The following is a 57671-nucleotide window of genomic DNA, read 5'->3' as shown; positions in this document are numbered from 1 at the left end:
TGCGATGACTCACCTGCTCGATGCCCCATATTTTATCCTGCAACAAACCTAGATATTGGAATGCCGCAGATGCTGTTTTGTAACTATCATGAAGATGCATCTCACCGCAAACAGGATGCCCTATCGCTGCACGCAGCGAACATTTCAGCAATTGCTCCATGTGATTCAATACCGCTTTCAACGTGTACTGTAATTCCTGCTTTATGTTCGCCGTTAACTGCACAATTCCAATAATCTGTTTTTTCTGAATATGGGCAATTGCACCAGGCAGCAGATCCTCCAGCATGTTCTGTACAGCAAACCTCAACAGCGCAGCTGAAGAACGACTCCATCCTTTCGCCTGAATAATGAACACCTGTTGATATACCTGCTCGCCACCCAGAGAAACATCAGCAAACTCCACTACTCCCGGCTTCAGAAATGCAGGACAAGGACCTGTACTCACATCACCATCAATGACCCATTTTTCAAATAAACGCTGTCTGTTCTCCCGTAAAAGTCGACCTTCTCTTGACTTTTCTGCCCATCGATCTGTAATTCGTTGTTTGGCCTGGAGAACGGTTTTGATGATCTCTTCCGGTTTGCTTGTTTTGAGCAGGTAATCCGTCACTCCCTGGCGGATCGCCTGTTGGGCATAAGCGAAGTCATCATATCCGGACAAAATAATGACCTCCAGCTCAGGCAGCAATTGCAGCCCTTCATCTGCCAGTTCAAGCCCCGTTTTACCAGTCATGCGGATATCGGTCATCAGAATGTGCGGACGTTCCTCAGCCATCCGGGTTAGTGCCTCTTCAGCCGAGGCAGCGGGTGCAAGAAGTTCAATGCCCAGCTCGTTCCAGGCAATTACACTGGCAAGTCCGGTCCGAATAATCACTTCGTCATCGACAATAAGCAGTCTCATGGCGATTCCTCCAGAAAGGGTATGGAAAATGAGATACGGGTTCCGCCGCCGACCCGGCTGTCTATTTCTAGTTGTGAAGCCGCTCCGTAATGGAGCAGCAATCGCTCATTCACGTTGTGGATTCCGTAACCACCAACAGGCGGGTTTACATCCGGTCTTTCCTTCAACTGTTCCAGCCTCTCTTGTTCCATACCAATGCCATCATCCAGCACCAGTATGTTCATTCGTTCCTCTTCCTGATCCTGACGAATCATGATCGTGATCGTTCCTGTGCCGACCTTTGGCTGAATTCCGTGGATCATGGCATTCTCGACAAGCGGCTGCAGCAGCAGCTTCAGCATCATCCGCTGCTCCAGTGCAGGATCCACAATATAATGCACTGCAAATTTATCGGGAAAACGGATAGACTGGACACGTACATAATGCTGGATGTGGGCAATCTCCTGTCCTACAGGGCAAAAATCCTTGCCGTTATTCAGGCTAATACGCAGGAAATCACTTAATCCTTCTACCATGTCTGCAATCCGACTCTCTTTTGACATCAAGGCGATCCAGTGAATGGACGAAAGGGTGTTATATAGAAAATGAGGATTGATCTGTGCCTGAAGTGCTCTCAGATCTGCTTCCTTCTTCCGGGCTTCACCGCGTATCACTTCTTCCTTAAGACTCTCGATATGTGTGCCTAGCAGATTATAACTTTCTCCCAGTTTGCCAATCTCGTCGTCGCTTTCCGATCGAAACAAAGGCAGCGGCCGATCCGGGTCAATACGGGACAGGTGCCTGGTGAGCACACGGAGCGGTCTCGTTACTCGGCGGACGGTAAACCAGACAAGTCCTGCGCAGATTACAGCAGAAGCAACGACTGCTACGGCCGTGAGAATCAGAATATAACCGTTTTCCGACTTATACTGATCATAAGGTACCGTTCCAGTCAACGTCCATCCGGTCAACTGTTCCGGGTAATAGAGAAGTGTACGTTTATTTTCTCCACTGCTATACGTTGTCGTACCGCTCCCACCTTGCCGAATCAGCGTCTGCACTTCTGGTTCAACCTGCTCCAGGGACTTCCCAAGCCTGGATTTGTCCATGGAAGACAGGATTTCTCCCGAACGTCCGATCAGCTCCAATCGTCCTTCACCCCTGCCAAGTCCCAGCGCAGCCCAGTCTTTGGAGATGGCCTTTTCATCCAGGCTGATGGCGAGCCATCCAATGGGGCGGTAATCATGGATGCTGCGGATCGGGCGCACCAACGTAATGACATTTTGTATCCCTGCATAGTTGCGGACCGGGTAGACGCCGGTCCATGTTTTAACCGCATCACCACTAGGTGCTGGAGGATCGGAAGTACCCGGTTCATACCAGGTTGCGGTCGTCAATACAGCATCAAACCGATCCGGATAAATCGCAATATTCGCAATATATTTTTTGGAGGCTGCCAGATTGGTCATTCTGCCCAGGATATCTACGCGGTCCAGCTCATGATCTTCATTTCGGCTCAGATACTGCTGAATATCCCGCTCCCCAATCAGGAAAATCGATATATTCTCGGCATCCTGCAGCATATAACGAAGATTGGCTTCCACCTGTTTCAGCGTATCCATGCCGGACAGCTTCGTTTTCTGCTCGGTAATACGGGAAGAGATCAGAAACGCGAACAGACCCAGCGCCACCAATGGCACAATCATGGAGGCAGTTACGACAACCGAGAGCTTCCTCTGCAGCGAAGATGTCAGCCAGCTTCTCAATTCTTTCCCTCCTCTGGATGCGCTTTCGTTTATCCCTTAACCGCACCAGCCGTCATGCCTTTCATCACCTGTTCCTGAAAGACAAGATATAGAATAATGGTCGGAATAACCGACAGCGTCATGGCGGCCAATGTTAGTCCATAGTCCGTCTGGTATCCATCAGCGAAATTTGCAATGGCCAGCGGTAACGTTTTCAATCCCGTTTTGTTAATAAACACGAGTGCAAACGAAAAGTCATTCCACGCATGCAAAAAACTCAGAATCGTAACTGTGGACAAGGCAGGCACCGACATGGGCAGCATGATCCGGGTAAACAGTCCCCACAGGCCTGTTCCATCGATAAACGCCGCTTCTTCAATATCCCTTGGTACACTAGTCAGATAGGCCGTGAGTACAAAAATGGCAGTTGGCAGTGCAAACGCCGTATATGGCAAGATCAATGCCCAATACGTATTCAGCAGGGACATCTGTTTCATTAGAATGAACAATGGAACCAGTGTGCTGTGAATGGGAATCAGCATACCTACGACGAAAAAGGTCATGACCAGACCCTTCCAGCGGAACTGGAACCGGGCCAATATAAATGAAGCAAGCGCTGCAATAAACAGGGTCAAAATTAGTGAGCCCACGGATACAACCAGTGAATTGCCAAATGCCGTTCCCAGTCTGGAGCTTTCCCATGCATTGCTGAAATTGGCCACGTTCCAGTGTGCCGGCAAACCAAAAGGCCTGCTGTAGAAATCTTCATTCGTTTTAAACGCACTGATCACAAGCCAGTAAAACGGATACAATGTTAAAATACCATACACCGTCAGCAGCGTCCAAACAATTCCGCTGCGCAGGCGGCGAACCGGATGGCCCCCATCACTTCGAGGCGATGGCATCGTTACAGGTGTCACACTCATTACAGTTCCCCCTCTCCTTTAATTCTCTTTTCGTTTACGACTGGTCACCCACTGGCTTGTTCCGATGAGCAGCAGGGAGATCAGCACGATGGTCGTTGAGATGGCACTCCCGAAACCATAGCGATAAGTCGTGAAGGTTGAGTTATACATATACGTAGCGAGCAGTTCTGTGGCATGAGCCGGACCGCCTTTGGTCATGATGTACACCAGATCAAAGGATTTCAGACTGCCTGAAATGCACAGAATAATCGCAACCTGCACCGTTCCCCAGATCATGGGAAGAGAAATCGAAACCAGCTTACGGATTCCTGATGCGCCGTCCATTTTGGCAGCGTCGTGAATTTCACCTGGGATGTTTTGCAGCGCCGAGATGAAAATAATGAGGTACAGGCCAACAAAACTCCAGAGCAGCGGCGGTACGAGAGAGAAGATCGCAATCTTGTCGTCAGACAGCCATTGCAGCTTCCAGCTCTCAAGCCCCATTGCATCCAGCAGGAAATTCAAAATTCCGATCTGTGGATGATAGATATATTGCCAGATCATACCTATGACCACAGTAGATAAGACCATTGGCAGAAAAACAGCGGAGCGCAGGAAGCGCTGGAGCGGATTGCTTTTGTGTAATATGACCGCAAGCATCAGTGCTAACGGGATTTGCCCAAACACGGAAGCCAGAACAAAAATGACGTTGTTTTTCAGTGCCCGCCAGAATACGGGGTCGTGCCATATCTCCACATAGTTGTTCAGGCCAATATAATTGGACTCTCCGATTCCGGACCAGTTGAAGAAACCGTAATAGGCTGACCATACAACCGGCACAAATACAAACAACGCATATATGATGATTGCCGGAGCAAGCCCCAGCATGATAAAACGACGACTGCGCAAAGCGTTCATTCAGTCACTTCCCTTCATTAATGCCTTACCTAACCTCTAATACATGTGATTCTTGCCAAAGGAAACGGAAAACCCCTCCCCTGCCGGGAAGGGGTAATCTCTTCTTTGCAATCATTATGAGTTCGGATCATTGGACCAATTTAACGTTTCATCCTGACCTCAAATCTAACTTGTTAATTGCCAACGGCGTTGGCCTGTGCAGCCTGAATTTTGGCGGCGATATCTTCTGCTTTCCCACCCATCAGCAGTTCCTGCAGTCCATTATTGATGACCTCTACTGTTGCAGATCCCAGCTTGGAATCGTAAACCGGATTAATCTTCACTTCCTGCATCAAATCATATAATTCCACGAACAAAGGGTGTGCTTTGGATTTGTCCAGATCAATCTTGTAACTGACCAAAGTACTGCTGTCCAGCGTCGCCTTCTGACCGTCAGGACCCGCCAGCGCGTAGAACAGCTCCATCGCTGCCTCTTTTTGGGCCCCGCTCAGCTTTTTGCTTACACCAAGACCGGTACCAACCACGCCTGAGGTTGTTCTTGGCTCACCCTGTCCTCCGTCCACTGGGGGAAGAATGGTGATATGTGTGTTGTTCAACACCTCTTCAGGTGCGTTATTCACCAGGTTCGCCAAAGCCCATCCACCATTCATGACCATCGCTGCTTTTCCCTGGAAGTACAGCTGCATCATCTGGGTCTCGTCAATACTGTTGAAACCATCCTGGAAGGCTTTGCTGTTCCCGAGCTGCTGCATCTTGTTTAACGCCTCGATGAACTGTGGATCGGTAAAACTTGCGCCATCCTGGGCTGCTGCCTTCAGGAACCAATCTGTGCCCGTAATCCGGTCAGCCAGTGTACTGAAAATCGTCGATTGGGCGACCCAGTTTGCCTTGTTACCCAGTGCCATTGGAATAACCTCGTGTTCGTTAAACGTAGCAATCGCCTGCTCCAGCTCGGCCCACGTCTCAGGAACTTTGACGTTATACTGTTTAAACAGTGCCTCGTTGTAATAAATGAAGGAACTTGGCGCCAGATTCATCGGCACGGAGTAGATGTTTCCGTCAACCGTATATCCGTCCAGTGCGTTCGGGATAAAGTTGCCCTTCCACTCCGGTTTCGCGTCCAGCTCCGCATTAATTGGCTGCAGCAGATCGCCTTTTACAAATTCTTTTGTCATCGCATCCGGCCACATCACAAACAGGTCCGGCATTTCATTCGCAGCTGCTACGGTGCGGAGCCTTGTTTTGAGACCATCTGTGGGCAGCCCCTCATCCACCACTTCAATATCGGGATGTGCTGCCCGGAAATCTTCGATGATTTTACGCATCGCTACCGCTTTTGCATCCTGTCCGGTCCAGTTATGCCAAAGTGTCACGGTCACTTTATCTTTGCTGCCCGTTCCTTCCGATGCATCACCGCCGCTGCAGGCTGCAAGTACCATCGAAAACAAGGCAATTGCCACGAATCCCGAAAGCCATTTTCTCAACATCTCTATCTCCCCCTTGGCTGATTGAATATCCTTATTGTAAATGGTAACGCTATCATACCGTAAGGTGACGATCCACGGATGCAGGGGTGAAAAATATCGGATGCCCGTTCCGATGGAGCACTTCCCTTTAAACAAAAAAAGCTCTCGAATGTGAGAGCTCCTTATGAAACCAAGTTTATTTAATAAGAAAGAGAATAAGTTCTGATTTATTGCATACTGCTTTGGATGAGTGTCGCAAAAGCTTCAGAGCCTTCTTTCGTCAGATGCACGCCGTCTTTTTCAAAATATTCGTCGTGTCCTTCACTTGCACTGTGCCAGTCAATGAGGGAAACGTTATTGTACGCTGAGGCTGCTTCATTCAGTGCTTTGTTAACCGTTCGTTCCCAAGGACGGGGAACCCGCACGGTAACCAGATACACATGATCTTCATCTTTAAGGTAATCAAGCACTGATTTCAGACTTTTGGAATTGAATGAACCATTGGTTCCTAGTTCCAGCACCACCTGACCGCCCAATTGATCGTTTCGTTTGAGCCCGTCCAGCACATCGGCTGCCTCCCACATCTGACGCCCAACATGACCGTCCACGTAAACTCCCGACACATTCTGTTCCAGGTAAGGCTTGGCGTCCAAAATGACCGAGTCCCCTATGACGGTATAGTGAACCTTTCCGTCTTCAGCAGGAGGAGCTGTTTCCCCATCCGCTTGGGACGAATCTCCAGTTTGATCCGGATCCTTCGATTTATCGATACCGGCATCACCTGGATGATCAGTCTCTCCTGAAGAATTCTCAGTCGCCTGGCTCGGGTTATCCGCGGCGGTGCCTTCTCCTTCATCGGGTGTTGAGACTTCCGGCTGAGCAGATGTATCCGGCTTCGACGTTTGCTGCTCGGGTTGACTTTGCTGGTCGCCAGCATCCTCGGCAGGTTTGTCGTTCTTCTGCGGTTCAGCAGTCTTTTGGCCGGACCCAGAAGTGTCTACAGGAGCCGGAAGCACATCCTGCCCTTTCTCTTCATATACAGAATGCTCGCTGTTCAATGTGGTGGACATGGACACGGAATGTGAATCGGAATTCGCGGCAGATGTGATCATCATTTGGGACACTGTGAAGCACATGAACAGAACAGACATCAGCAGTCCTGCCCGCTTCAGCCAGGTTTGATGAGTACCATGCCCGTTCCATCCTTTCTCCCACAACCGGGACCAGGTATCTCGGAATCCATTGTGACGGATCGGATTCTCAATATACTTTAATGACAGTGATGCCAGGACTACCGTTGCGGCCACCTGCAAAATCATTCGAACCGGGTGGAATTCCCCCGTATCAACGGCCGGACTCGTCAGGACGATCACGGGGTAATGCCAGAGATAAAGTCCATAGGAGCGTTCACCAATCCATCGCAGTGGCTTGGCACCAACTAGGCGTGCCAAAAAGGAAGAAGGGTGTGCAAGCACAGCGACCAACAGCGTTGTTGCTATGGCTTGAAGGACCATCCCACCTTGGTACAGCGAAGGTTCATATTCACTGCTGTTCAGCATCATGTAGATCAGCAGGGCCAGTGCTGCCACACCCGATACGTCGAGTACGACTCGATTAAGGCTCGCAAGGGAAGGTGACAGGTTGCGGCTTGGCCACACTACAGCGAGTGCAGCACCAGCCAGCAGCGCGAACGCCCGGGTATCCGTACCATAATATACACGGCTCGGATCCAGATCCGGATTGTACATGATCGCCATTGCACCAGCAGATAATTCAGCAGCCACTACAATAAAGACAACGAGCCATCCCTTTCTTTTGAACACCATGATCGAAGCGATCAGAATTAACGGCCACACCATGTAGAATTGTTCTTCCACCGCGAGCGACCAGAAATGTCCGAACGGGGATGGAGGACCAAAACTTTCAAAATAGGATACGTGATGAAAGATATACCACCAATTGCTTATGTATAAAACACCCGAAACAATGTCCCCACGCAGGGCAGCAAGCCGGGAAGGATCTGTGAAGAGCAGCCAAACCATTACAACTGCTGTCACGGTGAGCATGCCAGGCACCAAGCGCCTGATTCTGCGCATCCAAAAATCACCGAGTGAAATGCGCCCATGTTCCTGCCATTGGGACACAAGAATATCCGTAATCAGGTAACCTGATAAAACAAAGAAGATGCCAACACCGAGCAAACCGCCGGGAATAAAACTCAAATTCAGATGATACGCAACTACAGCAAGCACGGCAATGGCCCGCAAGCCATCCAGTCCGTTCATATGACGCCTGCTTTTCAACGTTTGTGACATGAGCGCCCCTCCTTGTTGCTGGTTGACATCATTGGTGTATGGGGCGATTGCAAATCATCTACGCTTCTCATTGTGTTTCTGGTTGTCATTAACATACGTATTGCACCTTTCGTCATTCATTTCCAATATATCGTTCAACACTCACGCTTAGCATTATACGCTCAAGCGCAGCGAGATAAATTACAGTAGTAGTTACAAAGCGATGAAACGATGTAACCTTTCCTGCCAGCTTATATAGCTGTAAAATCATACTCCAAAATTGTCGTTTAATACAGTCTTTTTCTTCGACTGGGTAATATTACCTCACTGGCAAATCAAAACAAAAAAAGCTGCCCACTTACTCAGCAGCACTAACCATTATAAACCTATCCCGTGACTGATTGAAAGTTTTGCTCATAAATGCTTCTGCGTGCCTAGGACCCTGGGTGTGAAACGGATGAATCTTCTCTTCAGTCCCATCATCACGTATGCGATATATTGGAACGTACGGAATACAAGTGGTTATTTCATGACTTTGTACTCATTTAGCAAACAGGCAAAAAAGCGGCCAAGAATCTGCCCGCTTTTTTACTGAAGATATGTGCATGTCTTCCATCAACTGCATTTGCTATAACCACAATTGCTGCACGTCTTGCAGCCTTCCATATTAATCAGAGATGCTGATCCGCAAGAAGGACATAAATCCCTGGACTCGCCAAAGGTGCTTCGTTCTTCGCCACCATTCTTTTTCTCCTGCAGCCCAACATCCCCTTCTTTCGAACTCCCGATAGCAAACGGATCATTGACTTGTATTGAATCGGCCTCGTGTACCTCAGCTGTGCTCTGTACGTGACTCTCGAGCGCTTTGGCCACTGCGTCTGCGATGGACTCGACCCGGTTCACTCCGAAGCCGATTGCTCCCGAGCCTCCGATGCCTTTTAAATGTTTGATCAACAGCTCCACTTTATGTCCATGGTCACCGTATCGCAGGAACAGGGAGCAAACTCTTCCGAGCGCTTCAGCCATGGCGAATACATCTGATCCAGCTTTACCCACGTTCAGGAAGATCTCCGCCGGAATGCCGTCCAGGTCGTTAATCGTAATGTATGCCATGCCAAATGGTGTATTAATTTTATACGTTGCACCGCGCAGCACCTGTGGACGGCTCTTGTATTGTTTATCCAGCACTTTGGCAGAAGACGAGGAATTCACGGATGTCTTGCCTTCCGGCTCTGTCACCGCAGACCCTGAAGGAAGGGTGCTGGCCATCGTTGCTGCAGTCTCCTCTTTTGCCCCCTTTGTCTCGCTGCTTGCTTCAATCTTTGTCTCTTCCTTCTTCGTCGTGGACAGGACCTGTACATCACGGCTGCCATCCCGGTAGATCGTTACACCCTTACAACCCAAATCGAAGGCAAGCTCATACAACTGTGCCGTATCTTCCACGGTAAAATCAGCCGGGCAGTTGGCTGTTTTTGAAATGGAGCTATCGACCCATTGCTGAATCGCGGCCTGTACCCGGATGTGATTTTCTGCTGACAGATCCATCGCTGTCACATAATAATCGGGCAATTCCTCACCAGGGTGTTCATCCAGCCACTCCTGCGCAATCGGGACAAACTGCTCGTCATAACCGAGCCGGCTTTGGCGGAAATATTTAAAAGCAAAATACGGTTCAATCCCTGTTGACGTACCCACCATCGTTCCGGTGCTCCCTGTTGGGGCCTGCGTGATCAGTGTTACGTTACGAATGCCTTGTTTGCGGATGGCCTCTCCCACTTCGGGATAGGTCTCGACCATTTTTTTCATAAATCCGCTCTGTAAGTACGGTTCCACCTCAAAGGCCGGGAAAGCGCCTTTCTCTGCCGCAATATCTGCTGATGCGAGATATGCCTCTCTCGCAATGAAACCATACAGTTTATCCAAAAATTCAAGCGATTCCGGACTGCCGTACCGGATGCGCAGCTTGATCATCAGCTCTGCCAGTCCCATCGTGCCAAGTCCAACCCGACGCTCCCGCTGCTGATTCTTTTTATTTTCTTCAAAATGATAAGGCGTTGCATCGATCACATTGTCCAAAAATCTCGCCGAGATGCGTGTTGTCTCCGCCAGATCCCTCCACGCCACATCATGACTGGCCTCATCATAAAATTTGGATAAGTTAATGGCCGACAGATTGCACACACCCCATCCCGGCAGGCCCTGTTCCCCGCATGGATTCGTACATATGATCGGATTAAAATACCAACTGTTCGACATCTGGTTGTAATACTCCATAAATACAACCCCAGGTTCCGCTGATTTCCAGGCCGATTCAATAATCGTATGCCATATTTCCCTCGCTTTCACTGTACGGTAATGGATTACCGGGTGCCCGGCCTCTTTCCATTGCTGCAGGTCCCCGTCCCACTCGGTGTCATAATCCGGATCGCTCGTATCCGGAAAAACAAGCTGCCAGTCGCCGTCCTGCTTGACGGCCTCCATAAATGCGTTGCTTACACACACCGAGAGATTGGCATTGGTGACCTGGCCCATCGTTTGTTTGACTGTAATAAAATCCATGACATCCGGATGCCAATCGTTCATCATCAGCATGAGCGCTCCGCGGCGGCTGCCACCCTGCTCGATCAATCCCGTGGTATAACTGAACAAACCGCCCCAGGATACCGAACCACTGGAAGATCCATTCACCCCTTTTACAACTGCACGACGCGGACGGAGTGACGACAGGTTGATGCCGACTCCGCCACCGCGAGCCATAATCTCCGTCATTTCAGTCAACGTTTTCATGATGCCACCTCTGCTGTCCTCAGGAGATGGAATGACGTAACAATTGAAAAGGGTCAATTCGTCGCTTGCACCTGCACCAGCAGCAATTCGGCCCCCAGGCACCAGCTTCCAATCATCCAATACAGCGCGGAACTTGGATTCCCATTTTTGCTGCTCTTCAGGAGTAGACTCCACCGAGGCCATCGCTTTCGCCAGGCGATCCCACATCTCCTCCGGTGTTCTTTCTATATTCAACGTAAGCTTCTCCGCTTCCGTCTGGATCATATCTCCGCTGCGGGTTTTCACCTTCACCATCTGACCTTGACGTTCGATGATTTCGCCTACTTCTTTTGTTGGAAACTTGGGATCATCTTTGGTCAGGACGAGTACAACATCTCCTGCCTTGGCATGGTTCGGATCGGCATCCTTCCAGGCGTATCGGTCCAAAAATATTTTTTCACTGAGTCCTACCAGCTTGTGCGACAATTTGTTCGTAGTCATTATGATTGACAGCCTCCCCATAAATCCCATTTCATTTTCCACTATGCAATAAAATATGCCTTAACACCACATATAGTGATTTATATCCAGTATAGTACACCATATATTGATTTTCCATGTGACTTTTGTCATAGTCAGTCTTCCAATTTGCTATGTACTCGGACAAGCTCTTTCTTACGCCATCAGACGCTGTTATTCTGAATTTGTGAATTTTTTGGGCATAAAAGGCAGATTTCGCACCTTATTTGGAGCCTGGTTATGAACTGCCCCTCATTCGTCCATACTATAACCTACGAATAAAACGTCATCATGTATGGCAGGGGAGGCATCACCATGAACCGGAAACATCCGCTTCACATGAATCAACCTGCAGCTGAACTGCCCGTTCCGCTTGAATTCGATCGCAGCTGGTTGACACAGCTGGAGTCACGACTCGATAAGGGCGGACCTTGGGGGGATTACAGACTCTTTCAGCTTGGCATTCAGGCAGAAGAGACCAATCTGATTCCCAACTTTGATGAAATACAGTGTTTGAAGCATTTGCAGGGGCTCACCCCGCTTCCACACCAGCTGGACACTGCACGCAAGGTATTATTTGAAATGTCAGGCCGTGCCATTCTAGCCGATGAGGTCGGACTGGGAAAAACGATAGAAGCAGGTCTGATTTTAAAAGAATATATGGTCCGTGGTCTCGTATCCAAGGTGCTCATTCTCGTTCCTGCATCCCTTGTACTTCAGTGGGTTCGAGAGCTGAATTCGAAGTTTGGCATTCCAGCAGTTGCACAGAAAAAGGCCTATTCCTGGCAAAATGAAGTTGTCGTGGCTTCCATGGATACTGCGAAGCGAGATCCACATAAGGACATTTTGCTGAACACGGACTATGACATGATTATTATTGATGAAGCCCATAAGCTCAAAAATAAAAAAACGACAAACTACCAGTTCATGCTGAAACTGCGCAAAAAATATTGTCTGCTGCTGACCGCAACCCCCGTTCAGAATGACATGAGCGAGCTGTTTAATCTGATTAATCTGCTGAAACCGGGCCAGCTTGGTCGTCAGGGCGACTTTGCAGCCAACTTTGTCGTGGATAAACGCGTTCCGAAAAATCAGGAGCAGCTCAAGGACGAATTGTCCAAAGTCATGATCCGCAATCGCCGCGGCGAAGGTCCGGTACAGTTCACCAAACGGAACGTCTCCAACGTGAATTTGCAGCTATCGCCTGAAGAACAGGCTTTATATGATGGTGTGACCTCTTTTGTTAAAGACCAGTATCAGGAAGCCGGAGGAAACTTGAGCAGCATGCTTTCTCTCGTCACGTTACAGCGGGAAGTGTGCAGCAGCCGGGATGCTGTTTTCGTTACACTGGTCAATCTGTCCAAGAAACTCCCGCTGGACTCCCCGCTCCGGGACAAGATCTGGGAACTGGTTGCCCATATCAAGGCCATTAAGGAAAATACAAAAGCCGAGAAAACGATGGAACTGATTCGCAACATGAATGAGAAGGTCATCATTTTCACCGAGTACCGGGCCACGCAGGAGTATTTGCTGAATTACTTCCGCAACAACGGACTAACCGCTGTTCCCTATCGGGGCGGTATGAACCGGGGAAAAAAGGACTGGATGATGGACCTGTTCCGCGGCCGTGTCCAAGCGATGATTGCAACCGAGGCTGGCGGCGAGGGCATCAATCTCCAATTTTGCCATCACATGATCAATTTCGACCTGCCCTGGAATCCCATGCGGGTGGAGCAGCGGATTGGCCGGGTACACCGGTTGGGACAGCAAAATGATGTGAATATCTACAATCTGTCAACGACAGGCACCATTGAGGAACATATCCTGAATTTGCTGCATGAAAAGATCAATATGTTCGAAATGGTCATTGGCGGACTGGATGTCATTCTGGAACGACTCGAGAAAAAAGAATCCATCGAAAAGAGTCTGTATAAAATCATGCTCGAATCCCAAAACGAAGAAGACATTCGTCGCAAAATGGATTCACTTGGGCAATCGCTGAATTCCATTCAGCGTGAAGTCGCCGATGAAGTTCCGTCTGTTTCCCTTCTGGATCTGGGCAAAGGAGGACACTAACCATGACCATGTCATCTCATGAAGTTCAAACTTATGTGACTACCTATCTCGAAGCGATGGATTGTCAGATTATGGAGCGATCCCCTGCACATATAACAGTGAAACTCTCGCCTGAAGCGGATAAGGCTCTAACCAACCGTCCCTATTATTGGGGGTTTGTGGAGCGAACCGGTGCTCCGGCTGAAACGATGTCCTTTACGTTCGTATTTGACCCTGCAGCCCATCAGCAAGCCATCGAGGCAGCAGAAGCCAGAGCTGCTCAAGCTTCACCCCCTCCTTCTGCCAGTCAAGATACTTCCGGCGGATTGAATGCGGGTTCCGGTTCCACTCCGGATGCACCCAAAGATACAATTCTTGGCCGTTATTTCGGCATTACTCCAGCACTTCCGCAGCTCGGTCCCGGCCGGATTTTGCGTGAAGATGTTGTCTATGGCAGTCGCAGACTGCAGCAGATCTTCGATGCGGCCCGTGAAGGCGGAGCATTTGTGAATTTGTTCGAGCAGGCCCCGAAACGTCAGCTGCGTGCTGCCGCACCGGCCGTATACGAGCCTTGGCTCGGTGTCTGTTTCAAAGTTGAATTTGCTTGCGATTTGAAACGAGAGGAACTTCATTTTCTTGGTATCTCTCTTCGCACAGGTGAAATTATCGAAAAGTTCGGCTCCAAGCTGAACCGGCGAGACCTTAGCCCAAGACTGGCCGAGAACATGCATGTTCAGACCGCCAAGGTATCGCTATCTGATGCTGGAGCAGCCCTGGAAGCACATCTCACTCAACGCTTGCTGGAACTGGATTACGGGTGGGCTGAACAGGCCAAAGCAAGACTGGATCTGGAACTTGGTGTAGTGGATGCCTACTATGAAGCAGTTCTGAGAGAGGATACACCTGAAGTCGAGGTAAATGACGACACCTCAGTTGCGGAACACCTTACTGCTTCCAAGGGACAGGGACAAACGACAACCAAAGGAATTCAGTCCACTACGGAAGATCACTCCCGTATTGCTCCTGTGAATCGAATATCAATAGGAGCGGCGGGGAAGAAACCTGGCACCGATGCAGAGCTTGCTGCTGAGCCGATCGTCCCGCTGGATGAAGAGACGGATTCCGAACAGGAGAAGACCAGACAGGCTGTAATGGACCGTGAAGCGATGAAACTGCAATATGAGACGCGCCGAACAGAAATGATCTGGCAGTATGAGCCCAAAGTGAAGGTCACTGCCATTAGCAGCGGCATGTTTCATTTAAGATAGACGCAGACACTACTTTTCCAGCAAATGACGTCAAAAGTAGTGTTTATTCATGAGTGGCGGCCCGACAGGTTGCAGCAACCTTTGCATGGCTTGTCCACTAGAATGAACCTAGAAGTGATCATGCAGCGAATAATCGGCTCCATTCGTCATGATGTACCCTAGAAAAGAAGGTGTTATTATGAAACGAATCTTCCATAGACCGTGGCATGGTATTCGCCGGGCAGCAGGTATTGGTGCCATGTGCCTCTTAGGTTTAACAACCTTGTCTACATCGTTGCAAGCAGAGGAAACCTTGAGTTTGGATGAAACGGCCTCTGAGCTATTGTCTTTTCAGTTAACAAATGCAATGACCGAGGCTTCCCTTCGTTCCGGGACACTCGCTCCTGCTGCTGTCCAGCAGTTTGCGCATCAACAGACCATATCCCTTGGCTCCATCCAACCTTCCAACCAAGGCTGGAATGACGCAGAGCTCGATTTTTCCCCTCTTGGCCCGGGTACACACAGCTGGCTTGTCAATGCCCATGTTGATGGAAAACCCATTGGATATATGATTATTACAGCTGACCGAAGTGGGCATTTGCACCTAAGTGAATATGGACAAGGAGAAGAAAATCCTTACAACATCTCTCTGCTCCAGCAATCCCTTAAAAGACATGATCTGAATCTGGAGGAGTTATCTCGCGGAGTGGATATACATTTACGATATGCCTCCCCGCTGCTTGCGTATTGGGAAGTGGAGCAATCCGGTACTGCTGCAATCTATATTGACGCAACCAACGGCGACACATTACCAAACAGCGTCGTGAAGGCCCATGAGCGCAGCTCTGGAGATGAGCAAATTCGATCTTCCGTGCTCCCCGTATCTGCACAGCTTCGTTTCAAAATGGAAGAATCATCGAATGTCTCATCATTCACAGCAGATTTTATCCATTTGCAACCTGTATTTGATCCGGCTGACAATCTGTCATGGATCACTTCCAAAGCGATCCCTGCAACAAGTTTGGAGCCATTGATAAAGCAGTGGAAAAAGCATCAACATATCGTATTTTCTGCCGATGATCGTAATGTGTTATATGGCGGCCCTCTTCCTGTAAGCGGATATCAGGTTTGGCAAAAGCATAATACATCGGAGCAAATGGAATACGTGGCGATCGGGGGACATTCTTCGGTAAGACGATTTGTTCCTCTGGATACCCTAATCGAGGATGGTCATTTTTATACCTTTAAGCCATAGAGATCCTTCTGGAGACAACAAAAACACAAATAAGACGCCATCCTCTGATTCTGAATCAGGAATGCGTCTTATTAATTTCAATCTGCTGCGTCAGTTTAACCGCTTATCCTTTGCCAGAAGAACTTCGTTTTTGCATTTTCCCACCTGAGTCCAATGCTTTTTCCTTTTTCCCTACCCAGAGGGATACAGCAAACGGAAGCATGCCAAACCATTTCATTGCCCAAGGCTCTTTTGCTTTTGTACGCCCCTTGCGCTCTTCTTTTGGTGTATCCATAAAATGAACGACACGCTGCGTAATATACTTCACCAGCTCATCACTTTTGGCCATAATCCTCTGCCTCCTTTGTACCTTAGATTTTGCATCATTCGCATCGATTTGCTCCCGGGTACGATACCTCTATTGTGCGCAGATCAGCCCATGGATAAACAATTTTTTTCTTCACGAAGTATGAAAAAACCAATATTGCACAGTCTAATGCCAAAGGTATCCATCCATTCCTTGTGGGTAAGATGCCAATGATAAGAAGGAGCGTGCATAACTCATGAATAAGCTGCTGACGGCATTGATGGCATGGCTGATCGGGATTAATTTTATGCTTTTGACACCTGCACAAGCCATCTCCGCTGCTATTCCATCACCACATTCCATCCCTAAGTCTGTGAGTCCCTCGCTGCTGCCTGTTACCGATGGGGACGCCTATCGCTCCACACACCACGCATTTGCTGCTCCAGTCATTTTGCTGGATGTTGGACATGGCGGTATTGACGGCGGGACGACAGAACACGGGGTACTGGAAAAAGACATCAATCTGGCCATCAGTCAAAAGGTGTACCTTCTGCTTCGCAGCAAAGGGTATGCTGTCATCATCAACCGGCTTGGTGATTATGCACTTAGTGATGAGAATCGCTGGCTGAACAGCAGGTCTCGTCATCGCAAGGACCTGGCCCAGCGCAAGAGCCTCAGTGAAGAAGTAAGCACCGATATCGTTGTCAGTATCCATGCCAACTGGAGTCCAAAGTCAGCTACACGTGGACCGATTGTACTCCACCAAAAGGAAGGCCGCAGCTACCTGCTCGCAGAGTCCATCCAGACCGAACTTAATCATCTGTTTGGTACACAGCGCGGTGTAGTGTGGGGTAAACCTTTCTATCTGCTGAATCAGGTGAAACAGCCGGCAGTTATCGTTGAAACGGGATTTCTGAGCAATGCAAAAGACCGGGCCATGATGAGTGATCCTGCAGAGCAGAAACATATCGCCCAGTCCATTGCAGATGGCATTATTTATTATTTGTCGGCAGTGTAGGGGCAGCATGCCAGTGCCAAACTTCACGAACAAGATCTCCGATGCCGACAAACTCAATTTGATCCTGCAGGCGGGTGACAGATTCGCGCACAACGCTGGATGTATTTAGTCCCGTCTGACCCACATGCCCAATGACGACACACATATTCTTCTCCAAGGCTCTCTTGGCAGCCAAATCCATCTGCTGACGAATATGCGGCTTCGAATTTCGGTCATCAAGGAAAATGTCATTGCCAACCGGAGGCATATTTTTGGAGACAGCGAGTTCACCCACAACCGAACGAAAATTGGTGCGACTGTCCACAAAAAACAGCCCACGCTCGCGGCATACATCGAGCACAATCGACATGATGCGTTTGTCGGAAGTAATTTTGGATCCCATGTGATTGTTCATGCCAATGGCGTAGGGAACATCATCAATGGCTTTCTCCACTCGTTCGCGGACTTCCTTGTCCGTCAGATTGGATGTGATCGCACCGGGACCCAGCCACTCAGGTCTTCCAACTTTGGGCTCCATCGGCATGTGCACAATCACATCCATTCCTTTTTCATGTGCAGCCGCAGCGTCTTTCTTCGTGGTTGGCAAAAATGGCATCACGGCAAGGGTAAGTTTGACTGGCATGTTTAATATCTCCGCAGTGCCTTTCATGTCATTGCCCGCATCATCAATAATAATTGCCATTCGTTTATGCTGTGTTTTGGATTGAGGTATTACGGTTGGTTGTGTTTCCTCTGCGGCAAGTGACCTTGCACTGCAAATCATTGGCCCTCCTGCGTAAACGATAACCAGCATACACACCAGCATCAAAGAAATTCGAATCGTCCATGGACTGGACGCCCCTGTTCGTTCAGCCTTTTTCATCCCTCGTTCCCTCCTTTGTTCTGTTACATCATTATTTGAACAATGAAGTAGGAATATGTTAGACAAAAAAAGCCTGTTCCCGTCAAAAAGAAGGGGACCTCCCCGAGAGAAGATCCCCTTCACTAAAACACGAATCAGTCCAGCTTATTTGTTACCCCACAGCTCCATGCGCTGTACGTATTTCTGGTTAATGATGTCTTCCACCTTCTCATCTCCGGCCTTTTTCATATCCTCAAGCATTTTGTCGAAGATGGCATTCGCTTCTGCCTCGGTTGGAGCAATAATGGCTCTCGTAATGCTTTGGTCCATAATATCCTTGACCTTTTGGGCCGTCAGCGCTTCCGGTGTTCCGCCGTCTGGATTGAGGTTGTCATATTCTGCGGTATCCCATACCGAATCGCCCAAAGTCTTGATCGCAAGTTCATCGACTTCACTTCGTTGGTATTTAACGGCCATATCATACGGCTGTCCATTCGGGTCCAGACCATTTTTGATAAACCACAGCCATTTCCGAACCCCGCTTGTCTTCACAGTCTCATCCCAATTATCCTTGAAGCTTTGCAGGAATGCTGGGTCAGGCTGCCGCTTGCCATCCACCATGGTGTATTGTTCGCCTTCCTTGCCCCATAGGAGCAAGTGCTGTCCTTCATCACTGGCCAGATAGTTGAACAGCTTCATCGTTTCTTCGGGGTGTTTATTATTTTTGGTAATGGCGATGGCATCCCACCCGAGCGAGCTTCTTGGTCCAAAAGTGGTTTGACCCGGGTCTACGCCAGGAGCTACAACTTTATAAGCAAATAACTGATTTTTCTCCCCGCCATCCTTTTTCAGCGCTGCATTTCCGTTTCCTGGATCCCAATACGCGCCTGGGGTGGAGAATACCGCTCCTGTCGTGAGCTTTTGAATCCACGTTTGTGTTTTGCTAATGGCGAATTCCTTCTCGATCAATCCTTCTCTATACAGACGATTCATATATAGTAACATCTCACGATACTTTGGATCCTTGACATCATATTGTAGTCGTCCGTTATTATCGTAATAGGTTTTTAGACCCCACATCCCTTTGAAGGTCCCCAGATTCGCCCCCATGTTCTCCCCATTCATCGTCATGGGGACCGACTCTTTGCCATCTATCGTGTTGTATTTCTCTTTGAACTGTTTAAGAAGTGATTCAAACTCGTCCGTCGTCAGCGGCTCAGACCCATCCGCCTTGTCCGGGGCAAGTTCTTCCAGCAGGCTTTGCCTCATCAGCATGCCAAACACCGGATCACTATCGAGGCCATACCAATTTGCCAGGTAATAATTTTTGCCGTCCGTATAACGTGTCTTGGTCAATGTGTCCCCATACATATCTTTCAGATCCGATCCGTATTTCTCAATTAACTCATCAAGTGGAATGAAGGCCCCGCTTGAGATGTATTTATCCAAAGAGGCATCTCCACGGCTCATGACCACCACATCAGGGTAATCACCACTCGCCAGCATCAAGCTCAGCTTTTCCGTCGGATTTCCCGTCGGCTGCTGGATGGAAATCTCTATACCGGTCTTTTCGGTGATTTGCTGGGCTACAGCATCGGTGAAAGGCTCTCCTTTGGTATTGCCATCAAACCAGGTTAATGTAATAGGGCCTTGTTCAGTTCCCTTTTCGTCTGTACCCGAACTTTCTTTTTCCTCATTTGAGGAGCAGCCCGCCAGCAAACCGAAGACTAATGCAGCAGTAATGCCCATGACCATCCATTTTTTTGTTTTTTTCATTGACACCCTAATTCCTCCCAATGAATAAGTTCTTTACTGAATTATTTGGGCAACCAATTAACGCTGTACCACCCCCTCTCAGGAGCGGCCGCCGAATAACTCTCCTCCGGCAACCAGACCAACGAATAGATTAACTCTTTACGGCTCCCAAAGTCATACCCTTGACAAAATATTTCTGCAAAAACGGATATACCAGAATAATTGGTAACGTTGCAACCATTGTTGCTGCCATTCGGATGGTGTCACTCGAAACAGCATTTCGCTTGGCTGAGTTGGCCAGCATCTGCGTTTGCGATACCATCCCACCGGTCTGAAACTGACTCAAGATTTTGACCAGAACAGCTTGCAAAGTCTTCAGGTCCGAGCTGTAAGTAAAGGCATAAGAGTCAAACCACGCGTTCCAATGGCCAATCGCCTGGAATAATCCCACTGTCGCAAGTACAGGTGTCGTCAGCGGCATCACAATCCGGAAAAAAATCGTGAGATCGTTGGCTCCGTCCACTTTGGCCGATTCCTCAATCTCATGGGGGAGCTGCTCCATGAACGTACGTACGATAATCATGTAAAACACATTCATCAGACTGGGCAGAATGAAGACGGAGAACGTATCAATCATGTTCAGGGCTTTAAGTACCATGTAATAGGGGATCAATCCGCCGCCGAAATACATCGTGAAGATGAAGTACAAATTCCAGCCCTTGCGCCCCACCAAATTCCGCCGGCTTAGCGGATAGGCCAGCATCGTGATGACCAGCACCGACAGCGGTGCACCAATCAGCGTTCGTTTGACCGTGACCCACAGCCCGTTCAGAATCTCACTGTCCTTCAAAATTTGGCTGTAACTGTCCAAGGTAGGGACGCGAGGCCACAAGTACACGCCGCCACGGACCGTATCCTCCGCGCTGTTTAATGAGAGAACGAGTATATTCCAAAAGGGCAGGAATGTAACTAATAGCACCATGATAAGAATGAGATAAACAACCAATTTAAAAATCTGATCGCCGAATCTGTTCAATAACATCCTGAGCACTCCTTTCCTTCTTGTTTAAAATAACGCCTGGTCGTTTACTTTTCTTGAGATACGGTTCACAATGACAACGAGAATAAATGCGACAACGGATTTGAACATTCCAACGGCTGCTCCGTATGAAAACATACTGTTTTGCAAGCCATATTTGTAAGCATAAATATCGATGACTTCCGAATATTCGAGCACGGTGTTATTTTGCAGCAGATACTGCTGTTCGAAGCCCGCATTCAAAATTCCACCAACCGCAAGAATAGCCAGGATCACAATCGTTGGGCGCAACGCAGGAAGAGTGATGTGCCACATTTGCTTAAATCTGCTCGCTCCATCCACCCTGGCAGCTTCGTAGAGCTCCGGATTGATTGAGGAAATGGCGGCAAGATACATAATTGCACTGAAGCCCATCTCTTTCCACATGTTGGACAAGGCAATAATCCACCAGAACAAAGGTCCGTTTTGCATAAAAGCAATCGGATCATCAACAATCCCCAGCAGAACCAGAATATTATTCAGCATTCCGTCTGAAGCAAGCAGCGTAATCACAATATTGGCGGCAATAACCCATGAGATAAAATGGGGCAAATACGATACTGTCTGTACAAAACGCTTGAAAAATCCCTGTCTGGCTTCGTTCAGTACTAGCGCGAGTATGATTGGTGCAGGAAACCCGAATAGCAATGTCAGCAAGCTTGTTGCAAGCGTATTGCGCATGACCCGGTAGAAATCTCCCGTGGTGAAGAAATACTCAAACCACCGGAAGCCTACAAACTCGGCATGAAAGAACTGGTGAAAAAATGACTCCCCACCCGGCTGATAATTGGTAAATGCCATATATAGCCCGAACATGGGGCCGTAGGAAAATAACAATGTTGCAATGAAGGCAGGTAGCATAAGCACGAATAACCACTTTTGGTCTTTTAGTCTGCTCATCAGATTATTGCTCCTGACTGTTTTGATAGCGCTTACCTTGTGCATCAAATGCCCTCCCTTTTTCTTTATAACAGTCATGATTGGCCTGATCCTGATTCAACTGTTTACCTTTTCATCTTAATTTTGATAGCGCTTGCTTACCATACTTCAATGCTCCGAAAAATGCCGCTTTTTAACGATGTTTTCGGTGAAAACCGTTATTGGATTTCCATATTTGGTCTGCTATGATGAACTCTATGTAATGAATCTTCAATGGAGAGAGGGCTCCTTCATGCGTCCATTTTACAAAAAATACATCTATATGCCATTTGTGAATCTAAGCTTCAGGTCCAAACTGTTTCTGGTATTTGTTCTGGTCACCATTATTCCGATGATGCTGTTGGTTTATTTTTCGTTTGAACTCACCAAATCCAAGCTGACCGAGCAGATTTACATCAATATGATGAATTCCACCGCACAGATTACCAAAAACTTGGAAAATAAATTGGACAGCTATGAGCATATTTCAGCCTCTATTTATCTGGATAATCGACTAGCCAATTACCTGACGTCTGAATATCAGGATGATCCTTCCTATTTGGATGTCTATAATTATATTGGTAATCGCATCGATACCATCATGGCTGCCTACCCTGATTTTGATAGCGCATTCATTTACTCGGACAACCCATCCCTACCCAAAGATCATTATTATATCAAGCCCATTACACCTGAGGTTCAAGAGACCGAACTATACCAGAAACTGCAGCAGTCGTACGGTAATATTGTTCACCTCTCCTCCCCGATAACAGAGGAAGGTCCCGCTATGTTTACCCTTGCGAGGCTGCTGAACAATAATAGCAATCAATATCCCTATGGCATGCTCGTATTCCAAATTTCCGAGTCTGTTATCTATTCGTTAATGGAAAAGGAAGCCGGAGGCAAAGATATCTTTATCATGAATGACCAAGGCATTATTTTATCATCTGCAGACAAAAAGTTAATCAATACCCGTTTGCCGGAACTGCTTCAGCAAAACTTCGGAGAATCTCTTTCCGGCAGATTTGACACGACCTATCAGGGGGTCAAGGCACTCGCCGTATATAACACGCTGAAAAATGGCTGGAAAACGGTTTCCATCTTTCCTTATGACAGCATTATCAAGGATGCCAAATCATTGTCACAGCTCATTATCAAAATTTCTCTCGGCTTTATTGGTGTAGCCCTGTTACTGATCTATATTACCGCTTCGCTGTTCAGCAAACGCATCAGGACGTTAATCCGGATGATTCGGCGGATCGAACGCGGCGACTTTAATCCAACGCATGAAGAACAACTGGGCAGTGATGAGATAGGCCAGCTTCATTTTGCTTTTCAGCAAATGACAACCCGTTTGAGAAGTCTCATTACCGAGGTATATCAGAAGGAGCTGCAGAGTAAAGAGGCCGAACTCGATCTTCTGCAAGCCCAGATCAACCCTCATTTTCTGTATAACACGTTGGGCTCGATCTCTTCTCTCGCCATAAAACATCAAGATCCCCAAATTCAGGAGATGGTTCTGAATTTGGCCAAGTTTTATCGGATATCACTGAATAAAGGTAAAAGCATTCTAACCATTAACGAGGAAGTAAAACTGACTCAGAGTTACAATGCCATTCAGCTCATTCGGTTCAAGGGACAGCTGAATTTCATCTATACTATCGATCAAACGGTTTTGCCTTACTCCACTGTCAAGCTTGCTCTGCAGCCATTTGTGGAGAACGCGATTATTCATGCCATTTGGAATCAGGAAAGGCCACTGAATATTCACATCAAAGGGGTCGTCGAAAATAATTCAATTATTCTCTCCGTCATAGATGACGGCATGGGCATGTCGCGTGATACCCTTCAATCACTGCTTGAAGACAAACCAGGACGAGGTTATGGGATATCCAACGTAGATCGACGGATTAAGCTGAAATTTGGTGAATATTACGGTGTAAAAGTATACAGCCGACTGGGTGCGGGGACGACCATACGAATCATCCTTCCCCAGAATCAAGTTCAGGTCTGATAGCTCACGAATTCTTAATTGAAATACATAAATAAGGCTGCGGATCACTCCGCAGCCCCCAGAATTACTTCAAAATCAGGTTATAGATGACCTGTGCCGCTTCTGCCCGGGAAGCGATCTCTTTGGGTCCAAACTGCCCCTGCCCTTTCCCTTGAATCAGGCCAAGATTGGCAGCTGTCATTATTGATGCATTTGCCCATGATGAAATCAGATTCATATCCGTGAATGCTGCATCCTTGGAAACTAGAGGGCCTTGTTTCCTTCCCAAGGCATATCCCTTCATCAGCATTACCGCCATTTCCTCACGAGTAATTGGTTTATCCGGTTCGAACTTATCCTGACTTTTGCCGCTTACAATTCCCGCCTTGTACGCGATGGAGATAGGCGAAGCATACCAGCGATCAGCCGTTACATCACGAAATTCCACTTCACCTGCTGATGTCAATCCCAGGGAATGTACAAGCATGGAAGTGAATTCGGCTCGTGTAACCGCACGTCCTGGTTCATACAGGTCTCCGCTTGTACCTTCAACAAGCAGCTTGGCCGCCAACTCCTTGATGACGGGGCTCGCCCAGTGGTAGGCAGGGACATCCGTAAAGGTGCGATCCAGCTCCAAAACAGCATATGTGCTGAAGTCGCTGATTTCTCCAGTGAGTACATTAGCTGCATACTCCCCATGAATAAAATCAAGCCCGCCATGATCCGCAATAGCATAAATGCCGCCCTGTGTGGGATTGAAACCTTCCATTGCACTTAGACCCAGGACGAATGGTTTTTCAACATTGGAAAGTGTTTCGCTTAAGCCCGATTTACTCTGAACCGATAAACTAAACTCGTAGATCCCTCCCTTCAGCGATACCTTTGCACGTGACCTGGTCTGCACTCCAGCAATGACCTCATTGGCTCTACTGCCAAGCGAAACCATTTTGAGAGAAATCGTGCTGTCTTCCCGCTGCCCTTCTGGCAGCTTATTTAGAAGCTGCTGCAGCACCTCAGCAGGGATGTGGAGACTTAGCTTACCCGATTCCACTGCCAACGTGTAGTTTCCGAGCTGGCGGACAATAGCAGAAGATAACTGCACTTCCTTCGTATCTGCCTTGATCTCCACTACAGCTTTTCCAGCCTCCCTGTTGATTTGCAGCATATCTGCCGTGATCGTCAGGGTTGTAGTGACAACACCTTGGTTCGGGATGTTCCCAGACGTAGTGTTGTTATGATTATTGCCAAGGCTGCCTGAGTTTTCGGGAGTCCCAGGGCTTTCCGGATTTGATGGATTTCCAGGGTTTCCAGGGGTATTCGTGTTTTTCGTTAACTTCACCAATCTCGATTCAGCTGGTTCAAGAGCTGCCGACCATGAACCCGAGACGGAAGAAACTTCTCCTGACCATAGGTCTGTTAGCGAGTAAGATTGGGAAGCATTCAGTCCGGCGCGTTCAAAGTCAACCGTTCGGGCTGTCGAATTGGCAGCACTGTAATTAAATATGGCAAGGTAATAATCTTCGCCATCCTTGAGCACAAACGTATCTGCAGCATTCGCGTTGGTATTACCTTCAAGCGGCTTAAATGCCTTCCCCTTCAGCGCAACATTCAGAACCTCCATATTGTTATACAAGGCAGTCATATATTCCTGAGCTTTTGGATCGTTCACATCATCGGAATCCATCATCACAGTCCCGGCAATTACACCAGAGTTAACCCGGCTGCGGGCTTCGGCCAAACTTGAAGCACGGCTTAATACCAGATGGTCAGGGTCTGTATAGGAATAAATGGTTCCATTTTGCCAGAAGCCATAGGTTAATGAATTCAGCATATATTCTGTCTCATTGATATTGCCGTAGGTATCGCAGGAGATGCGTCTGCTGTGAGCATATTGGCTTGGAAAGATCGGTGCAATGGATGCGCTAATGAACATTTTTCCATCCAGCCGGTCTTCAACATAACGCATGCCTTCATTGTACGCCTGGATGCCAGTGGATACTTTCGGGTCAACATGTGTTCCTTCCAGAGAGCCGTGGGTCAGAAAATCCAGTTTGATGAAGGTGAACCCGAGATTCTTGAACTTATCTAGGAAGTAATTCATCCGCATTTTGGCTCCCGGATGCGTTACATCCAGTGGATAGGCACCATCCAAGGTAGGCAGAGGATCACCCGCATTGTCCTTAAGCACAATATCGCCATACGTATACTGGTTATTGGTGCCTTCAACGATCTGGCTCATATTGTTACCCCAGTACACAAAAGGAGCCCAATAGATCCCTGCTTGCTGACCGTTGCCCTTAATTACAGATACAGCCTGTGCAAGCTCTTCATCGCTCAAATTGTCCCAGTAGGAATCCATGTTGATAAAGACATTGCCGTTATTGTTGAATTTGTTCAAATGGTTCTTAAAGTAGTTGGAGACATCCACAACGTTCTGGTAAGACAGTGTGCTGCCATATGCTCCCCAGCTATTCCAGCCGACTGGAACGCCTTGCGGAAGCTGCGGATTCAATTTCAGCGGCGGAGTTATAATTGCATTGGCCTTCCCATACTCTTCAAGTCCTGTCCGGTAATCACTGAACCCTCCCACCATAATCAGCGGCGAGGACAGCTCCGTGCCAGTCAGACTGCCATGTGGCTGCGTATCACGGGTAACATCACTCGCAGCCCCTCCATAAACGATAAGCTCATGAAGGCGATTAGCAGATCCTTTCCAATCAATACCTGTCTTCCAGGTATCATGGGTCACAGAACCAATCACCAATCCGTTGCGTGTTGCGTTATTAAAGATGGCGGTCATTTCATAACTGGTATCTGCGCGATTCATCGTTTGGGATTTGTAACGAATCCAGGCATCATTGTCAAAAGGCACAGTGAGGACACGATTATCTGCGCTATCCCCAATGTCCACCCCACCCGTATTGCTCACGGTAATCGGGGATATATAATTGCTCATGATCTCCATTTCGCTAATTGCACTCAGGCTGGTCAGAAAATACGTCTTATCTTCATAGAAACGATAAACCTGCTTCAATGTCGGTTTGCCAGCCGATGTATGAACAAATGCAAGTTCAATCCCTTTGCCGAATTCGTCTTCCAATTCCCTCGGTGCACCAGCACTTGCATGACTCTCATAATCTTTGCTCTCCACGAGAGCTTCGCCCATTTTAATACTGCTGTATACACCTCGAAGCTTCTGTCCGTCCGCCCAGCTATACCCGGCAAGGCCTGTCTGGGTATTATAAGATACTTCATAATGTTCATTGGATATGAGAAATCCGTACGTATAATCCGTTACCGATATTGCTCCATATTGATGCGTATCGCCTGGTATCCCCAAGTCGTCTTCTTCGTTAGGATTCCCGGGTTCCTCTTCATTGTCTTCCAATCCGACAATGACAATCTTGTCGATGTCAGGGGAGTACCAGTTGTTATCGTCGATCAGGATCGTGTTACTCCCTGCGTTCAGGGGCAGCGTCACAGTATAACTTCCCACGGTATCCCAATCCACAGTCTTCGGTGGTTCCTCAAATTGCTTCGATCCACCATTGGCACTAATATTAAACGGCCGGGGATCACCCGAAATGTAGTAAACATCGACTTTATAACTTCCCGACTCGCTCACCGTTACATTGTTGAATTGTAATGAGCTGCCTTGGTACATGCCTCCGACCTTCTTGCCTCCTGAAGCAGACGGGCTATCCGAGACAGAGGCATTTCCACTCAGCGTATTTCCTTCCGCCTCGGCTTCATAGCTATTCGCGTCGTTCGCATGGACCATGCCTGCAATCGGACCAATGCCTGTCACGAGAGAGAAGATCAAGAGGAACACAAAGGCTTTTTCAGGACACATTTAAACATAACATTCCTCCAAATTCATAATGATTGGGCTATCGCTGCGTTTACTTTGTCCATTTAAGCAGTAGCACTTGTTATTGTAATCGCTTTCAAATTATTATAAAATGCTCATCCTCCTTCTCTGTTTTTCCATGAACCCTTGTTCCTTGTTTCGCATTGCCCGCTGTCTGAATTCCTATTATTGGGGCTGAATGATTAGGTTACATGCCTAATTGTAAAAAGAGAAATGGCAATGATCCATATCCCAATTTTACGATTCGTATCGGAATGTCTCTTTCATTGATTAGAAGAATCAGATCTTGAACGATCAGATTGTTTTTCTATATTCATTTGGCGTAACCCCCTCATTTTTAAGAAAAAGGGAAATGAAATAAGATGTGCTCTCGTAACCTACTCTCTGTGCAATATCATGAATCTTCAGTGAGCCGTCTGCCAGCATCTCCCTAGCTTTACCAAGCCGGATACGAGTCAAATAATCATGGATGGTCATTCCTGTTTTATCTTTGAAAATGGATCGCAAATAGTTTGGCGACAGATAAACCTGTTCAGACAGGCTGTTGATGGTAATGGGGTGATTATAATTTTGATCAATAAGGGTCCGCACCTTATGAATCAGTTTCTCATTTTTGTCCATAAACCGCTCGCCCAGCAGACTCACGGCATTTCCTGCCGCATCCAGGATCAGGCACTCAATCTCATGCAGCGAGGGCGCATTATAAATGGAGTGGAATAGTTCCGCTCGTTGAACCCCCTTCGCAATCGGTTCCTGAACCTGTTCCAGCAATTCATCCACAAGGCCTATGGACCAGTCACATATGATCTTCTTTTTCATACGCATTGCAGCCAGGGTCTCAAAATATCGGTGCAGCTTCTGTGCCGTCCATTCAAAATCCAGTCGATGAATAGCCTCAAACCACTCCTGCTTATCAAAGGACGGCATATCTTCGCTGTACAATTGACTCGTTACGCCTTCCGCATGAATCATCGTTCCGGTTCCTTCATAAAAACGTTCGCTCAAGATCACACGCATTTGCTCATATAGGCAATGAATATTGAATAATACCATTTCTTGGCCGCCTACAGCAGCAGTCACCGTGAAATCCAGCGCACTTCGCATGGCAGCCGCCAAGTCTTCCCAGGCATAATATCCAGGCTGAAGATCTGCCTCTATAAATAGCCCTGTCTCGCCTTCTTTGTAAGCAACAAAGATAACCTCCAGATTCTTCGCTTTAAAGTAGAAATTCAGATAAGACACCAGCCTGCCAGTGCAATCCTCCAGACTTAACTGCTCCCCCTCCACCTCAATGGGATCGATGCTGAACAAGGCCAGTGAATAACGCGATGTCGCGGGCAAACGGGTTAACCGGCTAAAATCGGATGCCAGTTCTGCAGCACGAGTCACATCTTTTTCGTAGGACAGCTCCTTCAAAAGGTTGGCTTTGGCCGCCTCTGTGGAACGTCTTTTCATGCCAACTTCCTCACAGCGCTGCTTCACCTTCGATATAACGCTTTCAATTTCACTTGGATCAAGTGGTTTTAGCAAATATCCGACAGCTCCTACATTAAGGGCCGATTTCACATAATGGAATTCATCGTGTCCCGTCAGAAACATCACTTGAATGGAGTCGTACAACTCATGTATTTTTCTAGCCAAATCAATTCCATTCATAATTGGCATCTGAACATCGGTAAGTACAATATCAGGCTGAGTGGCCTCGATCTTCTCCAAGGCCTCCCTGCCATTGCTTGCTGTTCCAATAATGTAGATCCCCATCTCTTCCCAGCGGATATAATCTCTCATCATCTCAAGTCCAAGCTCTTCATCGTCTACGAGGAAAATGCTGTACATCGAAGTCCCCTCCCATTTGATCTGTCTGTTTCTCTATTATATGTTTTTCCCTCCGTTCGACCAGATCGATTTATTATGAAGGTGTTTATCAGTTTGAAATTAGGGTTCTAACAACTCCAGCTGAGCGTTGAATTTGTAATTTACTCCCACTTCGGCATGAAGGGTCGTTCTAAGCTCTCCTCTGCTAATCGTAAATGTTCCAGGTGAAAAGGTACGAATTGTAGCCGACTTCAACTCCCCGTTCTCCCAGACTGCATCAACTTCGGCATTGCCTTTGGCTCTTAACCCGGATACCTCTCCCTTACTCCAAGCTTGCGGCAGAGCTGGCAGCAGATGAATCTCGCCATCATAACTTTGCAGCAGCATTTCCGCAATAACGGCGGTTCCTCCAAAATTCCCATCAATGACAAAAATATTGGTTTCTGCGCCGGCAATGCCCGACTTCGAATAGGTCAACAGATTATCGAAACACAGCCCACTGATGAGGTGGGAGATATGTTTGTAGGCCATCTCTCCGTCATGCAGCCTGGCAAAGCCAAGCCCAAACAGGGCCGCCGTAAATTCCACATCCTCCAATTCTTCCTGCTGCATCCGGTTCTGCATCATCACTCTTGCTGCCGAACTGAGTTCAGGTGTCCGGTCCGGTGTGATCTGATGACCTGGATACAAGGCGAATAGATGTGACATATGTCGATGCTCCGGCTGTGCTTCCTCATAATCCTCCAGCCATTCCTGCAGCTGTCCTTTCTTCCCAATCTGCAGCGGCGGCAGCTTGGCAATGGCTTCCTTCAATTTTCGTCCAAGTTCCTCATCCCGATCCAGCAGTTCCACCGACTTCAGACAAAATTCGAACAGCTCACGTACCAGAATCTGGTCCAATGTCGTTCCCATCGAGAGCTGGTGCACGGTACTGCCAGAATGATCAGGATAGAAATGATTCTCTGGGGAGTTGGAAGGACCGGTCACCAGCCAGCCATATTGGGGATGAACACTCATATAATCCAGATAAAAGGCTGCGGCTTCTTTAAGCACGGGATAGGCCGCTTTCTCCAGAAAAACAAGGTCTTGGCTATATTCATAATGCTCAATCAATTGAGTGGCAAGCCACAGTCCGCCTGTAACATTCAACCCCCACGAAGTATCCCATCCAGGAAGTGTGAATCCCCAGACGTTGGAGAATACATGCGCAACCCAGCCTTCGCTTCCATATAAGTTACGAGCCGTTGATCTACCCGCTGCTGCCAGATCTTCAATATATCTCGTCAGCGGTAGATGACAGTCTCCCAAATTCGTAATCTCCGTTGGATAATAGTTCATTTGGGTGTTGATATCCAGGTGATAATCACAGCTCCATCCCATACGACAGGCCTCTCCGTCATTCCATATTCCCTGAAGGTGCAGCGGCAGCGGAGAATTGGTGCGGGAACCGGCAATGGTCAGATACCTGCCGTATTGCAGGAACATCGCAAACAGCTGTGGATCATCGCTTCCGCCCCTCGCGAGCAATTGGATGCGCTGATCCGTAGGCAGATCGGCTTTGCTTGCCGTCCCAAGATGAATGCTAACCTTGTCGTACTGCTCGCTGTAGTCCCCGATATGATCCCTTCTCAGCAGAGCATAGCCTTTGTCCACTGCCTTTTCCATCGTGAGAAGGCTCTCCTTTTTCCACGCCGCTTCAGCACGGTGATAATCCGTGCTGACTGTGAAGTAAATCCAGGCCTCATCCGCTCCAGCGACAGTCAACTTTCCGTTTTCTCCAGTAACCGTACCACCAGTCACGACAACCTTCACATAACCTTCGGCCCACACACCGCATTTGCCGTTGCTATGGACATTCTCTGTTGCCTGACCGTTGAATTCCAGTGTGCCGTCATTTAGAACGGCACATTGGAACGATTCCGTGCCTCCCTCCAAGCCGAGGGTAAAGGATACGCCTCCGGAGGCATCACTCCAAACCCTGGAGGCAACCAGATCATCGACATGGGATGCAAAAACCTCACGGTTCAGCGTTGCATTGTTGTTCCTCCAGACTGTCTTCACCAGTGCCTGGTTCAAATCCAGCTCGCGCCGGAAGCTTTCCGCTTCCATGTGGTCCGGGCTCTTCTCGGCAAAATGGATAACAACCTCGCATAACCCCAGATTCGTTCCGAAATTTTGCTTTTTCGGCTGCAGATACTGCTTGGCAAGACGATCACCTTCATCATAATTGCCCGCGTAGAAATGACGCCGCATCTCCTCCAGCGCTGCTTTTCCTCCTTCAAAAGCAGGCTCCGGGTCTGTTTGCCCTGACCAGTAGGTAACCTCACTCATACTCCATACTTCACGATGTGGTGATGCCATGACAACCGCACCCATCCTCCCGTTACCCAGCGGCAGACCCTGAGACCAATTCACTGCAGGGGTGGAATACCACAATGTAAAATCGTCCATTTCATACCCTCCTCTTAAAAATGGATAAGCTGTTAATACGTTGGAAAAACAAATAAAACGCGCTGTCTGTATCGAACAAAAGCGCGCATATTATTTGATAGAGTTGAAGTAACTGTCAGCTTCCTTTAACCGTCAATCTATAAATTTTGGACTCTGCCTGTTCCAATGTTACGTTCAGATCACCAGAGCTTTCTCCCTGTACTCCTTCCCACAGTTCCTCATAACTGTAAATGGTACTGGCATCAAGTCCGGCTCGTTTCAGAGATATTGTTTTGTGTACCACACGTGCAGCATCGAAATTAAAAACAGCCAGATAGAAGCTTTGTTCTTCAACCAATTCAAGTACAAACACGTCTGAAGCCCCTTTGCCGCAATCTCCCTCAACCGGACGGAAGGTTTGGCCCAGTCGGGCAACATTCATGATTTTGTTGTTTGCAAGCCACTCTTTTGCCCGTTCCCCAGCCTCCGCTTGACGGAAATCATCTCCGAGCAGCAATACCGTACCGGCAATCACCGAAGCAGTCAGGCGGCTTCTCCCTTCCTGCAAGCCAGTCGCTTCCTGGTTGAAGCTCTTGTACAGTACCGAATGATCCGGATCATTGTATCGGTACAATGTATTATTCATCCACCATCCATGGGTCAGTGAGTTTAATAAATATTCCGTATCCTTAAGCGTGCCGAAGACATCGCAGGAAATGCGGCGACTGTGGGCGAAGGCGTACGGAAACAGCGGTGCAATGGACAGGTTAATGAAGAATGGCCGACCAATGGCTTCCGGTGAAAGTTTCTGCTGCAAGTAAGACATGCCATAGTGGTAAGCTGCAATCCCTGTCGTGATCTCCGGGTCATGATGCTGTCCTTCCAATGCACCGTGAGCGAGGAAGTCCAGTTTGATATACTCAAATCCTTCCGATATGAATTTGTTCGCGAACCAGTCGATTCTTAACCGGTTCCCTGGATGTGTCGGGTCAATGGCCAAACCACCATCCACATCCGGTAAAACCTCACCTTCACTGTCCCGCAGCAATATATCCCCGTAGGTATACTGGCCATCCGTCCCTTCCACGACTTGACTGAATTGTTCCGGGCTGCCCCAGAAGGCAAATGGCGTCCAATACGTTCCAGCTCGGTGTCCGTTTTGCCGTACCCGATCCAATGCATCCTTCATTTCTTCGGGTGTAAAGTTATCCCAGAAGGCATCAAAGTTGATGTACAGGGTGCCTTCATTCTGAAACCCCAAAGGCTGTACTTCCTTTTTCAAAAAATCACTGGTCGACGTATATAAATCGTAGTCCAGTTCACTCATTGCGGCAGACCAACTGTTCCAGCCGACCGGCACTCCTCCTTCCCATTGCAGTGGGGCCTCTATCCAGGTATTGGCACGGCCGTAAGCTTCGAGTCCCTCTCGGTAGTCTTCATAAAATCCGATAAATACGAGCGGTGATTCGATTCTCTTTCCCTTCACATAACCGTGAGGCTGAAAATCGCGGGTCAACTCGCTGACGGCACCGCCGTAAAGATCAAGTTCGTCGATGTGCCCACTCCGTTCGCTTTTGAACCGAATTCCTGTTTTCCACACCTTATGGGTGAGAGAGCCCATAATGATTCCACGGCGGCTGTCTGGCTCGAATAATGCTGCAGCTTCATAGCTTTCGACGTCCAGTGGCGGTTTTACGACCGTATATCGGACCCATTTATCGTTGTCAAAGGGCACGCGCAGAATGCTGAGTCCTTGCTGTTGAGCTTCACCGATGCCAAGTGATATTTGTTTGGTTTGAATGACCGCAAAGCGATTCACCTTGATCTCGCCATCACTATCAATGGTGCTCTGTACCAATACGAACGGTAATGATTCGTATATATAGAAATGTTGTTCCAACCTCGGCAGCATGGATGTCTGATGCAGGATCACCAAATGCACCCCTTTGCCAAAGCCTTCCCGGACAATGGTTTCCTTGCTCTTCAGCTCATGGCTCTGATAATGTTCTGTACTGTACTCCCGACCTTGCCAGCGAAAAGCACTGCGGAAATTCTGAATATGGCCAGAGAAATTGTCATTGCATGAAGCTTCACCATTTCCAAGATGAATCTCCAGGCTTACGTGGTTATTGCTCACCCGGATCAAAGTGTCATCCTGCTGCTCCACCCGCACTGCTGTATTGCTAGTTAGCATTCATATGCCTCCTCCATATTGCATGGTTAGTTGGTAGGAGTGGTTATTTTATTCGCCATCCCAAGTCTGCCCTCATTATAAAGACAGGCCAGGGCGTAATCCATGCACCGATCTTCCGATCCATATCGCGATTTAACACACTTCTTGCCTTAATGCTGATCGTCCGCTGCAACGTGGTATGTCTGACCGGCAGATGTCGGAAATTTTATCGTGAATGCATCAATGCGGGCCGTATCCATCAGGTTCCCATTCATGGTGACGATGAGCGGGACATTACTGCGAAGGGTGCAATCCATACCCAGCAGGGAAGTGATATGTGCTTCCGCGAGCTCTCCCCTGTCCCAACTAATGCTAACTTCGAATCCACCCCTGGCACGCAGTCCAGCGACGCTGCCCTTCTGCCATGCATCCGGTAACGCCGGAAGCAATTCAAGGTACGGGCGATGAGATTGCAGCAGCATCTCGGCAATGCCGGCGGACGCGGCAAAGTTGCCATCGATCTGAAAAGGCGGATGCGCGCCAAGCAGATTGGCATATATGCCGCCATGGTTGTACTGCTCTGATTCCCCGTCCTTGACCAGACGAAGCATGTTGGAGAGCAGACGCAGGGAACGGTTCCCATCTCCGAAACGACTCCAGAGGGCGACTCGCCACCCCAAACTCCAGCCTGTGCTCTCGTCTCCGCGCCGCTCCAGTGAGGTTCTGGCAGCAGCATACAGCGCCGGTGTTTCCTCCCGGGACAACTGCCGCCCGGGGTATATGCCTACGAGGTGCGAGGTATGCCGGTGGTACGTATCCTCGTCTTCAAAATCCTTCGACCATTCCTGCAGTTGTCCATATTTACCGACCTGGAGCGGCTGCAGACGTTTGCGGACATTCTCCAGTTCCATCCTGAAATCGGGGTCAATACCCAGCCGTTCCGATGCTTCTATGCAGTTGGTGAACAACTCCCAGATCAGGGAGATATCCATGGTTGAACCCGAACTGACCGCTGCTGTGCCTCTCGATGTACGAAATTTATGCTCCGGGGAAGTAGACGGAGAAGTCGTAAAACTTCCGCTGCCGTCTTCAATGAGCCAGTCCAGTGCAAACAGTGCAGCCTCCTTCATAACAGGATAGGCAGTTGTCCTCAAATACGCTTCGTTTCCGTTAAAAGCGTAATGCTCCCATACATGCTGAGTCAGCCATACGCCACCCATCGGCCAATACGCCCAGCCTGGATCACCGTCTCCGTAATTACCAACCGGGGCCGTCTGTGCCCAGAGATCCGTATTATGATGCGCCGTCCAGCCGCGGGTACCATAGTTGACTCGGGCAGTCTCGGCACCTTTCTTCGCCAGATTGCCGATCATATCCAGCAAGGGTGTATGGCATTCCGCCAAATTGCAGATTTCGGCCGGCCAGTAATTCATCTCGGTGTTAATATTCAATGTATAATTGCTGCTCCAAGGTGGACGGGTAAATGCATTCCATATCCCCTGGAGATTGGCAGCCTGTGTTCCAGGGCGCGAACTGGAGATCAGCAAGTAACGTCCATAATGAAAGAGCAGCTCCACAAGTCCCGGATCTTCAGCTGCATAGGTCGTGATCCGCTGACTGGTAGACATCCCTTCCGGAGCAAGCGGCGTACCGAGCTGAAGTTTTACTCTGTCAAACAGTGAGCGATAATCCGAAATATGTGAATCCCGCAAGCTTGCATAGGATTGGCTTGTCGCAGCGTTCAGAAATGAACCAGCAATGGCCGAGGCGTCTTTCCCTTCCACTCCAGGTATTTTGTCATAACCATTAAAACTCGTAGCCGCACTGAAGTAGAAGGTGGCAGCCGTTGCACCCAACAGATGAATTCCTTGGCCATCCACGGTTACCTGTCCATCCTCCGCTGTCACAGCCAGCTGTCCTTCAAAAACCATGCCCTTGGGGTCACTCGGTTCGCCGTATTTAATGGGATTATCACTTGCAACATAACTGGGCTCCACATGATCTGGTGCAGTTCCGGACAGAACGAACCGATCCCCCTGTACGTGAAGGGTATGCCGAAGCGGGCTGTCCAGCGTGGCGTGCACATTCAGTGCTCCTGAATCACTTGCCGTCAGTCGAAGTGCAAGCACCTGATGAGGATAGGAAGCAAACATTTCTCGTTTATACGTGACATTTCCAACCTGGTATTCGAGGCTGTGTAGTGCATTTTCCACATCCAGCGTCCGCTTGTAGGAATGATGGATGCTCCCATGCTCGAAACGCAGAAGCAAATCTCCAAAGGGCAAATACGATTGAGTGTATGGTCCCAGCATCTCTTTCGTCAACGTATCTGCTTCCAGATAACGCTCCTCCTGAATCAGCTTGCGGACCTTAGGCAAAACCTCTTTAGCCTCGGGATTATTGCCCTCCGTAGGGTATCCGGACCATAAGGTGTCTTCATTCAGACTGACTTTCTCCTGTTCAACCCCTCCGAAAATCATGCCTCCCAGACGGCCATTTCCGATGGGAAGTCCTTCGGTCCATACACTGGCGGGTTTATCATATTGAAGTTTCATGTGTTCTCTCCCTTCTTCCCCATTAAGTAATGGCACTGAATACATTGTCTCCAATGTCAACTTCCGTACAGGCTGTAATATGAACGAAGTTTTCAATGCTGGATTGCAATTCCCCTTCGTTAGAATGAGTTCCTCTCCTGAATGCAACGACAATGAGGTGCCCGGTCCATCCTGAGCACCTCATTGTCGATCTTCACCTGTTACTTGGACGCCTCATAGGCTTTTTGCAAAATTTCGAGATAACGGTCCAACTTCAGATTTTCTAATCCTTTTACATACGCATCCCAATCCTTGTTGAGATCCTTGTTACCCGTGATGAATTGAAGCTGATTTTGTTCGATGTAGTTTCTGATATTCGTTTGCAGCAAACTGGCTTCATCAATCTCGGCCGGATCAATCCATACGGACCAGATCGGGAACAACTCCTCAGGCTCATGTCCTTCGTACAGGAGCGTGGCATCATAAAGTCTGCGCTCATAACCGTCCGAAGCATAGATATCCGTGCCTTGCACGAAGGTATCACGATATTCTTTGGGCATATAGAAATGAGCCATTCCGCTCCAGCCCGCATTACGCGGCGCTTCACCCTCAGCCATTGGGATTTGTTTAACCATCGGCTTCGAATCCTTGCCCAGTGCCACATCACCCTCTACCGGATCGGTCCAATCGATTCCTTTCAAACCGCTTCCTCCATTCGTTTGACCTTCGGCAGTAAACATGTAGTCAACCATTTTGATCAGGGCGATTTGCGCCTCTTCGCTTGCTTTGTTGGTAATAACGAATTTGGCTCCTGGAGATACGCCGCCTCCGTCATGTGTCGCATAGGATATTCCGCTCGGTCCGAAAATTGGAGGTACAGGGTTATAATGTGCCGAGCGAGTATTCCCAGGATCAATATTTACGAAGATGGCCGGGTGCATGCCAGCACCGACGCCGAGAATTTCCGCATCCGCGTTTTCCCCAATTTTCTTGAAGGCTTCTGCGTTCTGTGTAAAAGCTCCTGGATCAATCAGACCCGCATCAAACAACGACTTGATGTAGGTCAATCCTTCCTTCCACTCCGGCGTAATGGCTGCCGATTGAACCTTTCCTCCAACCATCTGCAGGTAGTTGCGGTCATCGTCATACACGAATGCATTCATTAGAAAAGGAATGATTCTCACACCGAACTCCTCGATGGAGCCGCTGAGCGGGACTTCATCGGCTTTGCCGTTCCCGTTCGGGTCCTGTGTTTTGAATGCTTGCAGCACATTTTTGAACTCTTCTGTCGTGGTTGGCATCTCCAGGTTGAGCTTTTTCAACCATTCGGTATTCATCCACATCTTGCTCGGGTACGAACAATGGAAACATTCCGTATAGGCAACCAGGCCATAAATATTGCCATCAGGTGCCGTGTTAAGCGTTTTCAAGTTAGAATTCTTTTCCATGGCTGCTTTGATGTTGGGAGCATATTGATCAATCAGATCATTCAGGGGCATGAGAACGCCCTGTTTGCCATATTTCAACAGATCCGCTTGTGAAAATTGATCAATGTAATGAGTAAGCAGGTAGGCATCAGGATAGTCACCACTCGCCAGCGAGATTTGGCGCTTTTCCTTGGCCCCATCTGACGGATTGATCTGCCAGTTGAATTTGATGTTGAACTTGTCTTCCACAAATTTGGTGAATTGGTTGGTGGGGATATCGATCCCTGATTCCTGTACGGAAAACACGCTGATGTTCACTGGATTATCCCCTGTCGCCGGGTTTCCTGATTCCTGGCTGGACGAGGTGTCACTTGAACATCCGCTCATTACAATCGTGAACGCCATAAGCAGCATGAGTATGGTTATCAGGCTTTTCTTCAAATCGGATCACTCCCTTTAGTAGTTTACCGGGTAAGAAAATGATTCTGTACGTGCAAAGATGAGAATTAGCCCTTGATGGAACCAACCAGCATTCCCTGTACGAAATGGCGCTGTACAAACGGATATATCACAAGTACAGGTAATGTAGCGACCACAATCAAGGAATATTTTAACAGCTCGGCAAGCTGCTGTCTCTCCACCATTTTCGCCGCATCCATCGCTCCTCCGCTGTTGTTCTGAATAATAATGCTGCGCAGGATCAGCTGCAATGGGAACAAGTCGGCCGATTTCAGATAAATAAGGGCATCGAAATAGGCATTCCATTGTCCAACCGCATACATGAGTACCAGCACGGCGATAATCGGCTTGGATAAAGGAAGGACAATGCTCCAGATAAACCGCATGTCACTGCATCCGTCCATCTCACTGGCTTCCAGCAATTCCTCGGGAATGGAGGATTTGAAGAATGAACGAGCAATGATGACCTGCCAGACCCAAATGGCATTAGGAATCAGCAGAGCCCACCGGGTGTCGATCAGGTGAAGCTGCTTCACCACCATATACGTGGGAATTAACCCCCCGCTGAATATCATCGTAAAGGTAATGATCATCATTAAGGCATTCCGGCCAAAAAAGCTTTTGCGTGATAACGGATAGGCGATCATGATGGTCAGGACCACACTGATGAGCGTACCAGCCACCGTATAAAAGATGGAGTTACCGTAGCCTGTTAGAATCTCAGGGGTATTGAATAATGCCTTGTAACCACTAAATGAGATATCTACCGGCCAGAGCCATACACGGCCCGAAGTGACGGCTGCCGGACTGCTTAACGAGCTGCTGATAATAAAAATCAAAGGATAGATGACCGCAAGCACAACGAGACTGAGCACAACATAGATGGTGATCAGGAACGCTCTGTCGGCGGCAGATTCCTTGATCCTTTTTTGTATAGTTGCTGCCACTTAAGACACTCCTTTCCTACCAGATACTGTTGTTGGTCACTCGTTTCGCCAACCCGTTCACGGTAACCAATAAAACGAGATTGATTAACGAGTTGAAAAGCCCGACCGCCGTCGCAAAGCTGTAGTTGGCATTCAGCAGGCCGATGCTATAAACATAGGTTGCAATGATTTCCGAGTTGGCGAGGTTGAGCGGATTCTGAAGCAGGTAGACCTTCTCAAAGCCGATGGCCATGACATTCCCTACATTGAGAATCAGAATGATAACGATGGTTGGCACAAGGCCTGGCAGGTCAACATGCCTGATCTTCTGAAAGCGGGAAGCTCCGTCCACTTTGGCCGCTTCATAGAGCGTCGGATCTATACCAGCGAGTGCTGCCAAATAAATGACCGCACTGTACCCCGCAGTCTGCCATATATCCGACCAGACATAGATCGATCTGAACATCCCTGGTTCGCCCAGAAAATTGACCGATTCAAGCCCAAAGAAGTTAAGGGCAATGTTCGCAAAGCCAAGCCGCGGTGCCAGAAACAGCATGATGATGGATACCATTACGACCGTCGAGATGAAATAGGGTGCGAAGGATACGAGCTGGACGAATTTTTTGAACTTTGTGCTCCGAACCTCATTAATCATAAGTGCCAATATAATTGGAATCGGGAATCCCGTTAGCAGCAAATATCCGCTCAATATGATCGTGTTCTTGACCAGTGTCCAGAATAATGGATTCTCAAAGAACAAACGGAAGTTTTGCAAACCGACCCAAGGACTTCCCCATATTCCCTTAATGACGTTATAATCCTTAAAAGCAAGGACCGCATTGATCATCGGGTAATACTTGAAAATGAGAAAAAACAGCAATGGCGGAATAACGAGCAGATGCAATTGCCAGTGCTTCTTCATTTTCTTGCCGGCATTGCTCCAGATGCTCGTTCCTTTTCTCTGTGGCAATGACCTGTGATTCACAACAACTTCTTTCTCCAGAACAACCCCCCCCTGACTACAGTCTGTGATGTGCAATGAATGATAGCGCTTTCTGCAAGTTGATCATAGCGGATTTGGCTGTCCACTTAACAGGTACACTTGAGCGATAAAGCGTACAGTTATCCCTTTTGGGAGGGAACAAACCAGCATCAGAACGGCCATTTCTCCATTTGAAACGCTATAAAACACAAAAAGACCGCATTGTTCCGGTAGGGACAACACGGTCGCAGGACCTGGATGATTTATTCGTAGTCCGATTGTCTGTACACGCTGGGAGAAATACCGTTCAATCGCTTAAAGGCGCGCCGGAAGGAATGCGAACTGTTGTAGCCGACTCTTGTCGCAATTTCATCGACCGTATAATTACTGTTCTTTAGCAGAATTATCGCCTGATCCATTCGGACCTTAATCAGATGATCGGAGAAATTAACGCCGGTATATTCCTTGAACAGTTGAGAAATGTATTTCTCGGGCCGCTCAACCTGTTCGGCAACACGATACAGCGTAAGCTCGGTATCCGAATACATCTCCGCGGTATATTCTTTGATTTGCTTAATGATCTGGCTATGGATATCCTTCTTCTTGTTTGCAATGAGTCCGCACAGTTCTTCCATGATTTCGTACAAATCAGACTTGACGGATTCCAGAGGCTCTGCAGATCCAATCTCGATGACCCGCCGTTTGACATTTTCAATGGCATCGTATTCCGTAAACGCTTTTTGATCAAGCAGCTTGATAAAGGTACCCTTCATTTCGCCGATAAGTTGATGCTTCATCTCCATGGACAGCTCCCGCTGCTCCATGTTCTGAATCATGATCGATTCGACAATTCGCTTGGCTTCTTCAAGCTCTCCGGCCCGGATCGTCGTTATCAGGCGCTGCTCCGAGTCGAGCGGATAATAATAGGTCGTATTTTCAATCTGGGTTTCACTATTCCACATCACGCCTCTTTGGTTCGTATAAATGGCGTATTCCAGCGCCTGATTGGCTTGGTCAAAGGAATGACTGACTTCCGTCACGGAAGTGAAGTAATTGCCAAATCCCGACTGGATGGTGATCCGGTATTCATTAAACATAACCTGTGCCAAATTCTCCATGGTCTGTGTAATATCTTCTACTGTTTGGTCACTGCCAGCCTCCTCCTCCGTGGAGAAAAACAACGTAGCCACTTTATCCGATCCCCAATCGGTCATCAGTATATCAACACCTACATCACTCAGAGCCTGCTTCAGCAGCAGCCGGGAAGCGTTCAGCTCATTCAGGACTTCAACGTTGTCCATGCTGCCATAACCGTTAATCTGAACGATGCCTGCATACCCCGTCCCCTGATGCAAACGGATATCCGCCTGTTCAGCAGCGGAATGAATTTCGTCCCGCGATTTGAATTCACCAGAGATCAGTCGTTTCAAAAACGCATCTCTCACGAGTGGAAGCTGCCGATTCAGCTCCGATTCCAGCAGCTTATTCTTGGTAATCATATCCGCGATATTCCCGCTAAGAAAATCAAACTCGTTCCTGGAAGCTCCCTCATCTCTCCCAAACTGCTCTTTCATCACACTAAGCAGCCGATTAATCGGTGCGCTGTGGCGATAGGCCAATATAAGTCCAACAACCAGGCCGATCAACAATGTACCACCTGTAATGAGCATACTCATCTTCTTGATCTTGTTTGCATTTTCCAAAAGGAGATCCCGGGGAATCCCTGCCTGGTAAACCCAGCCATTCGTATCGGATCGAGTTGTGATGACTAGATCATTCTCATAAAACTGACTGACCTTGCTCTGATCAAAACCCGGATCGGATGTCATCTTGGCCATCTCTGATACTCCGCTGCCCTTCAGCGCGATGGTGTTTCCCTGCGCATCACTGATATGAACCCATCCACCATATCGATCCGTCAGACTGGACAGCAGTCCAACAATCATTTTCTCGTCAATGACAACGACGGCGACCGCTGGTGAAGAATTATTGAAGCTGTCCAAAGGCAATGACTGCATATACGTAATGACCGAAGTTTGCTGACCTCTGCTGACATAGGAACTGAGCGGCTTGATCTCACTCCGGTGCGTTTGATCTAATACTTCCTTCATCCACTCCTCCAGTGACAGATCGGTATAATGAAAATCGGTGTAATAATGATTCGGCCTGTAGGAAGAGCCCGGGGTGAGGATCAAATTATAATTGGCCAGATAAATATAATAATTTTGCAGGAAATCATTTGTCTGTCCAAACGTCAGTACATTTTCCATGGCTCGCCATATGCCATATACATTCGTTTCGTTATCCCTTTCATTCATAAGAACGTTCAGTTCCTGATTAACGGCAAGCTGTCTCGTGAAACCTTCGACTTCAGCCATGCGGCGCTCTAATATTTCTTGGCCCTTCTCAAGCTGGGTAATCCCATTCTCAATGGAAATGGACTGTGTTACGGAAATCGAAGTGAGATAAGACATATAACCACCAATGCTGGGTATAACCAAAATGATCACATACGAAATGAGAAATTTCCGAAAAACACTGGAATTTTTAATGGGTAACCCCCTCCCTTACCGAGATATTGGCAGCGCTATCATACTCACAGATTATCTCATTTTTTAACTTAGTCAAATGTTTTCTTGGTCATGCAGCAGCTGTGTTCGTTTTTTTCACCACCAACATCCTCTCTCTTGATTATTCCGTATCATTATAAAGAAGGGGACCACTTGGGTCCCCTTCTCACTGAAGCTATTTCCACACTATTCCACCCATTGTTCCCCGCCATTTGCAGCAGGCTTCGAAACATGATCAGCAGAAGCTTCTTCAATATCTCCAAAAGCCCAATGCGAAGGTAAGACATCTTTCCACTTCGGCTGCGAAACACCTGTAAGCGGGCCTCTGCTGAGCGCTCGGTTAATGACGACAACGGCTTCTGCCCGTGTCAACTCCGCATTCGGCCGGAAAGTGCCGTCACGGTAACCCGTCAGGATTCCCAAGCTTTGTGCTCTCAGAATTGCATCCTTTGCCCAATGACTGCCGATATCGCTAAATCCGCTGCCGGGTGTGGCGGGACCCGGATTTAGGCTCGCCGCAAGACTTGCCATCTCTGCACGGCTTAATGATTGGTTTGGTTTAAATGTACCATCCTTGTAACCTTTCATAAGTCCCATCTTTGCTACCTTGGCAATGGCCTCTGCTCCCCAATGGGATGAATCCACATCTCTGAATGTTACATCCGATTGTACAGCACCTTTATCATATACCTGGGCTAAAATAGCTGCCATTTCTGCACGCGTGATCTTGTTATTCGGTTTGAACAAACCGTCCTTATATCCGTTAATGTAGGCCTCATGCCGCATCGTCTTATCATCCGTGTTCTCCGAAGGTTCCTCTCCCGTTCCTGTTTCAGGAGCTTCCGAAGGAGTTACCGGAGGCAGTGTGACGGGAGCTGATGGTGCCCCTGGATTGGAAGGTACGGACGGTCCTGGTGGATTTGTCGGATTCGTTGGCCCACCGTTCCCGGCAGCGATTGTAAATTTCAGTTGATCGGTGAGCATAAGCTCACCAGACTTCTTAACCGCTTTCAGCGTGTGTACACCACTTGTCATTCCCGAGATGCTGTATATCTCCTGCTGATTTTTACGACCTTGGCTGTATGTGTCTACCGTTTGGACCAGGTTTCCGTTGATATAGATGTCTACTTCCCCCTGCTGCGGCCCGGTAGGTGAAATCATGCTTATGCCGGTTCCTTTGAAGACATACTCAAATGAATCACCATCTACGGTCGAATAATGAATATCGTTGAGGTAGTCGCCGTCAAAGACAAAGCTAAGTTTCAGCGTGCCGAGCGGCTGCTGGGCAAGATACGACTTTTTCAATGTTACCCGATCACCTGCTGCCTCATAATCGGTCCCCACAACCAGTTCTTGTGATCCGTTCATGATTTTGCTGAAACTTTCCGGCTCCTGTAAAAGCTTCACTTCAATATCTGCCTGCGCAGATTCAGCTTTGTCAAAAATGGCGCTCACCGGCTGAATGATATTGGGGATTTCCACTTTTAGAAAGTCCAGCAGCATGAACCGTCCGGACTTTTTCACAGCTTTTAGTGTGTGCTGTCCATCCGGTAGTCCAGAAATACTGTACACCTTTTGCTGTGCCAATCGTCCTTCACGGTAAGCACTTACCGTTTCCTTGAATTCACCATCCACGTAGATATCCATATCTCCCTGTGAAGGGTCGACTTCCGTATAAAATTGGATGCCCGTTCCGCGGAATTCATACTCAAAATAATCGCCGTTCTGCTCGGCGTAATGCACGTCATCCTGATAGTCACCGAATGCTCTTCCCGTACTGCGTGACCAGTTGCCGCTGTACTTGATGGCGGGATCGTCGTTATTGATCATTGCGAACCGGATTCCTGAAGTATCGCTCACCTTGATTGTCAGCGTCTGCGGATCACCCGAGCTAAATACCACACTTAGCTCTGTTGTTCCCACTGGCAGCTGCGCGAGGTATTGCTTCTTGATCGTTAACGTGTTGTCAACGACCTCGTAGTCATTTTCATCGAGAAGAACCCCGTCTTGTTCCAAGCCTGTCAATACATTGCCGTTCAAGTTTAACGTGATTTTCAGATCCGCTTGTTGCTCCGTTACCTTGTCGAAGTCTGCTGTAGTTGGACTAATCGTACTGTTCTGCCCTCCAGCCTCTTTCTCCTTCGATACCTTGAGCGCATCCAAAAGCATGTACTGGCCCGAATCCTTAACTACCTTCAATGTATGTGTGCCACTGGGCAGATCCGTTTTGCTGTACAGCACCTGCTGAACTTCCCTTTCTCCATCGGTATAAGCACTTACTTGTTCTGCCGCTCCATTATCAAGAATGATGCTCATATCTCCCTGCTCTCCATGTTTCTCTGTCAGCAGCTCAATGCCTGTACCTGTAAACGTGTACTCCAAATAATCCCCGTCTTGTTCCGTATAATGCACATCGTCATTGTAGTCCCCAAAACCTCTGCCGGAATTCGAGTTCCATGAACCCGTGTATTGGATCTCACTATCGTCATCGTTAACGTAGACCACATCGGTAACCGTGGCATTGTTCCCGGAGACGGAAGACGCAGCTGGTTCATCTGCAGCATTCGAATCGCTCGCCGTACCCGGATTCGTGGGTTCCGTGCCCGTAGAATCCTGAATGACTATACTCAAATCCTGTGCACCTTCTAATTGTTCCTTGCCTCCATTGCGCTTCCAATCCCCGTTATAGCGCATGCCCGTATCATCGTCATTCACAGTTGATGTTCCACTCAGTGCTGTTACTTTCAGCATCCGTGAAGCATGAGGCTCCAATAAACCGCTGCTGAATTCCTCGTTAAATGTACCCAGTTCAGAGTGGCTCCACAGATCACGGACCGATGCGGGGCCTTCCAGGCCAATATCACTCCAGTTGACATTGACCTCAGCACTTCGGTTGCCCAGATTAAACAAGGCTACACTGTAGGTCCCATCTCCATTATTGGCATACCATACCTGCTGCTTCGTATCGATCGAGACCGGATGAGCCGGACGCCCAGCCTGATTAACGGCAATCACTTCATCGTTCGTTAGCATTTCCAGTCCATAGCTGTCCAGTCTGGTCATGTCATTTCCTGTATATAAGGGTGCAGAAGAGATCGCCCAGAACGTCATCGCGGTCTTCCGCTCATCCTTAGTGAGCCCATCCATAGAGCCATTGCCAACGTTTAGCGAATCAAAATCGTTCCACCCGCCGGGGCCTGCATCCCGCCACCAAAGCGCTGCGATCGGAAACAGACGTGCAATATTAGCCCACTGCGTCAAACCCACATTACTGTCGTATGCTTCGACATCCCAGTCGATACGCCAGCCGTTGGCGTGTTTTTTCCAGAAATCCACGTAGTTGTGGTCCAGTGCCCATGAAAGCTCGAACCAGATATTATGTCTTGCCAAAGCCTTGGACCAGGCCTCCACATCTCCTCGTGCATCCCGGCTCAAATTGTTGATTCCCGAACCTGGGGTCACACTGTCGAATTTGACAAAGTTAATACCCCACTTGCCCAGAAGATCGGCGATGGAATCGATGTATTTCTGAGCACACGGATTCGAGAAATCAATCTTGTAGGTATAGGCATTCCAGGCATCCATCACCGTGAGCGGCTGGTATGCGATGTCCTGCATCCGGCATGCTCCACCCGTCCCGTAGATCTCCAAATTTTTATTGTACGCATCAATGGATAGTCCAGGGATCAGATAGATCCCGATCTTCTGACCATTGTTATGAACATAGTCAATAACCTCCTGAAATCCGTTCGGATACAGCGCAGCGTTAGGGATCGGTCTTCCGTATTCGTCATTGTCTCCATTCCATCCCGCATCAATGTTGATATATTCATAGCCATGGGCTTGCAGCTTCTCGCGCATGGCATCCGACTGCTTCTTAATGCTCTCTGCGGATATCCATTTCACTGAAGGGTCATACACCTGCATACTGTAACTGCTCCAGCCCATATACGGTTTCTCGGCCAATGCTGCATCCGCCGCTTCGGCTACATGATCTTTTGTTCCTGTAAAACCAAACTGTACTGCTGCCATGATGAACACCAGAAGAACCATTGCCATCCTTTTCCCTATTCGTTTCAAATCATCCCTACCCCCTCTGAAATGTGAATTCAAGTCATTCATGATAGCGCTTTCCTTACGAGAAGAGAATAGTGGATGTACTACTTCCGGGATAGGTACAATTCGGCATTTTGCGTACATTTCACCTTGATTACGGGGCAAATCAGCCATAGAACAGACATTTTTCCTTTTACCTCAGGTATAGACCAAAATGAATTATCTTTTGTTACGCCTCAATCAAGTGGCAAATCCTCAATAGAGTTGGGAGTTCCGTTCCTCAAAAAAGACATAAAAAAAGGTCTCTCGCAGGCGTTAGCCTAACGAGAAACCTTTTCCTCTTATGATGCGGTCGAGAGGACTCGAACCTCCACGGGGGGTTAGCCCACACGGACCTGAACCGTGCGCGTCTGCCAATTCCGCCACGACCGCATATGGTATATCTCCGGGATAATCTATCGCGGCGACAAGAAATAATATATCATGTGGAATTCATAGTGTCAACACTTAAAATAAATGGATATATCACAAAGGCATATAGAGAGCGCTGAAGTCAGAATGACCTCACTTTACATGTCGGAAACGAATCGTCTCTTCTCTTTTTACTCCAATCAAAATATTTGTCCAAATTCTCCCCTGTTGAAACACAAATTACTTTTTTGTCATCATAAATAATCATTCGGAACTACTCTATTCTGCAAAAAGTCTTGAATTCCGTTAACATTGAAGGAGGAAGAAACGTTTGACAATTACGCATTTATGCAATATAGTTTCAAAAGGTTACAAAAACTTAATTATTCAATTGCCGAGTTTCATGTTTGAAAACGGGGGAACCATTTTGGGTGAATTATTCTTATACATAGGAAATATAGGGAACCTTCTACCGAACCCTTAGCTAACTCCGTAGGCATCGAAGGGAGAACATTGATTTTGAAAAAGCTTATCATTTCTATTTTTGGAGCAGCCGTTCTATTTACATCCGGTGCAGCAAGCACTGAGGCAAACAGTATCAACACCGTCGTTAACAGCATGACTGGCATACCTTACAAGTGGGGCGGCACGACGCTGGCCGGTTTTGATTGCTCTGGGTTTATGAGATATATTTTTGAAAAATATAGTATTGAATTACCACGTACATCACAACAGCAAGCCAAAGCAGGTACTCCGGTATCCAAAGCGAATCTGCGGACAGGTGATCTGGTGTTTTTCAACACTTCAGGCAAAGGCATTTCACACACAGGCGTATACATTGGTGGCGGACAGTTCGCTCATGCCTCCAGCAGCAAAGGTGTCAGCATTACCAAATTAGCAAATCCGTATTTTAACACACGTTACGTTACCGCACGCCGGGTAACTGGACAATTTATGTATAACAAGATGCTCGGAAAAATATAAGTTGGACAAAAAACAGGCTCCGGATCAATCCAGGGCCTGTTTTTCTGTCTTGCTATGCTTACTCATTCTCAAGGAGAACCTAGTGCAATGCTTTTTGTACACGCATTGCGCCTTGTGACAGCGCGTGACCGCCACCAACGGCTCCTGCTACCGCTACCGTCTCCATAATTTCCTGGTCGGTTGCACCCTTTGCACGGGCCTCTTCCACATGGTAAAACGTACATACCTCGTTATTGGCAAACAATCCGATTCCGAGAGCAATCAGCTGCTTGGTTTTAGCATCAATGGCACCTGACTGAAAGCATTCCCCGGTAAACTCATGGTACGATTTCACCACCCCAGGCAACGCGTTGCTTAATTCTCCAATCTGATCCTTATAAGCATGAACCTTATCATTCATCAATGTCATGGCTATTGCACATCCTCTCAGCTGATATGTTACCTTCTCGCTGTACCTATCTTCTCTCCCGAGTGGTGCAATTATGCCAAAACATCCATGGTAATTCCATGCATCGGACCGGGTCTCTTTTATTCACTGAGCGGGCTTTGACGCGGTTCGCTAAAGAGCTGATAACGATAGTTACGATCCAACTTGACCACGCGTCTGTTCTGGCGGCGGATGAGCACCTGTTCCCCATCCCAGGCAACGACAATCCCGGTTACATCGTTGGATTCCAGCCCGTCCCGTATCACTCTTACTTTTTCACCCGATAAGCGCAGTGCATCCAATTCTGCATCACTAATCATGTCTATGGCTCCTATGTTCCAAATTTATTTACAAAAAGAGACCTAAATGAAAAGTCATTTAGGTCTCACGTGACTGTATTGGACTGTCATGTCATTCGAAAAATGTCCCGACTGAAAGTTACCGCTGCGCGTGCTCTTTGCTGTCGTTCTTCTCGAACCAAAAATCAAGCACTTTGGCGGACATCACACGTTCTTCAAGGTACTCCACTTGATGCGGTGTAAATTGTTCTTTCCAAGAGAAGGACAACTCTTCGCACAAGCCTACAATTGTCAGCAACTCTGACCAGGCAACATAGCGTTTGTACCAGAAAAATTGAGGATGTTCAATCATATAGGGATAAAGGTCATCGAATTCCGTATGTTTACAATCCAGGGCACGTTCAAAATGAACTTTCGACTCCGCCAGCTTTTCAATAAAGAATTGTTCTGATGCCGGTTGGTTCCCCATGGTGTTGCCTCCTCTCCCTAACATAACCCCATTATAAATGAAATCCGCGGTCATGCAAAGGCATTGTTCAAAAAATAGGCCCTTTTCCTTGAAACTGTCACATTTCGTTATCGTCGAATTGCACGGTCCCATCGTTCAGTGAACGAATGCGCACCAAGGCTTCAACCGGTATGCCCTGTTCGCGGATGGTGCGTGCTCCTGCCTGAAAACATTTCTCGACAACCACGCCGAATCCGACGAGCTCCGCGCCCGAACGCTCGATAATTTTAATGACACCGCGGGCAGCATCTCCGTTGGCGATGATATCGTCTATAAACAAAATACGGTCATTCTCATGAATGTATTCGCGGGATACCATAATATCAGTTACAATCCCTTTGGTAAAGGAAGGTACGCGTTCACAGTAGGCATCAGGATCAGCCAGAAGCGTCTTTTTGCGACGGGCAAATACAAGCGGCACCCCAAGTTCATGAGCGGCGGCAAATGCAACCGGAATCCCTGAAGACTCTACCGTAATGACCCGGGTCACTCCACTTTCACGAAAACGAGCAGCAAACTCGCGCCCCATCTCCATCGTCAAAGCAGGATCAATCTGATGATTCAATAATCCGTCCAGCTTCAGCACCTGATCCGAGATGACTACGCCTTCTTGTAAAATTCGTTGTTTCAATACTTCCATGATTTGACCTCCCAAGCCTATCCTATGAGGTAAAAGTATCATAGATAAGGCTGTCAGTTCAAGCGAAATCGCCTTTCCCCCAACTTTAGCCCGGATAAGGAACGTAAAGCTTCTCCCGATTGTCATGAGTTTCCAGAGTCAAGCATACCTTGTACCATGGTACCCGCATGTCCAAACTATTCAGGGGCCTGAGAGGGGAAACGCATGAAACAGGCATTCCGGGTGCTGCAGATCGCATTTACATACATCGGAACGGTTGTAGGAGCCGGCTTCGCGACAGGGCAGGAAATATTGCAGTTTTTTACCCAGTATGGCAAATGGGCCACCGTCACCATCGGCTTATCCACCATGCTCTTTGTCTGGCTGGGCACCAAAATGATGCTGATCGCCCATGATACGGGCTCCCGCTCTTATGAAGATCTTAATAAGCATTTGTTCGGGCACAAGGCAGGCAAATGGATTACCTGGTTAACACTTTTGATTCTCATTGGTGTAAACAGTGTAATGCTTGCCGGAGCAGGCTCGGTCTTCGTGGAGCATCTTGGACTGCATTACCAGACTGGTTTGATCCTCACGATTGTGGGAACATACCTGCTTCTTGGACGAGGTATCAAAGCCATACTGCAAATGAATAGCATTGTGGTTCCGATGATGCTCCTGTTGTCCTTGCTTATGATTACAAGCACCATACACCATCCTGGTGCTTTACGGTTTATTACGCTGACTACAGATGCCCATCCTGTACAGGTGTGGCTTTCTCCACTATTGTATTCATCCTTCAATCTGGTACTGGCCCAAGCCGTCTTGGTGCCGGTAGGCAATCAGATCCGCAATCGTAACGTGCTGAAGTGGGGCGGTGTATTCGGCGGAATAGGCGTAGGCTTCATGCTTCTTGCCGCCCACTTCGCCATGTCAGCCCAGGTGCCCGGTATCATGCAATTTGAGATTCCAATGGGGAGCATTGCCTTCCAACTTGGATGGGCTGTGCAATCCGTGTATGTAACTCTGATATTCATGGAAATATTCACTACATTCGTCGCAGATATCTATGGCATGACCCTTCAGCTTGGTCAGCACTTGCAAGTCCACCCCAGATTAATAACATTAACCATTATGCTGCTGTGCTACTCACTCAGCCAGTTTGGTTTCAGCTCCCTTTTATCCATTCTGTACCCGATTTTCGGGAGTCTTGCTCTATTCTGGGCCGGAAGGTTGGTAACCGACCGCTGGGGCAGTTTTCGCGCGAGGCATAAAAATTTGTAACTTGCAATCTATAACTGAAATCCGTTGATCGATAATACGCAGATTATCAAGACCAAAAGCCGCTGTTTTTCACAGCGGCTTCATCCCTTTATTTTTGATGAATCTATTCCTTGTTCGCATATTGCAGGTACATTTTTTTCAGTTCGTTAACCGATCTGCCTAAAGAGTAATGCGTCTTGGCTTTCTCACATGCCGAGCGTGCAAGTTCGTAGCGATACGAGGGATCCAGCATGACTTTCTCCAGCGCCTCAGCAAGTGCTGACGGATCCTCTGGAGGCACCAGCAGCCCGTTGCTGCCGTTCTCGATCTGTTCGGGTATTCCGCCCACATCGGTGCCTATAAGGGCAAGGCAGCTCAGTGCTGCTTCGGCAAATACGGATCCGAATGCCTCCGCACGGGAAGGAAGTACGAATATATCAAAGAATGGCATGAATTCCTCAGGATGCAGCGTGTATCCGTAAAAAATGGTTTCGTTATATATGCCCAGCCGCTGTGCCAACTCTTCCAAATCAGGTCGAATCGGACCATCCCCGATAATATGCAAAACATAGTCATGTCCCCGCCCTTTGAGTTCCGCGCACGCTTTGAACAAAATATCAAGTCCTTTGGCAGGAACAAGTCGGCACACTGTTACCAGTTGTGGAATGGCATTGTCATGAGGAATGGGTTTGAAGCGTTTTTCATCGAAACCGTTCGGAATAATGCCAATCACGTCGGGCTGCTTCACATAGGGTGTCAAATACCGCCTAAATGAATCCGAGACGGTTAACAGTCGCTCTGCCTGATGCTCAAGTTCGCCGTATATGGCGAGCAGAAACTGATGTTCCAGACCGTCCGGCTCAATTCGACCATTCAGGATCAGCTCCCGCTCATAACTTGAGTGAATGGTCTGAATAAGCGGTGTATCTGGAAATACATTCTTCATGGCCAGACCTGCAATGGGGTGGTGAGCATGAATCAAGTCGTAGGGTTTCTGAATGCGCAGTTTAGTCCACCATAAATAATCACGGTACGTCTGCATATATTTTTGAACGACCGGACTCTCCTGATATAGGGTCCAATCGAACGTTTCGAACTGCACGTCCTCTCTGCCCTTGTTGCGGATTCGCTTCGGCAGCGAGAACAGGTCCATCTCCCACCTCGGAGTTGTAAACCTCTCCTGCATATACGGTATCATAGAGGATACACCTCCGGGCTGCTCCGGAGGAAAGAAAAGCGCCTGCAGCAATTTCACCGTTAGTTTCCCCCTTTCTAGCTTCAGTCTTTTCAGTACATCTTCAATCATGATATATTAGAACGTATGTTTCAGTAAAGAAATAACTGTGTATTCCCCACCATTTTAACAACAACGTTGCAGCTTACAGCACCTGCCGTTTTTCGGAAAAGGCTATGCAGGTAAGCTAATGAAAAGGAGAACATTAATACATGGGCAAGCCTTCACTCCCTGAGTCGTATATACATCATATTCGGGAAATGCTCGGCTCAGAAGCAGAAGCATTTATCAACAGCTACCAACATCCTCGTGTGCAGGGGCTGCGATTCAACTCAATTAAAACCACAAATGAATTGAAAAAACAGGTTATTGAGCATTTTGACCTGACCAAGGTACCCTGGTGCGAAACGGGTTATTATTACCCTCCCAATGAACGTCCTGGCAAACATGTATATCATGCTGCAGGACTATACTATATTCAGGAACCTTCTGCCATGTCGGCAGTGGAAATGCTGAATCCACAGCCGGGTGAGATCATTCTGGATCTCGCGGCAGCTCCAGGCGGCAAAACCACTCACATCGCCTCACTCATGGAGGATCGGGGTCTGCTGGTTTCTAACGAAATCCATCCGGCCCGCGCCAAGATTCTGGCAGAAAACGTGGAACGGATGGGCCTTTCTTCCGTCGTTGTTACCAGCGCAGCCCCTGGGGAATTGTCAGCTCGTTTTCCGGGTGCCTTTGACCGGATCATGCTGGATGCCCCTTGCTCTGGTGAAGGCATGTTCCGCAAAGATCCGGATGCAGTGACCGAATGGAGCGACAATCTGGTAACCCTTTGTGTAAACAGACAATGGGACATTTTGCAGGATGCCTATATCATGCTTAAACCGGGCGGAACCTTGGCTTATTCCACCTGTACCTTCAATCGCGAAGAAAATGAAGGCATGATGGAACGTTTGGTTGCCGCCTATCCTGATCTGTCCCTGGTGCGGACCGAACGAATCTGGCCCCATCTGGCTCAGGGTGAGGGACATTTTGTGGCTGTAGTGAGCAAAGCAGGAACGCAGGCGTCTGCATCCGTGGAACAGGACGATCAACCGCCCAAACGCAAAGACAAAAAAGGCAAGGGCCCGCGTCAAAGCTCCTCGTCCAAAGAAGTGAATTCCGCCTGGAATGCGTATCGTGCCTGGAGCTCCGAACATAAAGTGGCTGTTGCCAATGGGACAGGCAGACCCCTGCTCTTTGGCGAAGCATTATATGTACTGCCAGAGCATGCTGCACAGCTGCTTACAGATGATCGATTAAACGGATTAAAATTGCCGCGCCCGGGACTTCATGTCGGTGACTGGAAGAAAGGGCGGTTTGAGCCTGCTCATGCTTTGGCACTGGCTCTTGGACAACATGAGGCCAGTAACATGCAGCACATCTCTCTCGACGTGGAGAGCAGCCAAGCAGCCGCTTACCTTCGTGGTGAGAGCCTTCCCGCCGACAGCGAACTCAATGGTTGGACACTCGTGACTGTTCATGGACTTCCGCTCGGTTGGGGAAAAGCCAGTGCAGGACAATTAAAGAATCGTTTGCCCAAGGGCCTGAGACGCATGCAGTAGGAAAATCATCACGACTCAAAGCCGGTGAGCATGGTTGCTCCCGGCTTTATTTTAGGTTCATATGATCAAGTTAACGAATCGTTGAGCAATCTGTATTTTAAAATAGCTTAGAATGGTATTGGCCTCTCATACGTACTATAACCATCCGTTTTCCCCACAAAGGTGTACCCGTTCCGAGGATAAAACTCATTCAACCGCTCATTGTCCCCAACACAATCCAATCTTACGACATGTTTGTTCTCGAAGCGGATCCCACTGCTGGACCAGGCCAAAATGTCCCTACCCAAGCCAGTACGGGCATATTTTCTGCGAATCGCCAGACGATGTACATAAACAGCACCATCCTCTTCATTAGCTTGAGTCCCCCATAGCTGCCTATCCCAGGCACTTGGCTGCTGCAGCAAAATAACCATACCTGCCACTTTGGAGTCTTTCTTAAAAACAAACACGTCTCCACGCCGGATTGCTCCTGCTGTATCGTGAGAATCCTCACCTTTCAAAAGGGCACTCCACTGGGAAGATCCCTGACTTCTCAGCCATTCGGCTGTCTCCACTAGCAGGGACAACACCTCCTCTGTGTCTTCCGGCTGAGCCTGCATTGCTCTGAAATCATCGTTAATATACTCAGAAATGATTTTAAATGAATGATTCATGGTACTCCTCCACTTTCAGGTCTCTTTAGAACTAATGGAACTATACCCGGAAATCCATTTTACGTCAAAAAGAAAACAAAAAAAAAGGTAAAAGGCCAAGGCCTTTTACCCGTCAATCTTCGCTTCATCAATAATTTGGTTACGGTACAGCATGGTAAGGTGCAGTGTGTTGAATTCAAGTTCCTTATCCAGTTCCTGAAGCAGTACCTCAACCAATTCCCGCCGCTGTGCACTGGTCCCGAGTACCTGGTAATCCATATAGCCTGTCAGATCAGCATGAGAGGTATCAATGGTTGCTGTCCCCACAGGCAATCCGCCGCGCTCCTGCAGAAATAGCTCATAGACCCTGAATTCCCGGTCTTTGCGCACCAACATGACGTAACAGGAATCCTCTGCTTCATCCATCTCATCGTCAGAATTGTCCCATTCCTCGTATTCGACATATTCCTCTTCATCCGATTCATTGGCAAAGTCACGGTGTACCCACTCCATGGACTCCAGCTCATTGCCCTGGTGCCACATGCGAAGAGTAATCGTATCGATCACTTCTTCGTCGAGTTCTCTTACAAGCAGCTCTGCTGCAGCATCCAGCTGATTCTCCAGAGGTACGTCATACCAGTGTATCTCGCCTTGAATGTCGGCCCCATATTGTTTCAATGAAGCTTCGGCCAGCTCATTGCCACCAGCATCATTAAACACATAGGTCGATATGCTTCGTCCGGCAGTTACAAGCTCCATTTCCAGCACATGTTCCCGATCTTCATATGTAAAAGCTTCATTTGCTGCATCAGGAATTAATCGTGAGTTATCCGAATCCATGTCATCCAGGTATTTATCAGCCTCATAGTCCATATCATCTGACTGCCGCTCCGGATCAAATTCCAGGTTTTGCAGGACGGAATGCAATGTGCCGCAGCTAACCAGCACTTCGTAATAGATAGCCTCGACTGCATCCGTAAGTGATCGGATATAGGAATGAACTTGTTCAATGATGTGCTTTTCTGCATCCTCTGAAACCAATTCTCGTTCCATCTGAAGACTGCCAGACAAACGGTCTCCTTCTCTGTACACCAGCAGAAGCGAGCCAGCATATTGATCATTCACCATCACATCCAGCACTTCACCACCTGATGTACGCAGATCCGGGATCAGTTCCACTTTCTGATTCATGTGCCTGTCCTCCTCCATTTCTAATGGTATTCTCATAGGTTGCCCACGAGGCCAGTAGAATATGAAGCAGGATGCTTTGAAAATGAAACATGTGGCTGTAATTAGACAGCTAGAACATGTTTTTGGATGGCATGAGCAACTCCCTGCTCATTGTTGGAAAGAGTCACTTCATCCGAAGCGGCCTTGACCTCTTCCGGTGAGTTGTCCATCGCAATCCCTATGCCTGCATAAGTCAGCATCGTAATATCATTGTAGTAATTGCCAATCGCCAGAATCTCGGAAGGAACCATACCTTTGGATTCGGCCAGTCTCTTCAGCGCCGCTCCCTTGGAGGCTTCCGGGTGCATCAGATCAATGAAAAAGTCACCACTGCGAGTCATATAGTAAGGCAGATTCCATGTTCCCCATTCCTGCTGAACCTCGTCCATCTGCTCTAACGGTCCAAACGCGGTGAATTTGGCAAGCGGTTCTGTCAGATCCGCCCACTGCGGCAGCTTTAAGGGCTCCATCATGAAATTGGTGTACATCTCCCGAACCTGCAACTCCAAGCCTTCCGGCTGATCTACATATAATCCAAATGCCGTGTTGATATCAAAATGTACACCATTTGTGCGGCAATACGTTATAAACGGTTCCAAGCCTTGACCATCCATCGCAAACCTGTGCACCACTTCACGGCTTTCCACCTCGGCAGTCACTGCTCCGTTATGGGTAATAACATAACCGTTGAGACCCATTCGCTCCATAAAAGGAATGGTGTTGGCCGGGCCTCTTCCTGAACACAAAACAATCTCGGCCCCCTGACGGGAAGCACGAATCAGAATTTCTTGGGTCCATTCGGTAAGTTCATGATGATCATTAAGCAGTGTTCCGTCTACGTCAAGCGCAATTAGTTTGATTGTCATTGGGTCTTCACTCCTCATCTGATTAGGGGGAATCGCACCCTCCCAAACCCTCCCTTCCGAGGGAGGGCCCCAGAGGGCTCTGCCCTCTGGACTCCCGTCTGTTGACCGGCGAGGGGTCGGGTCTTGCTATGTGACGCTGGGTGTGGGAGCGCTTGTCTGCCCGGATCACCGCTTCATGCGGCAATCCAGGCCAAGCTTAAGGGGACCATTGCGGACAGGGCTTGGCTCCCTGCCCGAGCTCCCTGCTCCGCTTCGCGTAGGACGGGAGCTGACGCCTCCGGCGTGTTGGGCAGCACTTCGCACCCTGCCCGGCTCCCTGCTCCGCTTCGCGAAGGACGGGAGCTGACGCCTCCGGCGTGTTGGGCAGCACTTCGCACCCTGCCCGGCTCCCTGCTCCGCTTCGCGAAGG

General features: G+C 48.2%; 39 protein-coding genes, 1 tRNA gene and 1 riboswitch (1 of these 41 running past the window's edge). Of the genes, 8 read left to right on the top strand and 32 right to left on the bottom strand.

Annotation, left to right across the window (positions count from 1 at the left end; all coding sequences use genetic code 11):
- From AAIH57_RS00200 to AAIH57_RS00170, 7 genes are all read right to left on the bottom strand, one after another.
- A protein-coding gene (locus AAIH57_RS00200) for a helix-turn-helix domain-containing protein (RefSeq protein ID WP_175399799.1) crosses the window boundary here: on the bottom strand, window positions 1-901 show its 5' portion. The gene continues 686 nt to the left of window position 1, outside the view; 901 of the gene's 1587 nt are visible here — the first part of the coding sequence; its start codon is at window positions 899-901; its stop codon lies off the left edge, out of view.
- Window positions 898-2646 (bottom strand): sensor histidine kinase, encoded by a 1749-nt coding sequence (locus AAIH57_RS00195; protein ID WP_175399798.1) that lies wholly within the window; start codon window positions 2644-2646, stop codon window positions 898-900. The genes AAIH57_RS00200 and AAIH57_RS00195 overlap by 4 nt, the downstream gene beginning before the upstream one ends.
- A 29-nt stretch (window positions 2647-2675) precedes the next feature.
- Window positions 2676-3551: a carbohydrate ABC transporter permease gene (locus AAIH57_RS00190; protein ID WP_175399797.1), complete on the bottom strand. Its 876-nt coding sequence runs from the start codon at window positions 3549-3551 to the stop codon at window positions 2676-2678.
- Window positions 3552-3569: 18 nt separating this feature from the next.
- Window positions 3570-4448 (bottom strand): carbohydrate ABC transporter permease, encoded by an 879-nt coding sequence (locus AAIH57_RS00185; protein WP_175399796.1) that lies wholly within the window; start codon window positions 4446-4448, stop codon window positions 3570-3572.
- 173 nt (window positions 4449-4621) lie between these two features.
- Complete coding sequence (locus AAIH57_RS00180) at window positions 4622-5935, bottom strand: extracellular solute-binding protein (RefSeq protein ID WP_175399795.1); 1314 nt, start codon at window positions 5933-5935, stop codon at window positions 4622-4624.
- Window positions 5936-6141: 206 nt separating this feature from the next.
- Window positions 6142-8229 carry an acyltransferase family protein gene (locus tag AAIH57_RS00175; RefSeq protein ID WP_175399794.1) on the bottom strand — a complete coding sequence of 696 codons (2088 nt, stop codon included), beginning with the start codon at window positions 8227-8229 and terminating at the stop codon, window positions 6142-6144.
- A gap of 594 nt (window positions 8230-8823) precedes the next feature.
- Window positions 8824-11475, bottom strand: a complete 2652-nt coding sequence (locus tag AAIH57_RS00170) for an adenosylcobalamin-dependent ribonucleoside-diphosphate reductase (RefSeq protein ID WP_430020207.1) — start codon at window positions 11473-11475, stop codon at window positions 8824-8826.
- A 333-nt stretch (window positions 11476-11808) separates the two neighbouring features.
- Between AAIH57_RS00170 and AAIH57_RS00165 the strand changes: the two genes are divergently transcribed.
- From AAIH57_RS00165 to AAIH57_RS00155, 3 genes are all read left to right on the top strand, one after another.
- Window positions 11809-13569 (top strand): DEAD/DEAH box helicase, encoded by a 1761-nt coding sequence (locus AAIH57_RS00165; protein ID WP_175399792.1) that lies wholly within the window; start codon window positions 11809-11811, stop codon window positions 13567-13569.
- Between the two features lie 2 nt (window positions 13570-13571).
- Complete coding sequence (locus AAIH57_RS00160) at window positions 13572-14816, top strand: YqhG family protein (RefSeq protein ID WP_246311182.1); 1245 nt, start codon at window positions 13572-13574, stop codon at window positions 14814-14816.
- A gap of 178 nt (window positions 14817-14994) precedes the next feature.
- The gene (locus AAIH57_RS00155) at window positions 14995-16050 is read left to right on the top strand and encodes a hypothetical protein (RefSeq protein WP_175399791.1); all 1056 of its coding nucleotides are present in this window, start codon (window positions 14995-14997) and stop codon (window positions 16048-16050) included.
- A gap of 103 nt (window positions 16051-16153) precedes the next feature.
- Here AAIH57_RS00155 and AAIH57_RS00150 read toward each other — a convergent pair whose 3' ends face one another.
- Window positions 16154-16378, bottom strand: a complete 225-nt coding sequence (locus tag AAIH57_RS00150) for a YqzE family protein (protein ID WP_175399790.1) — start codon at window positions 16376-16378, stop codon at window positions 16154-16156.
- Between the two features lie 214 nt (window positions 16379-16592).
- Between AAIH57_RS00150 and AAIH57_RS00145 the strand changes: the two genes are divergently transcribed.
- On the top strand, window positions 16593-17354 hold the full coding sequence (locus AAIH57_RS00145; RefSeq protein WP_175399789.1) for an N-acetylmuramoyl-L-alanine amidase family protein: 762 nt from the start codon (window positions 16593-16595) through the stop codon (window positions 17352-17354).
- On the opposite strand, the gene AAIH57_RS00140 is transcribed toward AAIH57_RS00145, so the two are convergent.
- The 4 genes from AAIH57_RS00140 to AAIH57_RS00125 form a co-directional block, all read right to left on the bottom strand.
- Window positions 17329-18216, bottom strand: coding sequence for a divergent polysaccharide deacetylase family protein (locus AAIH57_RS00140; RefSeq protein WP_430020206.1), 888 nt, complete (start codon window positions 18214-18216; stop codon window positions 17329-17331). The two genes, AAIH57_RS00145 and AAIH57_RS00140, sit on opposite strands and share 26 nt — an antisense overlap.
- 144 nt (window positions 18217-18360) lie before the next feature.
- Window positions 18361-19971 carry an extracellular solute-binding protein gene (locus AAIH57_RS00135; RefSeq protein WP_175399787.1) on the bottom strand — a complete coding sequence of 537 codons (1611 nt, stop codon included), beginning with the start codon at window positions 19969-19971 and terminating at the stop codon, window positions 18361-18363.
- 130 nt (window positions 19972-20101) lie between these two features.
- Window positions 20102-20992, bottom strand: a complete 891-nt coding sequence (locus AAIH57_RS00130; RefSeq protein ID WP_175399786.1) for a carbohydrate ABC transporter permease — start codon at window positions 20990-20992, stop codon at window positions 20102-20104.
- Between the two features lie 24 nt (window positions 20993-21016).
- Entirely contained in the window at window positions 21017-21928 is a 912-nt protein-coding gene (locus tag AAIH57_RS00125; protein ID WP_246311174.1) for an ABC transporter permease, read from the bottom strand.
- A gap of 271 nt (window positions 21929-22199) precedes the next feature.
- On the opposite strand from AAIH57_RS00125, the gene AAIH57_RS00120 reads away from it, so the two are divergent.
- Window positions 22200-23960, top strand: a complete 1761-nt coding sequence (locus AAIH57_RS00120; RefSeq protein ID WP_175399784.1) for a cache domain-containing sensor histidine kinase — start codon at window positions 22200-22202, stop codon at window positions 23958-23960.
- Window positions 23961-24024: 64 nt separating this feature from the next.
- Here the strand turns inward: AAIH57_RS00120 and AAIH57_RS00115 are convergent, their stop codons facing one another.
- The 11 genes from AAIH57_RS00115 to AAIH57_RS00065 all read right to left on the bottom strand — a co-directional run bounded on the left by AAIH57_RS00115 (window position 24025) and on the right by AAIH57_RS00065 (window position 47614).
- The gene (locus AAIH57_RS00115) at window positions 24025-27792 is read right to left on the bottom strand and encodes an S-layer homology domain-containing protein (RefSeq protein ID WP_430020205.1); all 3768 of its coding nucleotides are present in this window, start codon (window positions 27790-27792) and stop codon (window positions 24025-24027) included.
- A 312-nt stretch (window positions 27793-28104) separates the two neighbouring features.
- On the bottom strand, window positions 28105-29646 hold the full coding sequence (locus AAIH57_RS00110) for a response regulator (RefSeq protein ID WP_175399782.1): 1542 nt from the start codon (window positions 29644-29646) through the stop codon (window positions 28105-28107).
- Window positions 29647-29745: 99 nt separating this feature from the next.
- A complete protein-coding gene (locus AAIH57_RS00105; RefSeq protein WP_430020204.1) occupies window positions 29746-32076 on the bottom strand; it encodes a glycoside hydrolase family 95 protein in 2331 nt (776 codons plus the stop codon).
- 115 nt (window positions 32077-32191) lie between these two features.
- Window positions 32192-34249, bottom strand: coding sequence for an alpha-galactosidase (locus tag AAIH57_RS00100; RefSeq protein WP_430020203.1), 2058 nt, complete (start codon window positions 34247-34249; stop codon window positions 32192-32194).
- Between the two features lie 149 nt (window positions 34250-34398).
- Window positions 34399-36783, bottom strand: a complete 2385-nt coding sequence (locus AAIH57_RS00095; protein WP_430020202.1) for a glycoside hydrolase family 95 protein — start codon at window positions 36781-36783, stop codon at window positions 34399-34401.
- A gap of 200 nt (window positions 36784-36983) precedes the next feature.
- Entirely contained in the window at window positions 36984-38630 is a 1647-nt protein-coding gene (locus tag AAIH57_RS00090; protein WP_430020201.1) for an extracellular solute-binding protein, read from the bottom strand.
- 65 nt (window positions 38631-38695) lie between these two features.
- Window positions 38696-39595: a carbohydrate ABC transporter permease gene (locus tag AAIH57_RS00085; RefSeq protein ID WP_175399777.1), complete on the bottom strand. Its 900-nt coding sequence runs from the start codon at window positions 39593-39595 to the stop codon at window positions 38696-38698.
- A gap of 16 nt (window positions 39596-39611) precedes the next feature.
- The gene (locus AAIH57_RS00080) at window positions 39612-40496 is read right to left on the bottom strand and encodes an ABC transporter permease (protein ID WP_430021293.1); all 885 of its coding nucleotides are present in this window, start codon (window positions 40494-40496) and stop codon (window positions 39612-39614) included.
- A gap of 323 nt (window positions 40497-40819) precedes the next feature.
- Window positions 40820-43030 (bottom strand): helix-turn-helix domain-containing protein, encoded by a 2211-nt coding sequence (locus tag AAIH57_RS00075; protein ID WP_430020200.1) that lies wholly within the window; start codon window positions 43028-43030, stop codon window positions 40820-40822.
- A 282-nt stretch (window positions 43031-43312) separates the two neighbouring features.
- Complete coding sequence (locus tag AAIH57_RS00070; RefSeq protein ID WP_430020199.1) at window positions 43313-47206, bottom strand: X2-like carbohydrate binding domain-containing protein; 3894 nt, start codon at window positions 47204-47206, stop codon at window positions 43313-43315.
- Between the two features lie 323 nt (window positions 47207-47529).
- Window positions 47530-47614 (bottom strand) — tRNA-Leu (locus AAIH57_RS00065).
- 361 nt (window positions 47615-47975) lie between these two features.
- Window positions 47976-48107: riboswitch (cyclic di-AMP (ydaO/yuaA leader) on the top strand.
- Between the two features lie 5 nt (window positions 48108-48112).
- On the opposite strand from AAIH57_RS00065, the gene AAIH57_RS00060 reads away from it, so the two are divergent.
- Window positions 48113-48577, top strand: a complete 465-nt coding sequence (locus AAIH57_RS00060; RefSeq protein ID WP_430020198.1) for a C40 family peptidase — start codon at window positions 48113-48115, stop codon at window positions 48575-48577.
- Window positions 48578-48656: 79 nt separating this feature from the next.
- Here the strand turns inward: AAIH57_RS00060 and AAIH57_RS00055 are convergent, their stop codons facing one another.
- The 4 genes from AAIH57_RS00055 to AAIH57_RS00040 all read right to left on the bottom strand — a co-directional run bounded on the left by AAIH57_RS00055 (window position 48657) and on the right by AAIH57_RS00040 (window position 50451).
- Entirely contained in the window at window positions 48657-48986 is a 330-nt protein-coding gene (locus AAIH57_RS00055; protein ID WP_175399773.1) for a carboxymuconolactone decarboxylase family protein, read from the bottom strand.
- A 119-nt stretch (window positions 48987-49105) separates the two neighbouring features.
- Window positions 49106-49324: a hypothetical protein gene (locus tag AAIH57_RS00050; protein WP_175399772.1), complete on the bottom strand. Its 219-nt coding sequence runs from the start codon at window positions 49322-49324 to the stop codon at window positions 49106-49108.
- 118 nt (window positions 49325-49442) lie between these two features.
- Window positions 49443-49772: a hypothetical protein gene (locus tag AAIH57_RS00045; protein ID WP_175399771.1), complete on the bottom strand. Its 330-nt coding sequence runs from the start codon at window positions 49770-49772 to the stop codon at window positions 49443-49445.
- A 97-nt stretch (window positions 49773-49869) separates the two neighbouring features.
- On the bottom strand, window positions 49870-50451 hold the full coding sequence (locus tag AAIH57_RS00040; RefSeq protein WP_175399770.1) for a xanthine phosphoribosyltransferase: 582 nt from the start codon (window positions 50449-50451) through the stop codon (window positions 49870-49872).
- Between the two features lie 204 nt (window positions 50452-50655).
- Here AAIH57_RS00040 and AAIH57_RS00035 point away from each other — a divergent pair, with 204 nt between their 5' ends.
- Complete coding sequence (locus AAIH57_RS00035) at window positions 50656-51714, top strand: YkvI family membrane protein (protein WP_430020197.1); 1059 nt, start codon at window positions 50656-50658, stop codon at window positions 51712-51714.
- Between the two features lie 103 nt (window positions 51715-51817).
- On the opposite strand, the gene AAIH57_RS00030 is transcribed toward AAIH57_RS00035, so the two are convergent.
- The gene (locus AAIH57_RS00030; protein ID WP_430020196.1) at window positions 51818-52948 is read right to left on the bottom strand and encodes a glycosyltransferase family 4 protein; all 1131 of its coding nucleotides are present in this window, start codon (window positions 52946-52948) and stop codon (window positions 51818-51820) included.
- Window positions 52949-53139: 191 nt separating this feature from the next.
- Between AAIH57_RS00030 and AAIH57_RS00025 the strand changes: the two genes are divergently transcribed.
- Complete coding sequence (locus AAIH57_RS00025) at window positions 53140-54534, top strand: RsmF rRNA methyltransferase first C-terminal domain-containing protein (protein WP_430020195.1); 1395 nt, start codon at window positions 53140-53142, stop codon at window positions 54532-54534.
- Between the two features lie 107 nt (window positions 54535-54641).
- Here AAIH57_RS00025 and AAIH57_RS00020 read toward each other — a convergent pair whose 3' ends face one another.
- The 4 genes from AAIH57_RS00020 to AAIH57_RS00005 all read right to left on the bottom strand — a co-directional run.
- The gene (locus tag AAIH57_RS00020) at window positions 54642-55187 is read right to left on the bottom strand and encodes a GNAT family N-acetyltransferase (protein WP_430020194.1); all 546 of its coding nucleotides are present in this window, start codon (window positions 55185-55187) and stop codon (window positions 54642-54644) included.
- Between the two features lie 105 nt (window positions 55188-55292).
- Window positions 55293-56357 carry a hypothetical protein gene (locus AAIH57_RS00015; RefSeq protein WP_430020193.1) on the bottom strand — a complete coding sequence of 355 codons (1065 nt, stop codon included), beginning with the start codon at window positions 56355-56357 and terminating at the stop codon, window positions 55293-55295.
- Between the two features lie 101 nt (window positions 56358-56458).
- The gene (locus AAIH57_RS00010) at window positions 56459-57262 is read right to left on the bottom strand and encodes a Cof-type HAD-IIB family hydrolase (protein WP_175399764.1); all 804 of its coding nucleotides are present in this window, start codon (window positions 57260-57262) and stop codon (window positions 56459-56461) included.
- Between the two features lie 173 nt (window positions 57263-57435).
- On the bottom strand, window positions 57436-57671 hold a 236-nt coding region (locus AAIH57_RS00005; RefSeq protein WP_430020192.1), incomplete at its 5' end, for a hypothetical protein.

Source organism: Paenibacillus sp. MABNR03 (genome assembly GCF_050455445.1).
Taxonomy (GTDB): Bacteria; Bacillota; Bacilli; order Paenibacillales; family Paenibacillaceae; genus Paenibacillus; species Paenibacillus xylanilyticus.
The sequence above is the reverse complement of the archived record's forward strand: the minus strand, read 5'-3'. Positions and strand labels throughout refer to the sequence as shown.

Bases quoted from the DNA above. Each gene is read 5' to 3' on its own strand.
- AAIH57_RS00165 (WP_175399792.1), top strand. From the start codon at position 11,809: ATGAACCGGAAACATCCGCTTCACATGAATCAACCTGCAGCTGAACTG.
- AAIH57_RS00055 (WP_175399773.1), bottom strand. From the start codon at position 48,986: ATGACATTGATGAATGATAAGGTTCATGCTTATAAGGATCAGATTGGA.
- AAIH57_RS00150 (WP_175399790.1), bottom strand. From the start codon at position 16,378: ATGGCCAAAAGTGATGAGCTGGTGAAGTATATTACGCAGCGTGTCGTT.
- AAIH57_RS00020 (WP_430020194.1), bottom strand. From the start codon at position 55,187: ATGAATCATTCATTTAAAATCATTTCTGAGTATATTAACGATGATTTC.
- AAIH57_RS00145 (WP_175399789.1), top strand. From the start codon at position 16,593: ATGAATAAGCTGCTGACGGCATTGATGGCATGGCTGATCGGGATTAAT.
- AAIH57_RS00075 (WP_430020200.1), bottom strand. From the start codon at position 43,030: ATGTCTTATCTCACTTCGATTTCCGTAACACAGTCCATTTCCATTGAG.
- AAIH57_RS00190 (WP_175399797.1), bottom strand. From the start codon at position 3,551: ATGAGTGTGACACCTGTAACGATGCCATCGCCTCGAAGTGATGGGGGC.
- AAIH57_RS00185 (WP_175399796.1), bottom strand. From the start codon at position 4,448: ATGAACGCTTTGCGCAGTCGTCGTTTTATCATGCTGGGGCTTGCTCCG.
- AAIH57_RS00160 (WP_246311182.1), top strand. From the start codon at position 13,572: ATGACCATGTCATCTCATGAAGTTCAAACTTATGTGACTACCTATCTC.
- AAIH57_RS00130 (WP_175399786.1), bottom strand. From the start codon at position 20,992: ATGTTATTGAACAGATTCGGCGATCAGATTTTTAAATTGGTTGTTTAT.
- AAIH57_RS00115 (WP_430020205.1), bottom strand. From the start codon at position 27,792: ATGTGTCCTGAAAAAGCCTTTGTGTTCCTCTTGATCTTCTCTCTCGTG.
- AAIH57_RS00175 (WP_175399794.1), bottom strand. From the start codon at position 8,229: ATGTCACAAACGTTGAAAAGCAGGCGTCATATGAACGGACTGGATGGC.
- AAIH57_RS00125 (WP_246311174.1), bottom strand. From the start codon at position 21,928: ATGAGCAGACTAAAAGACCAAAAGTGGTTATTCGTGCTTATGCTACCT.
- AAIH57_RS00110 (WP_175399782.1), bottom strand. From the start codon at position 29,646: ATGTACAGCATTTTCCTCGTAGACGATGAAGAGCTTGGACTTGAGATG.
- AAIH57_RS00035 (WP_430020197.1), top strand. From the start codon at position 50,656: ATGAAACAGGCATTCCGGGTGCTGCAGATCGCATTTACATACATCGGA.
- AAIH57_RS00180 (WP_175399795.1), bottom strand. From the start codon at position 5,935: ATGTTGAGAAAATGGCTTTCGGGATTCGTGGCAATTGCCTTGTTTTCG.
- AAIH57_RS00155 (WP_175399791.1), top strand. From the start codon at position 14,995: ATGAAACGAATCTTCCATAGACCGTGGCATGGTATTCGCCGGGCAGCA.
- AAIH57_RS00040 (WP_175399770.1), bottom strand. From the start codon at position 50,451: ATGGAAGTATTGAAACAACGAATTTTACAAGAAGGCGTAGTCATCTCG.
- AAIH57_RS00015 (WP_430020193.1), bottom strand. From the start codon at position 56,357: ATGAATCAGAAAGTGGAACTGATCCCGGATCTGCGTACATCAGGTGGT.
- AAIH57_RS00050 (WP_175399772.1), bottom strand. From the start codon at position 49,324: ATGATTAGTGATGCAGAATTGGATGCACTGCGCTTATCGGGTGAAAAA.
- AAIH57_RS00140 (WP_430020206.1), bottom strand. From the start codon at position 18,216: ATGAAAAAGGCTGAACGAACAGGGGCGTCCAGTCCATGGACGATTCGA.
- AAIH57_RS00105 (WP_430020204.1), bottom strand. From the start codon at position 32,076: ATGGACGATTTTACATTGTGGTATTCCACCCCTGCAGTGAATTGGTCT.
- AAIH57_RS00095 (WP_430020202.1), bottom strand. From the start codon at position 36,783: ATGAAACTTCAATATGATAAACCCGCCAGTGTATGGACCGAAGGACTT.
- AAIH57_RS00135 (WP_175399787.1), bottom strand. From the start codon at position 19,971: ATGAAAAAAACAAAAAAATGGATGGTCATGGGCATTACTGCTGCATTA.
- AAIH57_RS00170 (WP_430020207.1), bottom strand. From the start codon at position 11,475: ATGACTACGAACAAATTGTCGCACAAGCTGGTAGGACTCAGTGAAAAA.
- AAIH57_RS00010 (WP_175399764.1), bottom strand. From the start codon at position 57,262: ATGACAATCAAACTAATTGCGCTTGACGTAGACGGAACACTGCTTAAT.
- AAIH57_RS00080 (WP_430021293.1), bottom strand. From the start codon at position 40,496: ATGAAGAAGCACTGGCAATTGCATCTGCTCGTTATTCCGCCATTGCTG.
- AAIH57_RS00045 (WP_175399771.1), bottom strand. From the start codon at position 49,772: ATGGGGAACCAACCGGCATCAGAACAATTCTTTATTGAAAAGCTGGCG.
- AAIH57_RS00025 (WP_430020195.1), top strand. From the start codon at position 53,140: ATGGGCAAGCCTTCACTCCCTGAGTCGTATATACATCATATTCGGGAA.
- AAIH57_RS00120 (WP_175399784.1), top strand. From the start codon at position 22,200: ATGCGTCCATTTTACAAAAAATACATCTATATGCCATTTGTGAATCTA.
- AAIH57_RS00100 (WP_430020203.1), bottom strand. From the start codon at position 34,249: ATGCTAACTAGCAATACAGCAGTGCGGGTGGAGCAGCAGGATGACACT.